51 protein-coding genes and 1 riboswitch (2 of these 52 running past the window's edge) are annotated in these 57671 nt (G+C 39.3%); of the genes, 33 read left to right on the top strand and 18 right to left on the bottom strand.

Translation table 11 applies throughout. The features are described from left to right. A protein-coding gene (mnmG, locus tag ACSAMO_RS06640) for a tRNA uridine-5-carboxymethylaminomethyl(34) synthesis enzyme MnmG (RefSeq protein WP_499210072.1) crosses the window boundary here: on the top strand, positions 1-1851 show its 3' portion. The gene continues 15 nt to the left of window position 1, outside the view; the window shows 1851 of its 1866 coding nt (coding positions 16-1866); its start codon lies beyond the left edge, outside the window; its stop codon occupies positions 1849-1851. Between the two features lie 261 nt (positions 1852-2112). Here the strand turns inward: mnmG and ACSAMO_RS06635 are convergent, their stop codons facing one another. From ACSAMO_RS06635 to ACSAMO_RS06625, 3 genes are all read right to left on the bottom strand, one after another. Continuing rightward, positions 2113-3006, bottom strand: a complete 894-nt coding sequence (locus tag ACSAMO_RS06635; protein ID WP_337599956.1) for a glycerophosphodiester phosphodiesterase family protein — start codon at positions 3004-3006, stop codon at positions 2113-2115. 33 nt (positions 3007-3039) lie between these two features. Continuing rightward, positions 3040-3582, bottom strand: a complete 543-nt coding sequence (locus ACSAMO_RS06630) for a manganese efflux pump MntP (RefSeq protein ID WP_147513913.1) — start codon at positions 3580-3582, stop codon at positions 3040-3042. A 149-nt stretch (positions 3583-3731) separates the two neighbouring features. Continuing rightward, positions 3732-4697, bottom strand: a complete 966-nt coding sequence (locus ACSAMO_RS06625) for a stalk domain-containing protein (protein WP_022230972.1) — start codon at positions 4695-4697, stop codon at positions 3732-3734. Positions 4698-4874: 177 nt separating this feature from the next. On the opposite strand from ACSAMO_RS06625, the gene ACSAMO_RS06620 reads away from it, so the two are divergent. From ACSAMO_RS06620 to mnmA, 22 genes are all read left to right on the top strand, one after another. Continuing rightward, on the top strand, positions 4875-5984 hold the full coding sequence (locus tag ACSAMO_RS06620; RefSeq protein WP_499210071.1) for an aldo/keto reductase: 1110 nt from the start codon (positions 4875-4877) through the stop codon (positions 5982-5984). Between the two features lie 389 nt (positions 5985-6373). Next, positions 6374-7762, top strand: a complete 1389-nt coding sequence (locus ACSAMO_RS06615; RefSeq protein WP_499210070.1) for an MBOAT family O-acyltransferase — start codon at positions 6374-6376, stop codon at positions 7760-7762. Between the two features lie 15 nt (positions 7763-7777). Next, entirely contained in the window at positions 7778-8962 is a 1185-nt protein-coding gene (locus tag ACSAMO_RS06610; RefSeq protein WP_499210069.1) for a DHHW family protein, read from the top strand. Positions 8963-9069: 107 nt separating this feature from the next. Beyond that, entirely contained in the window at positions 9070-11211 is a 2142-nt protein-coding gene (gnpA, locus tag ACSAMO_RS06605) for a 1,3-beta-galactosyl-N-acetylhexosamine phosphorylase (protein ID WP_412613507.1), read from the top strand. 63 nt (positions 11212-11274) lie between these two features. Then, positions 11275-12624, top strand: a complete 1350-nt coding sequence (locus tag ACSAMO_RS06600) for an MATE family efflux transporter (RefSeq protein ID WP_499210068.1) — start codon at positions 11275-11277, stop codon at positions 12622-12624. Positions 12625-12639: 15 nt separating this feature from the next. After that, positions 12640-14514: a glycoside hydrolase family 53 protein gene (locus ACSAMO_RS06595; protein WP_499210067.1), complete on the top strand. Its 1875-nt coding sequence runs from the start codon at positions 12640-12642 to the stop codon at positions 14512-14514. 167 nt (positions 14515-14681) lie between these two features. Then, entirely contained in the window at positions 14682-15620 is a 939-nt protein-coding gene (locus ACSAMO_RS06590) for an ABC transporter permease (protein WP_022230979.1), read from the top strand. Next, positions 15620-16495, top strand: a complete 876-nt coding sequence (locus tag ACSAMO_RS06585) for a carbohydrate ABC transporter permease (RefSeq protein ID WP_337599921.1) — start codon at positions 15620-15622, stop codon at positions 16493-16495. Before ACSAMO_RS06590 ends, ACSAMO_RS06585 begins: the two co-directional genes overlap by 1 nt. A gap of 37 nt (positions 16496-16532) precedes the next feature. Continuing rightward, positions 16533-18122: a type 2 periplasmic-binding domain-containing protein gene (locus tag ACSAMO_RS06580; RefSeq protein WP_499210066.1), complete on the top strand. Its 1590-nt coding sequence runs from the start codon at positions 16533-16535 to the stop codon at positions 18120-18122. A 376-nt stretch (positions 18123-18498) separates the two neighbouring features. Further along, on the top strand, positions 18499-19653 hold the full coding sequence (locus tag ACSAMO_RS06575) for a class I SAM-dependent methyltransferase (RefSeq protein WP_499210065.1): 1155 nt from the start codon (positions 18499-18501) through the stop codon (positions 19651-19653). Further along, positions 19653-20186, top strand: coding sequence for an NUDIX domain-containing protein (locus ACSAMO_RS06570; RefSeq protein WP_022230983.1), 534 nt, complete (start codon positions 19653-19655; stop codon positions 20184-20186). Before ACSAMO_RS06575 ends, ACSAMO_RS06570 begins: the two co-directional genes overlap by 1 nt. A gap of 40 nt (positions 20187-20226) precedes the next feature. Beyond that, positions 20227-20415, top strand: a complete 189-nt coding sequence (locus tag ACSAMO_RS06565; RefSeq protein WP_499210064.1) for a hypothetical protein — start codon at positions 20227-20229, stop codon at positions 20413-20415. Between the two features lie 66 nt (positions 20416-20481). Continuing rightward, positions 20482-22632: a glycoside hydrolase family 88/105 protein gene (locus tag ACSAMO_RS06560; protein WP_499210063.1), complete on the top strand. Its 2151-nt coding sequence runs from the start codon at positions 20482-20484 to the stop codon at positions 22630-22632. A gap of 368 nt (positions 22633-23000) precedes the next feature. After that, complete coding sequence (locus ACSAMO_RS06555) at positions 23001-23987, top strand: ABC transporter permease (RefSeq protein WP_022230990.1); 987 nt, start codon at positions 23001-23003, stop codon at positions 23985-23987. 20 nt (positions 23988-24007) lie between these two features. Continuing rightward, complete coding sequence (locus tag ACSAMO_RS06550; RefSeq protein ID WP_308455900.1) at positions 24008-24889, top strand: carbohydrate ABC transporter permease; 882 nt, start codon at positions 24008-24010, stop codon at positions 24887-24889. A gap of 107 nt (positions 24890-24996) precedes the next feature. After that, the gene (locus tag ACSAMO_RS06545) at positions 24997-26511 is read left to right on the top strand and encodes an extracellular solute-binding protein (RefSeq protein ID WP_499210062.1); all 1515 of its coding nucleotides are present in this window, start codon (positions 24997-24999) and stop codon (positions 26509-26511) included. Positions 26512-26718: 207 nt separating this feature from the next. Further along, positions 26719-27651: a hypothetical protein gene (locus ACSAMO_RS06540; protein ID WP_499210061.1), complete on the top strand. Its 933-nt coding sequence runs from the start codon at positions 26719-26721 to the stop codon at positions 27649-27651. Positions 27652-27678: 27 nt separating this feature from the next. After that, complete coding sequence (locus ACSAMO_RS06535; protein WP_499210060.1) at positions 27679-28407, top strand: ABC transporter ATP-binding protein; 729 nt, start codon at positions 27679-27681, stop codon at positions 28405-28407. After that, entirely contained in the window at positions 28404-29147 is a 744-nt protein-coding gene (locus tag ACSAMO_RS06530) for an ABC transporter permease (RefSeq protein ID WP_499210059.1), read from the top strand. Before ACSAMO_RS06535 ends, ACSAMO_RS06530 begins: the two co-directional genes overlap by 4 nt. A gap of 5 nt (positions 29148-29152) precedes the next feature. Then, complete coding sequence (locus ACSAMO_RS06525; protein ID WP_499210058.1) at positions 29153-30298, top strand: sensor histidine kinase; 1146 nt, start codon at positions 29153-29155, stop codon at positions 30296-30298. Between the two features lie 10 nt (positions 30299-30308). Beyond that, the gene (locus ACSAMO_RS06520) at positions 30309-30983 is read left to right on the top strand and encodes a response regulator transcription factor (protein WP_022230997.1); all 675 of its coding nucleotides are present in this window, start codon (positions 30309-30311) and stop codon (positions 30981-30983) included. Between the two features lie 14 nt (positions 30984-30997). Continuing rightward, positions 30998-32068, top strand: a complete 1071-nt coding sequence (gene mnmA, locus ACSAMO_RS06515) for a tRNA 2-thiouridine(34) synthase MnmA (protein WP_022230998.1) — start codon at positions 30998-31000, stop codon at positions 32066-32068. A gap of 241 nt (positions 32069-32309) precedes the next feature. Here mnmA and ACSAMO_RS06510 read toward each other — a convergent pair whose 3' ends face one another. Then, positions 32310-33149: a hypothetical protein gene (locus ACSAMO_RS06510; protein ID WP_499210057.1), complete on the bottom strand. Its 840-nt coding sequence runs from the start codon at positions 33147-33149 to the stop codon at positions 32310-32312. Between the two features lie 152 nt (positions 33150-33301). Between ACSAMO_RS06510 and hpt the strand changes: the two genes are divergently transcribed. The 3 genes from hpt to ACSAMO_RS06495 are packed head-to-tail and all read left to right on the top strand — an operon-like array spanning position 33302 to position 36433. Beyond that, on the top strand, positions 33302-33835 hold the full coding sequence (gene hpt, locus ACSAMO_RS06505) for a hypoxanthine phosphoribosyltransferase (protein ID WP_308455906.1): 534 nt from the start codon (positions 33302-33304) through the stop codon (positions 33833-33835). A gap of 1 nt (position 33836) precedes the next feature. Next, positions 33837-35513 carry a B12-binding domain-containing radical SAM protein gene (locus ACSAMO_RS06500; RefSeq protein ID WP_499210094.1) on the top strand — a complete coding sequence of 559 codons (1677 nt, stop codon included), beginning with the start codon at positions 33837-33839 and terminating at the stop codon, positions 35511-35513. Then, positions 35492-36433 (top strand): AEC family transporter, encoded by a 942-nt coding sequence (locus tag ACSAMO_RS06495; RefSeq protein WP_499210056.1) that lies wholly within the window; start codon positions 35492-35494, stop codon positions 36431-36433. The genes ACSAMO_RS06500 and ACSAMO_RS06495 overlap by 22 nt, the downstream gene beginning before the upstream one ends. Here ACSAMO_RS06495 and ACSAMO_RS06490 read toward each other — a convergent pair. The 8 genes from ACSAMO_RS06490 to recJ all read right to left on the bottom strand — a co-directional run bounded on the left by ACSAMO_RS06490 (position 36430) and on the right by recJ (position 45286). Next, on the bottom strand, positions 36430-36846 hold the full coding sequence (locus tag ACSAMO_RS06490) for a putative ABC transporter permease (protein WP_117965288.1): 417 nt from the start codon (positions 36844-36846) through the stop codon (positions 36430-36432). The genes ACSAMO_RS06495 and ACSAMO_RS06490 overlap by 4 nt on opposite strands. Positions 36847-36905: 59 nt before the next feature. Then, positions 36906-37331, bottom strand: coding sequence for an EamA family transporter (locus ACSAMO_RS06485; RefSeq protein ID WP_117965286.1), 426 nt, complete (start codon positions 37329-37331; stop codon positions 36906-36908). Between the two features lie 412 nt (positions 37332-37743). Further along, complete coding sequence (gyrB, locus tag ACSAMO_RS06480) at positions 37744-39669, bottom strand: DNA topoisomerase (ATP-hydrolyzing) subunit B (protein WP_022231005.1); 1926 nt, start codon at positions 39667-39669, stop codon at positions 37744-37746. A gap of 43 nt (positions 39670-39712) precedes the next feature. Continuing rightward, a complete protein-coding gene (gene remB, locus ACSAMO_RS06475; RefSeq protein ID WP_022231006.1) occupies positions 39713-39958 on the bottom strand; it encodes an extracellular matrix regulator RemB in 246 nt (81 codons plus the stop codon). Further along, a complete protein-coding gene (gene recF, locus ACSAMO_RS06470; protein WP_499210055.1) occupies positions 39958-41052 on the bottom strand; it encodes a DNA replication/repair protein RecF in 1095 nt (364 codons plus the stop codon). The genes remB and recF overlap by 1 nt, the downstream gene beginning before the upstream one ends. Further along, positions 41053-41283 carry an RNA-binding S4 domain-containing protein gene (locus tag ACSAMO_RS06465; RefSeq protein WP_022231008.1) on the bottom strand — a complete coding sequence of 77 codons (231 nt, stop codon included), beginning with the start codon at positions 41281-41283 and terminating at the stop codon, positions 41053-41055. Positions 41284-41307: 24 nt separating this feature from the next. After that, positions 41308-43569 carry a RelA/SpoT family protein gene (locus tag ACSAMO_RS06460; protein WP_499210054.1) on the bottom strand — a complete coding sequence of 754 codons (2262 nt, stop codon included), beginning with the start codon at positions 43567-43569 and terminating at the stop codon, positions 41308-41310. 4 nt (positions 43570-43573) lie between these two features. Next, positions 43574-45286 (bottom strand): single-stranded-DNA-specific exonuclease RecJ, encoded by a 1713-nt coding sequence (recJ, locus tag ACSAMO_RS06455; protein ID WP_147514192.1) that lies wholly within the window; start codon positions 45284-45286, stop codon positions 43574-43576. Between the two features lie 146 nt (positions 45287-45432). Between recJ and ACSAMO_RS06450 the strand changes: the two genes are divergently transcribed. After that, complete coding sequence (locus ACSAMO_RS06450) at positions 45433-45579, top strand: hypothetical protein (RefSeq protein ID WP_337870418.1); 147 nt, start codon at positions 45433-45435, stop codon at positions 45577-45579. A 50-nt stretch (positions 45580-45629) separates the two neighbouring features. On the opposite strand, the gene prfB is transcribed toward ACSAMO_RS06450, so the two are convergent. The 6 genes from prfB to ACSAMO_RS06420 form a co-directional block, all read right to left on the bottom strand. Further along, positions 45630-46749, bottom strand: a protein-coding gene (gene prfB, locus ACSAMO_RS06445) for a peptide chain release factor 2 (protein ID WP_118445856.1) whose coding sequence is annotated in 2 segments (ribosomal slippage) — positions 45630-46673 and positions 46675-46749 — 1119 coding nt in all. Because the reading frame shifts where the segments join, the coding sequence is not laid out codon by codon here. A 26-nt stretch (positions 46750-46775) separates the two neighbouring features. Next, positions 46776-47501 (bottom strand): tRNA1(Val) (adenine(37)-N6)-methyltransferase, encoded by a 726-nt coding sequence (locus ACSAMO_RS06440; protein ID WP_147514191.1) that lies wholly within the window; start codon positions 47499-47501, stop codon positions 46776-46778. Then, positions 47501-47962: a 3-hydroxyacyl-ACP dehydratase FabZ gene (gene fabZ, locus ACSAMO_RS06435; protein WP_022231014.1), complete on the bottom strand. Its 462-nt coding sequence runs from the start codon at positions 47960-47962 to the stop codon at positions 47501-47503. The genes ACSAMO_RS06440 and fabZ overlap by 1 nt, the downstream gene beginning before the upstream one ends. A gap of 22 nt (positions 47963-47984) precedes the next feature. Next, positions 47985-49010, bottom strand: coding sequence for a rod shape-determining protein (locus ACSAMO_RS06430; protein ID WP_022231015.1), 1026 nt, complete (start codon positions 49008-49010; stop codon positions 47985-47987). 87 nt (positions 49011-49097) lie between these two features. Continuing rightward, on the bottom strand, positions 49098-49907 hold the full coding sequence (locus ACSAMO_RS06425; protein WP_483229584.1) for an amidohydrolase family protein: 810 nt from the start codon (positions 49905-49907) through the stop codon (positions 49098-49100). A gap of 98 nt (positions 49908-50005) precedes the next feature. Then, positions 50006-51295 (bottom strand): cation:proton antiporter, encoded by a 1290-nt coding sequence (locus tag ACSAMO_RS06420; RefSeq protein WP_499210053.1) that lies wholly within the window; start codon positions 51293-51295, stop codon positions 50006-50008. A gap of 266 nt (positions 51296-51561) precedes the next feature. Next, positions 51562-51661, top strand: a riboswitch (THF riboswitch). A gap of 89 nt (positions 51662-51750) precedes the next feature. On the opposite strand from ACSAMO_RS06420, the gene ACSAMO_RS06415 reads away from it, so the two are divergent. From ACSAMO_RS06415 to ACSAMO_RS06390, 6 genes are all read left to right on the top strand, one after another. Further along, positions 51751-53424 carry a glutamate ligase domain-containing protein gene (locus ACSAMO_RS06415; RefSeq protein ID WP_499210052.1) on the top strand — a complete coding sequence of 558 codons (1674 nt, stop codon included), beginning with the start codon at positions 51751-51753 and terminating at the stop codon, positions 53422-53424. 11 nt (positions 53425-53435) lie between these two features. Then, positions 53436-54236, top strand: coding sequence for a dihydropteroate synthase (gene folP, locus ACSAMO_RS06410; protein ID WP_308455918.1), 801 nt, complete (start codon positions 53436-53438; stop codon positions 54234-54236). Positions 54237-54251: 15 nt separating this feature from the next. Further along, the gene (folK, locus tag ACSAMO_RS06405; RefSeq protein WP_499210051.1) at positions 54252-55067 is read left to right on the top strand and encodes a 2-amino-4-hydroxy-6-hydroxymethyldihydropteridine diphosphokinase; all 816 of its coding nucleotides are present in this window, start codon (positions 54252-54254) and stop codon (positions 55065-55067) included. A 179-nt stretch (positions 55068-55246) separates the two neighbouring features. Next, entirely contained in the window at positions 55247-56380 is a 1134-nt protein-coding gene (locus ACSAMO_RS06400) for a ribose-phosphate pyrophosphokinase (RefSeq protein WP_022231021.1), read from the top strand. 9 nt (positions 56381-56389) lie between these two features. Then, positions 56390-57142, top strand: a complete 753-nt coding sequence (locus ACSAMO_RS06395) for a nucleotidyltransferase family protein (protein WP_499210050.1) — start codon at positions 56390-56392, stop codon at positions 57140-57142. A 187-nt stretch (positions 57143-57329) separates the two neighbouring features. Then, positions 57330-57671 carry the 5' portion of a CtsR family transcriptional regulator gene (locus ACSAMO_RS06390; RefSeq protein WP_117965259.1) on the top strand. Its footprint extends 108 nt past the window's final position, so 342 of the gene's 450 nt are visible here — the first part of the coding sequence; the start codon lies at positions 57330-57332; its stop codon lies beyond the right edge, outside the window.

Genomic DNA, 57671 nt, shown 5'->3' with positions numbered 1-57671 from the left:
TATGATGTTGCCGTAATCGGAGGCGGTCACGCGGGCTGTGAGGCGGCTTTGGCGGCGGCAAGATTGGGTATGAAAACGATTATGTTTTCAATAAGCCTTGACGCAATAGGAAATCTTCCTTGTAACCCAAGTATAGGAGGTACGGCGAAAGGTCACCTTGTTCGTGAACTTGATGCACTCGGCGGTGAAATGGGTAAAGCGGCGGACGCTTCGTTTATACAGTCAAAAATGCTTAATAAAGGCAAAGGCCCTGCCGTACATTCGCTTAGAGCACAGATTGACAGAAAAAAGTATCACGTTGAAATGAAAAAACGTGTTGAAAATCAAGAGAATTTACAGGTTAAACAAGCGGAAATCGTAAATGTAATTACCGATGAAGATAATAATGTAACGGAAGTTGTAACACATACAGGCGTTGAATATAAGGTAAAAGCGGTTATTATTGCCAGCGGAACTTATTTAAAGGGTAAAATTCTTATCGGAAGTTATTCGCGTGAAAGCGGTCCTGACGGAATGTTCCCTGCAAATGAACTTTCGGAAAATCTTCGCAGATTGGGTATTGAATTAAAGCGATTTAAAACAGGTACTCCGGCAAGAGTGCACGCGGATACACTTGACTACAGTAAGATGGAGCTTGAGGAGGGTGACGAAAAAATCGTGCCATTCTCGTTTGAAACGGAGAATGTCGGCAAAAATCTTGTTCCTTGCTATCTTGTGTATACAAATGAAAAAACTCACCAAATTATACACGACAATCTCGGTCGTTCGGCAATGTACGGCGGTATGGTTGAGGGTATAGGTCCGCGATACTGTCCGTCTATCGAAGATAAGGTTGTGCGTTTTTCGGAAAAGCCAAGACATCAGCTTTTTATGGAGCCTATGGGAATTGATACAAAGGAAGTATATGCACAAGGCTTTTCAACGAGTATGCCTGAGGACGTACAGCTTGAAATGTATAGAAGTGTTGAGGGACTTGAAAATGTCGAAATTATGCGTCCTGCATATGCAATAGAATATGATTGCTGTGATCCGACTCAACTGTATGCAACGTTGGAATTTAAGAATGTACATGGACTTTACGGCGCAGGACAGTTTAACGGTACGTCCGGCTATGAGGAGGCGGCGTCACAAGGACTTATTGCCGGAATTAATGCGGCATTGAAACTTAAAAACGAAGAACCGCTTACATTAAAACGTTCGGACGGATATATCGGCACACTTATAGATGACCTTATAACAAAGGGTACAAACGAGCCGTACCGAATGATGACATCACGTTCGGAATACCGTTTGCTTTTAAGACAGGATAACGCAGATGAAAGACTTACTCCGTTCGGATATAAAATCGGTCTTATATCGGAAGAAAGATATAAAAAGTTCCTTGAAAAAATGGATATGGTTGAAAATGAAATTAAGCGTGTGACGTCGGTTATAGTACCGCCGAAAGATGCAAATCCGCTTTTGGAACAGTATAATTCGACCGCCGTTAAGACGGGAATACGTCTTAGCGATATGATAAAACGTCCAGAACTTGATTATGAAAAACTTGCACCTGTCGACCATAACCGTCCGACACTTCCGGACGCAGTTTGTGAACAGGTTGAAATTAAACTAAAGTATGACGGCTATATAAAAAGACAGATAGCACAGGTTGAGCAGTTTAAGAAAATGGAGGAAAAACTTCTTCCCGAAAATCAAGATTATTCTGATATACACGGCTTGCGATTGGAGGCAAGACAAAAATTGAATAAGATACAGCCAAAGTCACTTGGACAAGCGTCAAGAATTTCCGGTGTTTCACCGTCCGATATGTCGGTATTGATTGTATGGTTGGAATCACAAAAAAGATAACAAATAAAAAATGTGTGTCATTTGATATGACACACATTTTTAGATAGTAGGCAAAACAGTTATGGTTTTGCCTACTTTATTTTTGGGAGTTTGAGGTGCAACCTCATTAAAAATCATTTCTGGCGACCTGTGCGGCAGAAATGACTTAAAATCTAAAGTTTCGACTTTGGAGGAACTTTATGATTTTTTCTCAAAAAAATACTCAAAAATTACATCGAAGATGTGATTTTTGGAGCTGTCGACATTTTGTCGACAGGCTCACTACTCATTATCATTTACCATATGATTAATTCTTGCGGGGATTTCGTTTGTTACTATGAAGTCCACACCGTAATCAATGTATTTTTGTGCTGTTTCCGTGTCGTCAACGGACCATACACCGCAGAAAATATTTTGTTGATGGAGTATATCTATTGCGGCTTGATCTACTTGCGGATAGTTATACAAAATACCTCTGTTTTCGGATATTTCCGTAATACGTTCAAGATTATCCGTATACGGTGCAGGAGTGTAACCGATTGTCATAACAGGGATAATACTGTTTCTTGCACGAATTTCTTTTACATCATCAATCGCACCTGTGATTATACAATGCGTTTCAAGTCCGCTTGCTATGATTGTGTTTAGAAATGCATCGTAATTGGTGATATTTTTGATTTCGATAATCGGTACATTTCCGTATGTACTGCATATCGAAAGGTATTCTTCAAGAGTAGGTATTTTTAAGTTTTCGTTTGTGTCGAGATAATTTCCGTAGTCAATTTGGAACTGACTTAAATCGTCAAGCGTGTAGTCGGAAATAGCTCCCGAACCGTTTGTTGTTCTGTCAAGAGTGTCATCGTGCATACAGACGAATTGACCGTCACTTGTTTCGCAAATATCCGTTTCGATACCCCAAAAACCAATTTTACCGGCAAGCTCAAACGCCGGAATACTGTTTTCGGGCGCATAGTTTGAATATCCTCTGTGTGCGACAAAACGTTCCGTGCTGCCGCCTGAAAATACGGTTGATGTACCGCTTTCGGCTTGCTGTGCACTCGCCGGAGTGGCGATTGCGTCATTATTATCGGAAGAAGGAAAGAATTTTAACATAACAGCAGACACGGCAAAAAGAAGTACGGTAAGTATCCATAATTTGCGTCGTACATTGTACATATTAAAAACCTCCTTTCACGTCTGCTCGTTTATTTAGAATAATGATTTTATACCTATTATAATAAGAATAATTCCGCCGAGTATTTCTGCTTTGTCGCCAAGTTTCTCACCTGCTTTTGTACCGACAAATAATGCGATAAGACTTAGAACAAATGTAGTTACCGCAATAATCGGTGCGGACTGCCATATGTTTGCACTGTTTGCGGCAAACGAAACACCTACGGCGAATGCGTCAATGCTTGTTGCAACTGCTTGAACAAGTAATATCCAAAGCGTGAGCTTTTTCGGCTCGGTCTCTTCGTCTTTGGCAAGCCCCTCACGAATCATATTAATACCGATTATACCGAGAATAAGCAGTGAAATCGGTCCTGACCATTTTTCAATAAACGATGCGAAAAGACTTCCGAGAAAGAACCCTAAAATCGGCATTATTCCCTGAAAAAGCCCGAACAAAATCGGCATTGAAAGTTTTCTCAGCCCTGTCATATTCGTATAGACCATTGAACTTGCGATACAGACCGCAAAAGCGTCCATACTTAGTGCTATACCGATAAGCACTATTTCTGAAATTGACATTATGTATTCCCCCATAATTTAGCTTTGAATTTATATTATACTATATATTCTGCCTTTAATCAAGGCAATATTCAACAAAAAACTCGAAAAACACATAAAAAAAGCCGAGTTAATCGAATTAATCGGCTTTTTTTATGTGTTTGTAATTTTTAGTTTGTACGGATAACAACGGTTTGAGTATCTCCGTCCCAGTCAACGTCAAAGCCTACCATATCGGCAATGTCACGGATTTTGAAGTAAGTATTTCCGTTGATGTTGTAAGAAAGAACTTCTTTTTCTTCGCCGTCCACATAAACAGGGGCGGTGTTTTGGTCAACATTAAGTGCGGCTGAATGGTCGCTGTTAAGCTCGCCGCCGACTATTGTGTATTTAACTCCCGTTGAAATTGCGATAGCACTCAAATTCTCGTCCCACGCAACGTCAAAACGTGCATTTGTTGTACGAAGTACCATTGCAATATCACGAATTTTATAATAATTTGAGTCGTTTACGGAATAACCCGATACTTCAACGTCTATACCGTTTACGGATAGTTTTGCATTTGAATTTGTTGCGGTAAGCGTGTTGATCCCCTCGTATCTGTCGACAAAATCCTTGATTTTTGCTCTGTTCGGATAACCGTTTGTCAAAAAGTCGTTGCCGTACATATCAACGTAAGGAACGGTTTGATATGAGCTTACATATGATTTAAGTATTTTTTCTGTTGAGAAAGTCTGACCGTCAAACATAAGCTTGTAGAAGTTGATAACCGAAGAATAGCGCGGTACTTCACGACCGACAAATATGTATCTTCCGCCGTCTTGGTATACGGTGATGTCTGAAAGGCAAGTACCGATAATGTTGTTAGGAACATCAATATTTGAAATTGTATTGCCTTTCATAGTGAACGCGGCTGAAATACCTCCGTCCATACCGTCACGCATAACGAATGCCTCCGGTATACCGTTTCTGTCAAGATCGGTAAGAACTACTTGATTGTATGACGGATCTGAGGACATAATTTTCATAAGACGTGTAACGAATGCTTCACGCCAACTCTCTGCCGCAAATGTACTTGTTACGCAAAGCGTAAACATCATAGCAGTGGCAATTATCGCCGAAATAATCTTTTTCATTTTATTTTTCCTTTCATAATAAAAAGTGTTCAAGTTCTTTTTAAATATCTGTATTATACTAAAATTTTTTAGTGTTGTCAAATCTGACACTATTTTTACGAATATCGCTTGAATATTTGACTGTAATTTATTATACTAAAAGAAAAAGATAAATAAAAACAGAGAGAAGAAGATTATATGAAGTACAGAGAAATGGCGGGAGAGAAAATATCGGTATTGGGCTTCGGTTGTATGAGATTTCCGACAACGTCAAAAAATGCGGAAGACATTGATGCCGAAAAATCAGCAAAAATGCTTGAATACGCTATTGAAAACGGTGTGAACTATTTTGATACAGCGTATGTTTATCACGGCGGAAAAGGTGAAAGTTTTATAGGCGGAGTTTTAAAGCCGTATCATGACAAAATACATATTGCCACGAAATGTCCTACATGGGAAGTGAAGTGTGAGGAGGATTTCGACCGTTTGCTTAACGAACAGCTTGAAAGACTTCAAACCGATTATATTGATTTTTACCTTATGCATGCACTTGATAAGGACAGATTTAAGAATGTTGTCGAAAAATTCAATCTTATAGACAGGCTCAACAAGGCGAAAGCCGACGGCAAAATACGTCATATCGGTTTTTCGTTCCATGATGACGTTGAAACATTAAAAAAGATTATTGATGCAAATCCTAATTGGGAGTTTTGTCAGATACAGCTTAACTATATTAACGTAAAACATCAGGCGGGTCTTGAGGGACTTGAATATGCACATAAAAAAGGACTTGACGTGGTTATAATGGAACCGCTTTTGGGCGGTAAACTTGCGAACCCGTCACCGCAGGTCGCAAAAATGCTGTCTGACGAAAAGACGCCTGTTGAGTGGGCAATGGATTTCCTGTGGAACAGAGAAGAAGTATCACTTCTTTTGAGCGGTATGGGTGCAATGGAACAGGTGCAGTCAAATATAGACTATGCGGATAAAGCGGAAGTGGGTATGCTGACGGAAGAAAATCTTGATATGCTTGCAAAGACAAAAGAGGTATTTGACAAAATGGCACTTGTACCGTGTACAAAATGTGCGTACTGTATGCCTTGTCCGTTCGGACTTGACATACCTAAAACATTTGAGGCGTACAATGCAACCGCTTCACTCGGTACAGACAGAGCAAAGGCAATTTATGCAGAACTTAACAAGGGTGCGGACCAATGTAAGAAATGCAAAAAATGCGAAAAAGTCTGTCCGCAGAGTATTAAAATCAGTCACACAATGACCGAAATTGCAAAAATATTTGCGAAATAATTATAAAGGCTGTCTGATAAATTTCAGACAGCCTCAGCGTGTAGACAAAAGTGTCTACACGCTGGCAGAGGTCGAGAAAATAGTTCGGATTTTGCGAAAATGAACTCGTCGGCGTACGTTTGTACGTTAGAGTTTATTTTCGCAAAAAGTGCACAGGCAAGCCGTATATCGAAGATAGGCTTGCCTGTTGCTTTTTATAGCTATAAATTAAACTTTAAAATATAAAAATAATATATTGCACGTTCCGGACAATTTGTCGACAGTCTGAGGCTGTCTGATAAATTTCAGACAGCTTTTTCTTGTATGGAATTTATTATGCGATATTGACTTATACAACGGTAATGTAGTATAATCGTTTTTGTAATGAAAAAAACAGGAGGATTGTTCTTTTGGTATTTTCAAGTTTAATATTTATGTGCATATTTTTGCCGATAGTGCTGATTGCATATAATTTATCGAAAAATCTTACATATAAAAATACAGTACTGATTATCGCCTCGCTTTTTTTCTACGCGTGGGGTGAGCCGATATGGGTAGTACTTTTGATATTCAGTGCGTTTGTGGATTATATAAACGGACGTATAATTGATAAATACTATGCGAGGGCAGGTGCAACGATTGCACTTGTTTCGTCACTTGTGATAAATTTAGGCTTGCTTGCAATGTTTAAATATTCGGGATTTTTTATTGAAAACATCAACACGTTTTTACACACGTCAATCCCTAATCCGAATTTCAAACTGCCTATCGGAATATCGTTTTACACATTTCAAACGCTGTCGTATACGATAGATATGTACAGAGGAAAAACGCGAGTGCAAAAATCGTTTTTGGGATTTTTGGCATACGTTTCAATGTTTCCGCAGCTTGTCGCAGGACCTATTGTGCGGTACAGTACGGTTGCGAGCGAACTGAACAGCAGACGTGTTACGGCTGATGATTTTGCATACGGCGTAAAAAGATTTACCGCAGGTATGTGCAAAAAAGTAATGCTTGCAAACAGTTCGGGTGCGGTTGCGTCAATGGTGCTTGACAGTACAAGACTTACGGTTGCGTCATCATGGCTCGGAATAATAATGTATACATTTCAGATTTATTTCGATTTTTCGGGTTACAGTGATATGGCGATAGGCTTGGGAAGAATGTTGGGTTTTCACTTTGGTGAAAACTTTGAATATCCGTACATTTCAAGAAGTATAACCGAATTTTGGAGAAGGTGGCACATATCACTGTCAACATTTTTCAGAGATTACGTCTATATACCGCTCGGCGGTAACAGATATCACGCAATACGAAATATATTCATAGTATGGCTTTTAACCGGACTTTGGCACGGAGCAAGCTGGAATTTTATATTTTGGGGATTGTTTTACGGTGTACTTTTGTTTATTGAAAAAACACTGTTTAAAAAGAAACTTCAAAAAATTCCCGCTCCCATCTGCTATATATACACTATGTTCTTCGTAATACTCGGTTGGGCGCTGTTCTATTTTACGGACTTAAACGCACTTTGGACATTCATAAAGAGTGCGTTCGGTGTGGGTACGGCATTGTACGACTTGACGGCGGTGTCAACATTCTGTACGAATGCATGGCTTATTGCGGTTTGCGTAATAGCGTCAACTCCGATACCGACAATTATACACAAGAATTTCTGCAAAAAATCAAAGGTATTTGTGGCAATATCGGAGCCGATTTTGGTTATTGTCGGACTTGGAGTGTGCTTTGTTCTGCTTGTGGGACAAACATATAATCCGTTTTTGTATTTCAGATTTTAAGGAAAGGTGACGAATATGAGAAATAAGCTTACAATCGGTGCATTTCTTCTTATGTTGACAGCTTTTATCGTTGTACTCGCACTTCCGGCGGACGAGGAAAGTATAAAATCTGAAAACAGAGTGATGGCAACAATTCCGCCTGTAAATGAGGAAACAGTGTTTTCGGGTGAATTTGAAACAGGGTTTGAAAGTTTTATCGGGGATAATATCGCTTATCGTTCACAAATTACCGATTTTTCAAAAACGTTGGACGAAAAAAGAGGATTTGTACCGAAAACAGGTAAAATTATTTCCACAAATAAAGATATAGGAACGGGTACAACTCAAAAGCAAACTCTTCTTGTTGCGGATAACACTATTATGGAGATGTTTATAAGAAACGATAAAACAGAGCAGGAATATGCCGACGCGATAAATCGCTATGCCGAAAAACTTCCTGAAAATATAAAACTTTTCAGTATGGTAATTCCGACACAGCTTGAATTTAAAGAACCTATATATAAGAATTTGCAGGACAGTCAAAAGGATACGATAGACAGTATTTATTCAAAGCTTGACAGCAGGGTGGGTACTGTTGACGCATACGGTTTGCTGTCCGAACATTCAAATGAGTACACATATTTCAGAACCGACCACCACTGGACGCAACTCGGCGCGTATTACGGTTACAGTGCGTTTATGAATAAAGAGGGCGGACAAGCGGTAAATAAAGATGATTACGAAACGGGTAAGATACAAGGCGTACTCGGTTATCTTTATGACAGAGTAAGTTCAGATGTGGCGACAGAACCCGACACGATTGAATGGTACGACGTTGACTATGATAAGCATATCAAAACAACAATGTATGCAACCGACGAAAAAGGCGAAATGTATTCGTACAACGGTGTGATGTACGACAGAAGTAAAGCGAATTATAACTTTTTCTTCGGCAGTGACCATCCGATTGTCGAAATGACGAATGAGAAAAATCCTGACGGTAAAACGTTGGTTGTGCTTAAAGATTCGTATACAAACGTACTTGCACCATGGCTTATAGAAAGCTATAAAAATGTAATTCTTGTCGATCCGAGAATTTTTGACTGCGATTTTCAGATGATTTTGGATATGTATTCACCTGATGAGGTGCTTGTTGTGAATTATATTTTCACGACTGTTTTTTCGGATTATTGTAATTTGCTTGAAAATTTGTACGATTAACAAAGAAGCGGTTTCTTTTTATAAAGAATTACCGCTTTTTTCTTTACAATAACAATTCGTTATGATATAATTCTAATATTGAGAAAAAACAAAAAGGAGAGAATGAAATGGGTAAGACTAAAGGCGGTTTCACACTTCCGGGTGAAAGCGGTTATGAAAAGCTAACACTTGAAATGGCTGAAAAATGGGGTGCAGACGTAATCAGAGATTCTGACGGTACGGAATTGTCACCTGAAATTATAAATGCGGGTTACGGAATTTATTCTACAATTTGTATTATTCGTGACCATAACGAGTGGGCAAAGCAAAACACAGATAAATTACAGCAGTCATTCCTTATGACAAATCCTGTTGTTGCAGAAAGCGACAGTGTTAAGATTGACCTTATGAAGGACTTCTTTAACGAACAGTTCAAGATTAACGAGTCTGACGAATCAAAGGCATATTGGCAGGTATTCGACAGAACTACAAATGAAGAAGTTAAGGATTGGACATATGAAAACGGCGTTGTTACGGTAAATGGCGTAACACCTTGGCATAAGTACACAGTAAACTTCCTTGCATACAGAATTTGGGAAGAAATTTCAATGTACAATCATACAACAAATAATTGGGACAAGGAACATCTAATGCAGATTGATCCGAGATACCCTGAAACACAGCAATATATGCTTGATTGGATGAAGAACTGGTGCGAAACACACCCTGCAACAACAGTTGTTCGTTTCACATCAATGTTCTATAACTTCGTATGGATTTGGGGTTCAAACGAGAGAAACAGAGATTTATTCTCAGATTGGGCGTCATATGACTTTACGGTTTCTCCGCTTGCTCTAAAGGAATTTGAAAAGAAGTACGGTTATGCACTTACTTCAGAGGACTTCATCAATAAGGGCGAACTTCACGCTACACATATGACTTGTGACAAGAAAAAGCTTGATTGGATGGAATTCATCAATGATTTTGTTGTTGACTTCGGTAAAAAGCTTGTTGACCTTGTACATACATACGGTAAAAAAGCTTATGTATTCTATGATGACAGCTGGGTAGGCGTTGAGCCTTGGGGTAAGAGATTTAAGGACTTCGGCTTTGACGGCCTTATCAAGTGCGTATTCAACGGCTTTGAGGCAAGACTTTGTGCAGGCGTTGACGCAGTTGAAACTCACGAAATCAGACTTCACCCATATTTGTTCCCTGTAGGTCTTGGCGGTGCTCCTACATTTATGGAGGGCGGTAATCCTACACTTGAAGCAAAGGGATATTGGAAGAACGTAAGACGTGCACTTCTTCGTGCACCTATCGACAGGATCGGTCTTGGCGGTTACCTTTCATTGACATTGCCGTTCCCTGATTTCAACGACTATATCGAAAAGATTGCAGACGAATTCAGAGAAATAAAGGAATTCCATAAGGCAGGTAAGCCATACGTTTTAAAACCGAGAGTTGCCGTTCTTACATTCTGGGGCAGTCTGCGTTCATGGACTTGTGCAGGTCACTATCACGAACACCCTGAACTTGATCTTATAAACATTATCGAGGCTCTTTCAGGTATGCCGTTTGACGTTGAATTCATCAGCTTTGATGACCTAAAGAATAAGGGACTTGACAATTACGACGTTGTTATCAATGCCGGATTTGCAGGAAGCGCATGGTCAGGTGGAGAACAATGGAAAGACGAAAAGGTTGTTTCACTTCTTACAGAGTGGGTTAACAACGGCGGTGCATTCATCGGTGTAAACGAACCGTCTGCAACAGATGGTTACGATACATTCTTCCGTATGTCACACGTTCTTGGCGTAAGCGAAGATACAGGTGCAAGAATTTGTCACGGTAAGTATTCGTTTGACGTTGAAAACAACGGTGCGGTTGTAGACGGCACGGTTCTTGCAGGTAAAAACAAGGTTTATCTTGTTGACGGCGAAACAAAGGTGCTTGCAGCTGACGGAAATATGCCGACAGTTACAACTCATAAGTTCGGTAAAGGTACCGGTGTTTATATGTCAAGCTTTAAGCATGGCGAAGTTAATAACAGAACACTTCTTAACCTTATTCTTACTGCCGCAGGCGAAAGCACAGACCAAAAGTATTTGACAGATAACGTAAATACAGAGTGCTGCTATTATCCTGAAGGTAAACAGCTTGTTGTTATCAATAATGCGGATACAGAACAAACTGCAACAGTTAAGACTGACGCAGGTGATAAGACTGTAACACTTAGTGCATTTGATACACAGATAGTACAGCTGTAATAAAATAAAAACTAACGAGCTGTTAGAAATTAACAGCTCGTTTTGTATATTGAGGTGTATTTAATGGATAAAAATAATCAGCTTGAAACCGCACCTATAGGAAAACTTGTGTTTAAGCTTGCGATACCGACTGTTATGGCACAGCTTGTAAACTTGCTGTATAACATAGTTGACAGAATTTATGTCGGACGAATACCGGAGATAGGCTCACTTTCGCTTGCAGGATTGGGTGTTACGTTTCCTATAATATTGCTTGTTTCGGCATTTGCAATGCTTGCAGGTATGGGCGGTGCGTCAAGAGCGGCGGTAAGCATGGGTGAAAAAGACAACGACAAAGCAGAGAAAATACTCGGCAACTGTACAATGCTGCTTATAATATTTTCGGTAGTGCTGGCGGTTGTGTTTATGCTTACGAAAAATCAGATATTGATGAAATTCGGCGCAAGTGAGGCAACTTTGCCGTATGCGTCGGATTATATAAGCATATATCTTGTCGGTACGATATTTGTACAGATTGCGTTGGGACTGAATTTGTTTATAACAAATCAAGGCTTTGCAAAAACAAGTATGATGACCGTTTGCATAGGTGCGGTGCTGAATATTGTGCTTGACCCGATTTTTATATATGTGTTCGGAATGGGCGTAAAGGGTGCGGCGCTTGCAACGATAATTTCGCAAGGTGTATCGTGTTTGTGGGTGCTTAAATTTTTGACGGGTAAAAAGACCGTTTTGAAAATCAGACTTAAAAATCTTGTTTTGGACGGAAAAATCGTTACTTCGGTTTTGTCGCTCGGTGTGTCACCGTTTATAATGCAGGCAACGGAATGTTTAATTCAGCTTACATTCAACAACGGTATGCTTAAATACGGAAATGACCTGTATGTTGCATTGATGTCGATACTGTTCAGCTTAACACAGCTTATATGGATGCCGCTTAACGGTTTTTCGCAAGGCGCACAGCCGGTTATCGGATATAATTACGGTGCAAAGCGTTTTGACAGAGTGAAAAAAGCGTTTAAACTTCAATTTACGGTAAGTATATGTTTCTCGCTTTTTGCGGTTGCGCTTGTCGAAGTGTTCCCGACAGCGTTTTTGAAGATGTTCACAAATGACCAAGAGCTTATAGATATAGGTATAAACGCAACTCGTCTTTTCCTTGCAGGTATGTCTGTGATGGGTGCACAGTGTGCATGTCAGCAGACATTTTTGGCGTTGGGCGAGGCGAAAATATCAATGTTTCTTGCGTGCCTTAGAAAAATTATACTTTTGTTTCCGCTTGCACTTATACTTCCGAATATCGCAAATATGGGAGTGTGGGGATTGCTTTTGGCGGAGCCGGTAAGTGATGTCGTTGCGGCAAGCTGTACAACGATAATGTTTACAATAAGAAGCAGAAAAATATTAAAACAATAAAAAGGAGTGTGCTGTATGAAAAAGATATTAATGGTTATAGCGGCGGTTGCTGTCTTACAGACTGCGGTATATGCACAAAGCATTGATTTCAGCGGTGACGTTACGGGCGGTAAAAGCGTTGAAGTAACTAATCTTGAAAACGGATATTATGACCTTACGGCAGTATGTAAAAATACTTCGGAGGAGGGTGTGTCGTATTTGTACGGAGTATCGGACGGATACACTGCGGCAAGTACGGTTTTACCTGTTTCGGCTGACGGTGTTAAGGTTACCGTAAGAGGAATTGAAGTTGAAAACGGTAAATGCACAATCGGCGTTGGTACTGACGGAAACGGCGTGATTGCAATATCGGACGTTGATCTTGTTAAGACGGACAAGCAAAACGGCTTTATACAAGGCGGCGATATGACCGAAGTTGATTATATCGAAAGCCTTGGCGGTGAATATAAAGACAGTGACGGAAACAAGGTTGACCCGTTTGAATTTTTGTCGCAGAACGGTATGAATATGGCGAGAATACGTCTTAGCAATACACCGGGCAAGGGTACAGGTGACGGAGTGTATTATCTTCCGAGTGGTTTTCAGGACGAAGAAGATTGTCTGAAGCTTGCAAAGCGTGCAAAGGACGCAGGTATAGGAATACAGTTCACGTTTAATTATTCCGATTATTGGTCGAACGGCTCAAGACAGATTATTCCGTCCGAATGGGTTAAGCAGATTAAAGACGAGCTTGGCTATGACGTTAAGAATGCTGACTTTCTAAACTCAATGACAAGTGAACAAAGAGAGGAAATTCAAGATAAACTTGCGGAAATAGTATACAACTATACATATGATATTATGTCAAAGTTAAAGGCACAGGGGACTGTTCCGGAATATGTTTCGCTTGGCAATGAAATTCGCGGCGGAATGTTATTTCCGTTCGGCAACACATATGATGCAAGTATGAACAGAGATAGATTTGAACTTGTATTCGGTGACGATAAAAACGCAGATGAAGATATAAAATGCCCAAAAGATTGGGAAGGGCTTGTTAAGTTTATCAATGCCGGATATGACGCGGTAAAGGCGGTGTCGGAGGACTCAAAGGTTATAATTCACCTTGACGACGGTTCAAAGTCAAACAAATTCACATATTTCTTTGATGAACTTGACAAACTCGGTGCAAAGTATGACGTAATCGGTGCGTCATATTATCCTGCATGGACGGACAACAATGCGGAAGCCTGTAAGGAATTTTGTAATGAAATTTCAAAGAAGTACGACAAAGACATTATGATTATGGAAACAGGTTTTAATTGGAACGAAACAAGAAAAGACGGTTATGCGGGACAGTTAAAGGATTCAGATGTGTATAAGGACATTTATCCGCCGACAATGGCAGGACATAAAAATTTTATGGCAGAACTTTTCAACGAATTAAAAAGCGTTGACGATAACAGATGTCTGGGTGTGCTTTATTGGGACCCTTGTATGATTCACGTCGAAGATAAAGATAATAAAAATGCGTCTTTGTCGGGTTGGGCTGTAAAGGAAAGTGACGATAAGACAGACGTTAACGTTGTCGAAAACACAACGCTTTTCGATTTTGACGGAAAAGCTATTCCATCGGTTGACGTATATAAACATTCTTCAAGCAGTAAGGAAGAAGTCAATATTCAAACTATAAGTGATGAAAAGAATGTCAAAACACGAATTGAAAACAATACCGACAGTACGAACAAGGTAAGTGTTATTGTAATCGGTTATGACGAAAACAATGTCATAAACAGTGTACAAAACGTGTCAAAAGAAGTAAACGCAAATACGGCAGAGATCGTTTCGGTAAATCTGCCGCAAGGTAAATATGCGGTTTATGTGTGGAATGGCAGCCGATTAATTAAAAAATAAACAACAACACTCAAAAAGGACGTTTTTAAAACGTCTTTTTTGTTTTGTATAAAAAGACGGCTTTTTTATATAAAAAACGTAATTTGATTGACATATTGCATAAAAAATGATAGTATTTATATTGCATAGTAACAAATTAAGGTAAAAAGAGGGGGTAAAGCTGTTTAATGAAAAAGGGTAAAAAGTTAAAAGAGAGAGATAAAAAAGGCTTTAAATACTATCTGAAAAGGGACTGGCAGTTGTATGTACTGCTGTTCTTTCCGTTGGCATTTGCGATAGTCTTTAAGTTTTTACCGCTTTTGGGGTTGTCGGTAGCGTTTCTTAATTATGACGTTGTCGGCGGTTTTGAGAGAGCGAAATTCATAGGTTTTGACGCGTTTAAGGAAATCTTCAAAATGAAAGATTTTTACATAGCACTTCGTAATACTATCGTGCTTAACGGTCTTGATCTTATAATCGGTTTTCCGGCTCCGATAATTTTGGCGATATTATTAAATGAAATACGCAATAAGTATTTCAAACGTATCAGCCAAACGGTTTTATATTTACCGCATTTTCTTTCGTGGGTAATCATTGCAGGTATATTCTATCAGCTTTTGTCACCGTCTACGGGATTTGTGAACGTACTTATAATGCGTCACGGCGGTGAAAGCATACCGTTCCTGACGGAAAAATGGCATTGGCTTGTGTCGTACTGTTTAATCGGCGTATGGCAGAGCATGGGTTGGGGTACGATTATATATCTTGCCGCAATCACAGGTATTAATGCTGACCTTTACGAAGCGGCAACGGTTGACGGTGCAGGCAGATGGAGAAAAATATGGAATATAACACTTCCTTGTATTCGTTCGACAATCGTTGTAATGCTGATAATGAGTTTGGGAAGAATTTTGGGTATATCGTTTGAACGTCCGTATACATTGGATAATCCGCTTGTAAGAGATTTCTCGGACGTTATTTCGACATTCGTTTATCGTGTCGGCTTGCAGTCGCACAGATATAACATCGCAACGGCGGTTGGTTTGTTCCAGTCGGTTGTAGGACTTATCTTCGTATTTGCATCGGATAAGTTTGCAAAACTTATGGGAGAGGACGGTATAATATAATGAAAAGAAAAGCTACTGATGTTTTGGCAGATGTGTTTATATATGTGTTTATGGCTGTGCTTTCGCTTTTGTGTCTTATACCGTTTATACACGTTCTTTCGGTTTCAATCAGCGGTAACGGTGCGGTAATGTCAAATCAAGTGTTTCTTATTCCAAAGGACGTCAATCTTGACGCATATAAGACGGTTTTCGGTGATTCGACAATGATGCGTTCATTGTGGTTTACGGTGTTTGTGACGGTTGCGTTTACGGCACTCGGTATGTTCCTTACAATATGCGGTGCGTTTGCACTGTCAAGAAAACGTCTGAAGGGCAGAAAAGTTATAGGCGTAATATTTCTTATAACAATGTACTTCACTGCCGGAACAATTCCCGATTACATACTTATGAGCCAGTTGCACCTTATAAATACGGCGGCGGTTTTGATACTACCGCTTGCATTTTCGGCATATAATTTGATAATACTTCGTACATTTATGCAAAATAGTGTACCGCAAAGCTTGGAGGAGGCTGCTGCGATTGACGGCTGTAACGACTTTATTGTACTGGTTAGAATTGTATTGCCGTTGTCGGTGCCTGTTTTGGCGACACTTGCACTGTTCTATGCGGTAGGTCGTTGGAATACATTCCAAGACGCACTTTACTTTATAACAAAGTCACCGCTTAAACCATTGCAGTTAAAGTTGTATGAGCTTGTTAATGCGGCAGGTTCAAATTCGTCGGTTTCGCAGGAAGTCGCAGGGGAGAGTATGCAGGCTGAGGAAGTTTTGAAATCGGCTTGTATTATGTTTGCAACTATTCCTATCGTAATTGTTTATCCTTTTATACAAAAGTATTTTGTTAAAGGTGTTATGATAGGTGCAGTAAAAGAATAATGAAAAAACATATTTAAAAAGAGAGGGGAAAAGAAAAATGAATTTAAAGAAAGTATTGTGTGCTGCATTAAGCACAGTGACTGCGGTATCTTTGCTTGCGTCATGCGGCGGTAAGGGTAAAATGCAGATGGATAAAGCGGAGCTTACAGGCCCGAAAGCCTATGATGAGCAAATTGAGCTTAAAATACCTGTATATGACAGAGGTATGCAGGGACAGGCAGACGTAGACAACAACTATTGGACGGATTATGTTCAAAAGAATTTCGGTGACAAGTACAATATCAAAATGACATTTGTACCTGTTACGCGTAAGGAAGATGTAACGGTATTTAATGAATTGCTTGCGGCAGGCGAAGAACCTGATATTCTTTTCAGCTATGACTATCCGACGATGATTTCGTATTATTCAAGAGGAGCGTTCCAGCCGATTGATGAGGACGTGTTAAAGACATACGCACCGACATTCTATGAAAAGACAAAAGATTTGGAGGAATATACAAAGGTTGACGACCAAAGATATTTTCTTGCGGCAACTCGTCCGCAGGCTTATAACTGGGTAACTCTTATCCGTACAGACTGGCTTGAAAAAGCAGGACTTTCAATGCCGACAAATCAAGAGGAATATGTAAATGCACTAAAGAAGTTTAAGGAATTAAAGCTTGGCGGCGAAAATACAATCCCTGCAACGGAGAGCCTTTACAACGCATATTTCCCGAACTATGAATACAGAGAATATCCGCTTTCGGAAGAAGATAACGCGATGTATTCGGATATTACTGTTGCATCGCTTACATATGACGCAACAAAGCAGAAATTAAAGTATATGAATCAGCTTTATAACGACGGACTTATCAGTCCTGAATGGTACCTTGACAAGGACGGTAACCAAAAGCAAGCTGATTTTGTATCGGGTAAAGCAGGCGTGTTCGGTTTCTATTTGTCACAAAATCCTCCTGTACTTCAAACATTATTGCAAAATTGCCCTGACGCAAAGGTTGCAGTGCTTGACGCAGGTGCAGGTTATCCGGAGGGTACAAAGCCTGCCGGCAGAGCAGATTGGCCGTTTGGTATGGTAAGCGGTATCAGTGTTGACTGTGAACACCCTGAGGCAGTGCTAATGTATTTTGAGTGGCTTGCACAAGATGAAAACCTGTTCGTAATGCAAAACGGTATCGAAAACGTTACATATAAAGTTGAGGACGAAATTCCTGTACTTATTGACGATTACACAGGTGAAGAAAGATTGAACTACAATTCAAATAAGGATATGTGGTGCCTTGTAACAGAGGGTAAGGACTACGGCAGTGACGAGAAAAACCTTGCCGTACAAAAGAAAACATACGCACCGGCGGGATTTGAGGACTTAATTCAACAGTCATATGACGGTTATCAAAAGACTAAGGAATATAAGTATACAGATTTCTTGTTTGACAGATCAATCGACAGCCTTTCGCAGTATGCCGAAACTCTAAAGAGTAAATGGGAAGTTATTCAGGTTGATTTGATTAACTGTAAGCCTGAAGAATTTGACGCGAAGTATGAGGCGGCTTGCAAGGAATACCTTGACGCAGGTTATCAAGCTGTTCTTGATGAAAAAGAACAGGCTTATGCCGATATGAAAAAATAAAAACCAAAAGGGATAATCGTTAAGATTATCCCTTCAGCGTGTAGACAAAAGTGTCTACACGCTGGCAGAGGTCGAGAAATTAGTGTGGATTTTGCGAAAATGAACTCGTCGGCGTACGTTTGTACGTTAGAGTTTATTTTCACAAAAAGTGCACAGGCAAGCCGTATATCGAAGATAGGCTTGCCTGTTGTTTTTATAGCTATAAATAAAACTTTAAAATATAAAAATAATATATTGCACGTTCCGGACAATTTGTCGACAGTCTGAAGGGATAATCGTTAAGATTATCCCTTTTTAGTTGGTAAAATAATTGACAGTACAGAACTTAAATGATAGAATAATGTTATAAATTTATTAAAGAAAATAGGGAGAAATAATGAATAAGAAAACTGTTTCAAAAGTAAATTTGTTTTTCGGCGGACTTGTTTCGAGAATGGAAGAAAACAAAGATTTTTTTAATGATATTACTATTAATTTAAAGTCGGGAACTAAGAATTTCCCTGCAAAAATATTGTATACGGACGATATAACTCTTGATTATCAAGCGGTTAAGCGCAATGTGGAAAAAGACGGTTTGTGGGATATAATCGCGGAAGAATTGCTTAAATATGACGAGGCGCAGATAATTTACAGCGAACGCGGTGCGAAGATTGTGATTGACGCAAACGATAAAAAAGTCAATATGCGTCACGAGGATGTTACGAAAGAGATAAATAAGACGAGCGTTGTGCAAACGGGCAGAGAGTATGTCGTAAATCCCGCACTTGCGAAAGATTTGCTTGAAGAAATAGGCATACTTGCCAAGAACGGCAAGATTAAAAATGATAAAATCCGTAAGTATAATCAGATAGATTATTTTGTTGAATTAATGCAGGGTGTGCTTAAAGAAATCGGTGACAGGGACGAATATGTTATTTTTGACGCGGCTTGCGGTAAAAGTTATTTGTCGTTCGTTATGAATTTCTATTTGAAAGAAATACTTAAAAAGAAGTGTCATTTTATCGGTGTTGATTATTCCGAAACGGTAATTGAAGCGTCAAAGAGAATGGCTAAAAATCTCGGATACAACAATATGGAGTTCATCAAGGCTGACCTTACGGAGTATACACCGCCTATAAGACCCGATATAGTCGTGTCGCTCCACGCTTGCGATACCGCAACGGATATGGCACTTGCACTTGGTATAAGAGCAAAGTCGAGAGCGATTGTGTCTGTTCCGTGTTGTCATAAGGATATTTTAAAACAGTATTCGTATGAGCCGTTTGAGGCGATAACAAAGCACGGCATTTTAAAAGCCAGACTTGCCGATACATTGACGGACGGACTTCGTGCGGCATATCTTGAAAGTGTCGGATATAAGGTTAGTATGATTGAGTATATATCACCGCTTGAAACCCCTAAAAATATTATGATTCGTGCGGTGTATACAGGCAAGAAAAACGAAAAGTCAAAACAGGATTTTGAAAATCTGAAAGAATTGCTGAATGTTAAACCTGCTATTGAAAGATTTTGTCGAAAGGGTGAAATATAATGAATTTTGAAGAAAAAACAGTGTCGAGCGAAGAAATTTATGACGGTAAAATCATAAAGGTGCGTAAGGAAAAAGTCGAACTTCCCGACGGACGTTTGGCAACGCGTGAACTTATCGGTCACCCGGGCGGTGTCGGAATTATTGCGGTTGACGGGGACGGTAAGGTGTTTATGGTTACGCAGTACAGAATTGCCGCTAAGTCGGAAATGCTTGAAATTCCTGCCGGTAAAATGGAGTACGGCGAAGATCCTTTGGAATGTGGTGCAAGGGAGCTTATTGAGGAAACGGGATATAAGGCAGAGGAATTCACACATCTCGGCGAATATTACGCAACACCGGGATATTGTGAAGAAAAACTTAATATTTTTCTTGCAAGAAAACTTACCTTTGTCGGGCAAAATCTTGATGACGGCGAATTTTTGAATGTGTCAAAATACAGCCTTGACGAACTTTATCAAATGGTAATGGATAATAAAATTTATGACGCAAAAACCGCTATTGCAATACTTAAAGCAAAAGCAATATTGGGTTAATGCACTGATGACAATGTTTTTTGTACTATACATTAACAGAATGTATAGCGGAGGGAGCGAATACGGTTGGTTTAATCTGCACGGTATGCCCGGCGTGGCTTGGTGGATTTTGATTGTCACGGTAATGGTGTTTGCCGTGACATATCTGCTATTGGCATTTAAACGTGCGGTGATGAAAATTCAGACGAAATATACACCGAATAATAACACCAAAACAACTGATTTTTAATTGACAAGCAACAAAGGATAATGATATAATAAACTAATAAGAAAAGTTTTTAAGGAGAGTAGTAAAATGGGTTATTATTTTGATGACAGTCAAAGCATTAACGCTTACGAGGGCACTGACCCGCAGGCGATAATTTCATCGCTTGCATACAGATATATGGGACAAAATCTAAAGCACGGACTTTATTATCGTGCATACACAAACAACGGTATCGTTCGTACAACCGATTACAGATACCTTGTTGATTTTAACAAGATTTTCCCTGACAGCAAGGACAAGGAATGTGTATGGGCATTCACAAAGTTCTATTCAGCCGGTAAATCTTCATTCGGTTGGGATATAAACTGTTTCGGACCTATGGTTGTATATGTAAACGGCGAAGTTGCATATAAGTCTGATATTTTCAAAGAGAGATATTCTGAAACTTCAACGCGTGTATTTATGGACGTTGAAGAAGGTTGGAACGACATCAGAATTCAATTCAAAAAGACAAAGGCGGGCTTCGGCGGTCAGTTCGGTACATGGATCGGTAAGTGGGATATGTACACACTTATGCCGACAAAGGAACGTGACGGTCAAGAGGGCTTTGTATTTACAGAACTTGTTCCGGACGATTATGTGCCTGAATTTGAAATCGGTATGAGCGAAAAGAACTTTGACAAAAAGTTTTATCCTGTAATAAACTGGTCTGACGACGAAATGAAAAAAGGTCAGCTGACTCGTATGTTCGGCACACCTAACGGTCAATATGCCGTAGGTTACACAAAGGTATTTGCTGACGATATTAACAACACAACACACAAGTTTACTCTTGATACAAAGGGTGAAACGGTTGTGTATATAAATAAGAAAGAAGTGTTCAAGACAAAAGGCGGCAAAGAAACTTTTGACGCTACACTTCCTCTTGGCACATATGACGTATATGTAAAGTGCATTTGCAACGGCAGTGACTGGGGTTACACACTTGAATGTGACACTGTTGAATTTGAAAGTGCGGCAAGAGTTAAGGGTACAGATGACGTATGGATGTATATCGGTACATTCGTAAACGATTTTGAATTTCCGTTTGACACTGCGTCTGATATGCTTCACATTGTCGGTGAGCCTGCTACATATTGGAGATTGGATGCACCTGATACATTCGTAAGACCGTATAACGAAAATACACTGTTCGGTCGTTGGAACTACCCATTGGGTGTTACAATGTACGGACTTCTTCATACAGCCATTGCAATCGGCTCGGAAGATATAAAGAATTACATAAAAGACCACGTTCAATTATGTATTGATACGCTTGAATATGCACTTTGGGATAAAGAGCAGTACGGCGGTGCGACAAGTATACACAACTTGCTTACAAGTATCGACAGCCTTGACGACTGCGGTTCGTTTGCGTCGATGATGCTTGAAGTAAACAAGTATCTTGGACTTCGTGACGTAAAGAAAGTTGCCGATTATGTCGGTGATTATATTTACAACCACCAGTCAAGACTTGAGGACGGTACATTCTTCCGTAAGGAAATGATGCACCACTTCCATAATATGACTATGTGGGCGGACGATTTATATATGTCAGTTCCGTTCCTTGTAAGATATTCACAGTTTACAGGCGACCAAAAGTATCTTGACGATGCGGCAAATCAGTTCTTCGGTTTTAAGAAACGTTTGTTTATGCCGGAAGAAAAGATTATGTCACACGTTTATGACTTTAAATATGATTCAAAGACAAATGTTCCTTGGGGACGCGGTAACGGTTGGGTAGTGTTCTCAATGACAGAATTGCTTGAAGTCCTTCCTGAGGACCATCCAAAGAGAAACGACCTTATTGAGTTCCTTAACACTTTATGCGAGGGTTATCTTGCATTGCAGGACGATGAGGGAATGTGGCACCAGGTACTTAACGACCACGAATCATATCCTGAAACATCTTGTACATCAATGTTTATATATGCGTTCTCAAGAGGTATTCGTTTCGGCTGGCTAAAGAATCCTGAAAAGTACGTTAAGGCTATATACAAGGCTTGGAAAGGTATTTCTAAGACAAGTGTTGACTCAAACGGTAACGTATACGGCGTATGCCGCGGAAGTGAGTTCTCGTTTATTGCCGACTACTATAAGTATGAACTTGGCTGGAACTTAAACGATACACACGGTACAGGTATTGTTATGCTTGCGGGTATCGAAGTTATCAGACTTAACAAATTCTTAGCCGAATAAAACTTTTAGTCATAATTAACAAATAAAAATGACGGACTAAAATCCGTCATTTTTTTATCGTTAAATTGAACAAAAAACCACTGATTTTTTTATGGACTTTTAAACGGTTGAAGTGTTATTATAAGTAATACCGTTTTAAATATATTTATGCGAAAACATAATTTGAGTGGTGAATTTATACAAAACCACAAAAAAAATTAATAATTTTTGCAGTTTATTCACAAAATCTATTGCAAAAGTTAATAAAATAAGCTATAATATATTTATCAGTTTTTAGTCTTTGTGCAATTTGCGGATACTTGCCCGGTTTCTGCTGATTTCAATTGACTTGAAACAACAACAGTAAACTTTTTTAGGGAGGGTCTACTATGGCTAAAGCTCAGAAAGTCGTGCTTTCACCTGAGGAGAAAGCAGAGGCGAAACAAAAAAGATGGGCACAAATAAAGAGAGATAAGTGGATGTACTTATTATTATTGCCCGGTTTTTTGTATTTTATAATCTTTAAGATTGTTCCGATGTGGGGTATTCTTATTTCTTTCAAAGATTACTACGCAGGAATTCCGTTCTTCGGTTCAAACTTCTTTAACGGTTGGATTGGTTTTGATAACTTCAAGAACTTCTTTACAGACTCAAGTTTCTTGCAACTATTGAGAAACACTCTAATCATTTCGGGAATGAACATTATATTCTTCTTCCCGTTGCCGATTGTTTTGGCACTGTTACTTAATGAAATCAAAGTACAATGGTATAAGAAAGTTCTTCAAACACTTGTTTATGTACCTCACTTTGTATCAATGGTTGTCATCGCATCTATCACATTCATGCTTGTTAAGACTCCGTCAATGGAGGGTATGAGCGGTGGTGCGCTTTATGAAATCGTAAAGTCAATGACAGGTAAAAACCTAAATGCACTTGGAAGTCCTATCGCAATTTATTGGGTACTTCTTATCCAAAACATTTGGAAGGAAACAGGTTGGGGCACAATCATCTTCCTTGCAGCTTTGGCAGGTGTTGACGTAGAACAATACGAGGCAGCTATCGTTGACGGTGCTAGCCGTTTCCAACAGCTTATATACATAACATTGCCGGCAATCATGGGCACAGTTGTTACAATGTTTATCTTGCGTATGGGTAGCGTTCTTGATACAGGTTTTGAGCAAATCATCCTTATGCAGAATGACCTAAACAGAATCACATCAGAAACATTCGATACATACGTTTATCAAATAGGTAGAGTACAGGGTAACTACGGTTATTCAACTGCCGTAAGTTTGTTTAAATCTGTAATCAGTATCATATGTATTCAGACAGCTAACCGTCTTGCTAAGAAGGCCGGTCAGGATGGTCTATTCTAATAGAAGGAGGAAAATAAGACATGATTAGTATAAAAAGAAGAAGTGTCGGTGATATAATTGCTAATGTAGTAATATACATATTACTTACTCTTATAGCAGTTATCATGGTTATACCTTTCATATACGTTATTGCAGCGTCTTTTGCGACTGAAGCGGAAATTCAAACAAGACCGATTTTCTTTATTCCTGATAGTCCTACTCTTGACGCTTATGCAAGAATTTTTGATATGAACGATATGGGTACAAGAGTATTCCATTCATTGTTAATTTCAGTATGTGTAACAGCAATAGGTACATTTATTAACCTATTCTTTACAACAACAATGGCATACGGTCTTTCAAGATCAAATCTTATAGGTAAAAAACCACTGCTTAATATGGTTCTTTTCACAATGGTATTTGGCGGCGGTATGATTCCATTGTTCTTGGTTGTTAAAGGACTTGGTATGTACGATACATATTCAGCACTTATTTTGCCTGGTGCAATCAGTGCGTATAATATGATTATCGTAAGAAACTTCTTTATGGAACTTCCGAGAGAACTTGAAGAGGCCGCATCTATCGACGGATGCAGTGACATTGGTATCTTCATAAAGATAGCACTTCCGTTGTCACTTCCGTGTTTGGCTACATTCGGTCTGTTCTATGCGGTTGGTCACTGGAACAACTACTTTGGTGCTCTTCTATATCTTGAAGATTCAACAAAGTTCCCATTCCAGCTTGTGCTTAGAAATATCGTAATGCAGACAGCTGAAACACAAACTGACCCGAATGCACTTATTCCGGAAGATACATTGAAGATGGCTGTTATCGTTATCGGTACAGTTCCTATTCTTATCGTATATCCGTTCCTACAAAAGCACTTCGCAGCAGGTGTTATGGTCGGTGCCGTTAAGGGTTAATTAAGAGAGTTAATTTAAGAAAATAATTTTTTTGGGTAGTTTAAAATGAATTATTGCGGCATAGCCGCTTAATTAGAGAAAAACATATATTTAAGGAGGAAAATACAATGACACAAACTTGGAAGAAGATTGCTACTGTTTCACTTGCAGCAGTAATGCTTACAGGTTCACTTGCCGGCTGCGGTAAAAAAGCAGTTTCTATCGACAAGGAAAATCCATCAATTAATGTTATGACAAAGGCTTACAATACAGAATCTGCATCACCGGACAGCCCTGTTCTTCAAAAACTTGAAGAATTTCTTGGTACAAAGCTAAATATCACTTGGGTACCGTCAACAAGCTATGACGAAAAGGTTACAGCTGCTATGGGTTCAGGTGAATATCCACAGGTTATGCTTGTTGGTTCAAGAAGTTCAAGCGTTATCCAAAACTCAAGAGCAGGTACATTCTGGGATGTTACAGATAAGCTGACAGATGCTGAAAAGTTCCCAAATCTTGCTCAAACAGATCCAACTGTAAACCACAACACATCAATCGACGGTAAAGTTTACGGTGTATATCGTTCAAGAGAGCTTGGTAGAGCCGGCGTTTCAATCAGAAAAGACTGGCTTGATAAGCTTGGTCTTGAACAGCCAAAGACTATAGATGATTTCTATAATGTACTAAAGGCATTTAAGGAACAGGATCCTGACGGTAACGGTGCTAATGATACATACGGTATGATCGTTACAGATTACCTTAACGGTCCTCTTAACAATATTGCTATTTGGATGGGCGCTCCTAACCAGTATGGTCTAAAGGACGGCAAGCTTGCTCCTGCATTTATGTTTGACGAATATCTTGAGGCACTTAAGTTCATGAACAAGTGCTATAACGAAGGTCTTATCAACCAAGATATGGCTACATATTCATCAGATAAGTGGAATGAGCAGTTCCTATCAGGTAAAGCCGGTGTAATCATCGACGTTGCCGACAGAGCAAGAAGACTTGCACAAAATATCCAAGCTATCGATCCTAACGCAGTTGTTGACGTATTCGGTTACGTTACAAAGGACGCAAGCTCAGAACCAAGAACACTTCCTACAACAGGTTATGACGGATACTATGTATTCCCTAAGACATCTGTTGCTACAGAAGAAGACCTTGACTTCATTCTTGGCGTAATGGATAAGGCTAATGAACAGGAAGCTCTAAACCTAATGAACTACGGTATCGAAGGCAGAAACTATGACCTTGACGCTGACGGTTATGTAGTTAAGAAGGACGATGCTAACCTAACTAAAGAATATAACGACCTTAACCAATTCTCAACAGGTATAGTTGCTACAAAACTTCAAATTAAGTATGCAACAGACGTTGCTGAAAAGATTCAGGAAGTTTATGATGAAAACAAACTTCACACAGTTGCTAACCCTGCTGAACCATATGTATCAGATACATATTCAACAAGAGGTCCACAGCTTGAAGCTATCATGAGTGAGGCTAATACTAAGTTCATCGTTGGTCAAATCAGCGAAGACGAATGGAAAGCTCAAAGAGACAGATGGCTACAACAAGGTGGTCAAAAGGTTATCGATGAACTAAACAAGGCTTATGAAGAAGACGATTCAGTTCAGAAATAATTGATTTTGACTGACTTAATTAGTTAATATTAAACCACTTGTTCAATGTTATGTTGGACAAGTGGTTTTTTTGTTGGATTTTATAATTTATTTATATTTGTTTATAAATTATTTAGAATTGTATTATATAATGTTTATAAAGAACAGATAGAATATAATCATAAGGTACCTTATAGAAATAATAGACAGTGTTTGGGATAGAAAGGAATGATTAAAATGAAATCTAACAAGAAGAAAATAACAATGGCAATCGGTATGGTTTTGGGTGTGACGGTGTTAGCCGGAGCGACATTCGCAAGCTACAACACATCAAACGGATATGACGTGGCTAAGACGGCTGTTAAAGGTTTGATGAAAAATGAAAACTACACCGCAAATATGACAACAAAGATAAGCCTTGACGGTAAGGAAATTTCAAGCGACACGTTGAAAGAATTGTATGACAGAAACGGTGACGTGAAAATCAACAAGGAAAATAAGGTTTCATCATATGATTATAACAGCGAGTACAGAGAATGGGTTCAAGATGATACTAATATAATTTCGTCAATGCATTATGATGGCGAAAAAAGAACACTTGTTGAGGAAAACGCATCTGAATACCTAAATTTATTTGGAGGATTTGATAAATTCTATACCGAAGATGCAAATGAGGATAAGAGAAATCAGAAAATGGTTAATTTCGTTGAGCTTATAGCTGATACAATGATTGGTGATTTGAAAAACAACATAATCTATGTGTCAGGTGATGATAATTCTTCAACATATGAAATGAATCTTGACGCAATTCAAATCCCTGAAGTTGCGAATGCAGGCTTATCCGCAATGTTTTCAGAAAACATCGCTGACTCTGATGATGACAGTGATCCGTACATCTTGCTTGGAACAGATCCGATTGTTAAAAACGTATCAGTGAAATTTACTGTTGACAATGAAGGCAGATTTACTAATTTGAATGCGGAAGCAAGTATGGTCGGCAATGATTCAAACGGCGAAAAGCATGAGGCAACAGTTAATATAACATTGGATATGTCAGACTACGGAACTACAAAGCCTGAGAGAGTTGATATTTCCACACTTCCGAATGTTGAGTATTCTGATAACTCAGAAGTTCACACATATTACGGAGATGACGAATAATTTATAAAAACGGATAGGGGTGAGATTATGAATGTAATTGAGATTAAAAACCTGACAAAGCTTTACGGCAATGGCAGAGGTATCAAAAATTTGAATTTAACCGTTGAACAGGGCGACATTCTCGGATTACTCGGACCGAACGGTTCGGGTAAAACGACAGCGATGAAAGCAATACTTAACCTTGTTAATGCGGAGGGCAGTGTTAAGGTGTTCGGTATGGACTTGCACGATAATTTTGAAAGTATTATGCAAAGAACAGGCGCGTTGATTGAATCACCGGCGATATATAAAGATTTATCGGCATATCAAAACGTAAAAATGCACGCGAATATGTATCCAAACGTAGACAGAAAACGCATTGAACATATACTTGACGTTGTACATCTTCTGCCGTACAAGAACGATAAAGCAGGTAAGTTTTCACTTGGTATGAAACAAAGAGTTGGTTTGGCGGTTGCGTTCGTATCTAATCCCGATTTGATAATTCTTGATGAGCCTGTAAACGGACTTGATATTGAGGGCGTTGTGGAAATCAGAGAAATTATAAAAAAACTCAATGCAGAGAAAAACGTGACTTTTCTTATTTCAAGTCATATGGCAGGCGAGATTGAAAAGACTTGTAATAAGGTTGCGGTTATATATGAAAGCGAATTGATAGCAACATCAACTACGGAGGACGCTTTAAGATTTCATCCGTCAATGGAGGACTATTTTCTAAGTGTTGTTAAGGACAGAAGGGGTGAGATTATTATATGAAAGCACTGATTTTGAATATCGGAAGTGAACTTAAAAAACTTCTTATGAAAAAAAAGTATCTTGTTTTAACTGTTTTAGGTGCGATTATATGTATTCTCCGAATTGGCGGTAATGTACTTGTAAACAAGATTACGGGCGGCGAGGTTGTTATAAAAAGCAATCTGATAATGGAAATGGTCGGTTTTGTTTTTGATATACTTGTTCCGCTTATAATATTTATGGCAGTGACGGACTTGTTCGCAAGCGAAGTACAGGAGGACAGTATGAAAGCCTCACTTTTAAGACCGCTGACAAGATTTAAAGTTATGACATCAAAGTCATTGGCAGTGTTTGTGCTTGGTTGTATGGTGACACTTGCAATGTTTGTTATCTCATTAATCGTTCAAATTGTATCCGGCAACAGTTTAAGAAGTGTGCCTATAACATTTGCGGCATATCTTATCGATATGATACCGCTTATAGCGATAGTTTCAATGGCACTGCTCATAAATATGATTTCAAAAAGCCCGACTCTTGCAATGCTTTTATGTATAGTCGTGTATGTGTTCTTTAAATACTTGAACTACTATATAACGCCTGTCGGACAAATGGTATTTACGGCATATTCACAATGGCACAAAATTTGGATCGGCAATGTGCTTCCGTTTACGGCACTTATATCGAAGATTGGAATTTTGTTCGGCTCAATCTTGATTTTATACACATTATCGTATATAATATTTGATAGTAAGGATTATTAAATGTTATGAAAATTAAAAGTAAATTTACGATATATAATATAATTATGCTGATAACACCTATCCTTTTGATAGGTGTTATTTCGGTATGTTTTGTGCTGATATTTATATTAAAATTTCCTGTCGAAGAATTAAATATATCAAGACCATCAATGCTTGATCCGTATGTGTTTTCGCAGGCGGTCGGTGAATTTTTCAAAAGTAATCCGAGTGCAATATTTTATGTGGTGTTGTGGCTTACGATATGCGTGTTGCTTGTCGTGCTTTCAACTACCGTTGCCACAAGATTGATGACAAAAAGCATTGAACATTCAATAAATGACCTTGCAAGAGCCGCCGATTATATTCGTGCCGATAACCTTGATTTTGAGGTTATGGGAAGTGAATATGACGAAATAGACACGCTTTGTAATAATTTTGATATGATGCGTAAGGAATTGAAACGTGCCAGGAAACGTGAAAAGTATATGAAAAAGGAGAGGAATATGCTCCTTGCAAATATTTCTCACGATTTAAAGACGCCGATTACGTCAATCAAGGGTTACGTTGAGGGTATACAGGACGGCATTGCCGACACACCCGAAAAGATGAAACGCTATCTTGATACAATTCATACAAAAGCGGAAGTTATAGACGATTTGGTGAATAATTTGTCTGTATTTTCAAAACTGGAATTATCAAGACTGATATTTGAATTTAAAGAGGGCGATATTAATTTGTTTATGCGTGATTTTGTAGATGATTACAGACTTGACCTTGAGAAAAACGGCATAAAACTTGAAACAGATATTCCGACCGATGAAGTTATCGTGAGAATGGATTATGAGAAAATGAGCCGAGTATTTTCTAATTTGATAGACAATGCGGTGAAGTACAGAAGTGAGGATAATCCGACACTTTCCGTCAGTACAATGTGCAGTGACGGCGGTGTGTACGTGAATATAAGCGATAACGGTATCGGTATAGACGAAAATGAGCTTAAAAACGTGTTTGATGGATTTTACCGCGTGGACAGTTCGAGGAGTATTAAGGGAAGCGGACTTGGACTTGGTATTGCAAAACAGATTGTAGAAAAACACGGCGGCAAGATATGGCTGAAAAGTGACGGATTGGGTAAGGGTACAACGGCGGTTGTATTCTTGCCGAAAATCTAAGGAGAATAAAATGAAAAAAATATTGATTATAGAAGATGACAGCAGTATCGCGGAACTTGAAAGAGATTATCTTGAAATAAATGATTTTGAGTGTGAAATTGCGGCAAGGGGTACAACGGGACTTGAAAAAGCACTTGCGGAAAATTTTGACCTTATAATAATAGATATAATGCTTCCGGGTATGGACGGTTTTGAGGTTATAACGGAACTCAGAAAAAAGAAACAAACGCCCGTAATATTTTTATCGGCGAAAAATACCGATATAGATAAAATACGCGGACTTGGCTTGGGTGCGGACGATTATATGACGAAACCGTTTTCACCGAACGAACTTGTCGCAAGAGTTAAGGCACATATATCGCGATACGATACGCTTACATCAAAAAGCGGTGACGTAATAACAGTCGGTAAACTTATGATAGACAAAGATGCGCATAAGGTTACAGTGGACGGAAAAGAAATATCGCTTACTGCGAAAGAATACGATTTACTTTTATTTCTTGCGGAAAATCCGAACCATACCTTTTCAAAAGAGGTTTTATTTGATAGAATATGGGGTATGGACGCAATAGGTGATGTGTCGACCGTTACGGTGCATATTCAGCGTGTGCGTGATAAGATAAATACTGAAAATGAGCGGTATATAGAAACCATATGGGGTGTAGGCTACCGTTTTAATATCTGAGGAGGAAACATAAATTGGAACAGAAAAGTGTATTGATAGGAATGTCGGGTGGCGTTGACAGTTCCGTTGCGGCGGCTCTTTTAAAGGAGCAGGGATACCACGTAATCGGTGCGACTATGCGTCTTTGGACGTATTCGGACAGCTGTAATATGAAGCATGAGGGCTGTTGTGCGGAAAGTGCGGTTGAGGACGCAAGACGTGTGTGTGATAAGCTTGGTATTGATTTTTATGTGATGAATTTTAAGGATATGTTCAAAGATAAGGTCGTTGATTATTTTGTTGATGAATATATTCACGGCAGAACACCTAATCCTTGTATTGCGTGCAATAAGTATTTGAAGTTTGACGCATTGTTAAAAAAAGCGTTGGCTATGGGTATTGATTACGTTGCGACAGGTCACTATGCCAAAATCGAAAAAGGTGAGGACGGCAAGTATATTCTTCGTGCAAGTGAGGCTGTTAAGAAAGACCAGAGCTATGTGCTGTACAATTTCACACAAGAACAGCTTGCACATACATTAATGCCTTTGGGCGGATATAATAAGGATTGGGTACGTCAAAAGGCGGAAGAACTCGGACTTGGCGTTGCACATAAGCCTGACAGTCAGGAAATATGCTTTGTTGAAGATGATGATTATGCGAAATTTATAACCGACTATTCCGGTTACAAGCCTAAAGAGGGCGATATACTTGACGTAAACGGCAATGTTATCGGCAAGCACAGAGGTTTGATTTATTATACAATCGGTCAGAGAAAGGGTATCGGTGCATACGGCAGACCTATGTTTGTTATGAAGATAGATGCGGAAAACAATACGATTACACTCGGCGAAAAGGGAATGGAATTTTCAAATGAATTAACCGCATACGATGTGAATTTTGTGTCGGGTGAATTTCCTAAAGAAAATATGCTTATCACCGCAAAAGTACGTTACCAAGCACCGCCTGCGGCGGCAATGCTTTGCCCGCAAAAAGACGGTACGGTTAAATTGATGTTCCCCGAACCGCAAAGAGCGGTTACTCCGGGACAGGCTGTCGTATTTTATGACGGTGATATTGTTCTCGGCGGCGGCACTGTTTTATAAATACGAGCTGGCAGAGGACGAGAAATTAGTTCGGATTTTGTGAAAATGAACTCGTCGGCGTACACCCTGTACGTTAGAGTTTATTTTCACAAAAAGTGCACAGGCAAGCCGTATATCGAAGATAGGCTTGCCTGTTATTTGTTATAGCTATAATTTAAATTATAAAAATAATATTTTGCACGTTCCGGACAATTTGTCGATGTCTGAGAGTGGAATCTTGAGGTAACTTCCCAATTCCACTCTATTTTCTTTTTACAAGTGCAGCGATACACGCGGTAAGTCCTATCAATCCAAGCGATATGACAAGCAAGAGTATCGGTATTGAGATATACGATTTTACAAAATCATCATCATTATTATTGTCCACATTATTTATATTCCAATTCATTTCGTTGTAAGTTTTAAACGGCGAATACAATCGAACTTCATCGCTTGTCGGCAAATCTTCACCCATACCAAGACGCATTAATGAATATCCGTTTTCGGTGTTTTGCAGAATTGCAAAACTGTATTCGGGTGTTCTTGTGTCACCTTCGTAATAAATGTCACCGAAAACAACAAATATAACACCGCCGCCAATATCATAAACGCCTTTTATATCAACAATTTTCGTCGCAAAATAAACACCGAAACCGCCGATATAATAATAGTAACCGTCATTGTAACAGAAACCGCGTTCCAAAAGCTCATTTACAGGTGGTTTTTCGGGTGTTATGCGGAAAACTCTCGTCATAATATAATCGATATAATCACTGTTCACAAGTGTAACATTGTTATAACCCGAATTACTGCTGTTTCCCGTATCGGCGGGAATGTCGGTGAGGATTTGAAAATTTTTGTGAGTGTAAAGCACATATTTGAAAAGTTTGTCATAGTTATAATTTCTTATATTAAACCGCATAACATCAGCACAGGCGGTAAGGGTTTTCGTGATTTCCTGCTTTTCCGAAACGGACAGCTCATTTACTCTGTTCGTAAAAGGGTAATCTGCTATGATTTCATCATTCGTTTTTGTGGGCATGGCAAAGACAGTATTGAACATAAGTGTAAGGATTGGTATAAAAAACAGTATTTTCTTCATAGAAAACCACGCCTTTCTCGATTTTTTTAACTAATAGTTACTTCATAAAAATATTATTTCCGAAAATTCGATTTTTTTTCGCATTTTCTATTAAAAAATTCAAAAATATATGTTATAATAAAAATATCATACTAAAAAGGGGAATATTAATAATGATAAACGAAGTACAGGAAATATTGATTAATGAAAGCGAAATTCAAGAGAAAGTAAAATATTTGGCTGAGCAAATAAATAAAGATTATGCCGGTAAGGATATTGTACTTATGATTATCCTAAAGGGCAGTGTTGTTTTTTCGGCTGACCTTATGCGTTATCTTAACGTAAATGTTTCGCTTGACTTTATGCAGGTTTCAAGCTACGGAAGTTCGTCTGTTTCCGGTGAATTGAAGATTTTGAAAGACGGACAAATTGACGTAAACGGTAAAAATGTAATTATTGCGGAAGATATTATTGACAGCGGAAATACGCTAAGCGCACTTGTAAAGCTTCTAAAAAAGAGAGGTGCAAACGTTGAAATCTGTACACTTCTTTCAAAGCCTGCAAGACGTGAAACACAGGTTGACGTTAAATACGAAGGTTTTGAAATTCCTGACGAATTTGTTGTCGGCTACGGTATGGACTATGACGAAAGATTCAGAAATTTGCCATACATCGGTATACTAAAGAGAGAAGTGTACGGTGGCTGATATGAAAGCACTGCTTGTTGCAGTTAATGCAAAATATATTCATACTTCGCTTAGTGTACGAACGCTTAAAGCATACGCAAATTCGGATAATGTTGAGATGGCGGAATACACGATTAATGAGAGAGTAGAGGACATACTGCGTTCGATTTTTTTGAAAAAAGCGGACGTGGTTTTGTTTTCGTGCTATATTTGGAATGTTGAGGTCTGTCTTGATGTTGCCGATATGCTGAAAAAGGTTTCACCGGAAACAAAGATTATTTTCGGCGGTCCGGAGGTCAGTTTTGACGATACGGAATATATGCAAAAGTACGGTTTTATTGACGCGATTATGCGCGGCGAGGGGGAAGCGACTTTTAAAGAATGGCTTGAAATCGGTGAAATGGCGGACGGAATTACCTATCGTGAAAACGGCGAGATAATACGAAACAAAGACAGAGAGCTTATTCACGACATTACATCAATTCCGTTTCCGTATACGGACGAAGATATTGAAAAAAACAGCGGCAAGCTGATATACTACGAATCAAGCCGCGGTTGTCCGTTTAGGTGCAGTTATTGCCTTTCGTCAACAACGCATAGTGTGCGTTTTAGGGATATGGACGTCGTGAAAGAAGAATTGATGTTCTTCGTGCGACATAATGTGAGAATTGTTAAATTTGTGGACAGAACGTTTAATGCGGACAGAAAACGTACTTGTGAGTTGGTGAAGTTTTTAATCGACAATGCAAAAAATACGACTTTTCATTTTGAAGTTGCGGCGGACCTTATAAATGATGAACTTGTCGAATTGTTCAAAACCGCGCCGGAAGGACTTTTTCAGCTTGAAATCGGTGTACAGTCAACAAATGACAAAACGATAAAGGCAATAGACCGAAAAACCGATTTTGAGATGATAAAACGTGCCGTAAAACTCGTGCAAAAAGCAGGCGGTGTACATATGCACCTTGACCTTATAGTCGGATTGCCTTTTGAAGATTTTAATTCGTTCGGTAAATCGTTTGACGATGTGTTTAATCTTCGTCCCGATGTACTTCAGCTTGGTTTTTTAAAACTTTTACGCGGAACGAAAATAAGAAGTGAAGAAGAAAAATACGGTTACCGATATAACTCAAAACCGCCGTATGAAGTGCTTAAAAACGACTTTATTTCCTATGAAGATGTGCTTTTGTTAAAGGGGATAGAGGAGGTTTTTGAACGGTACTACAACAGCGGTGTTTTTAAGGGTGCAATGGAATATTTGCTTGAAAAATATAATTCACCGTTTGAAATGTTTAAAGAATTGTGGCTGTTTTACGACGGAAACGGATACAATAAAGTCGGACAATCGCGAAATTCTTTGTATGAAATATTGTCGCATTTTTGTGATGATGAATTGTTTGTCGATATTTTAAAACTCGATTATTTTACATACAACAAGGGCGTAAATTCGCCGAAATGGTCGCTTACAAAATACGACAGGTCAATTTTAAAGACAAGATTTGATATATTGACAGATGAATTTATTGCAGAAAATTTGAGTGAATATGCAGATATTCCGACAAAAGAAACAGTCAAGTATTTGCAGTTTGAAACATTTGAATATGATGTTTTGTCGGATTGTGAAAAACGCAGAAATATAATAATTTTCGATAATAAGTATAACAGAAGGATAAGGGTATGCAAGGATTTGAAACAATAATAAACAGTATTATTAAACTCGGAATTGCAATGCTTGTCGGGTTTTTGTGCATAAAGACGGGTTACATAACGAAAGAGCAAAACAACGGACTTTCAAAAGTTATCGTGAGAGTGACGCTTCCGATACTCATTATAACTTCGCTTACAAGCCTTGAATTTGATACACAAAAATTGAAAAATTCGATTTATGTGTTGCTTGTGTCGATAGTCGCGGTTGCGTTTCTGTTTGCAGTCGGAACGGTCACGTCAAAAATAAGTAAAATGGATAAATCGCGAGCGATAATGCACCGATGTATGACGTGTTTCGGTAATGTTGTGTTTATGGCATTTCCGCTTATACAGGCACTTTACGGTGCAGAGGGACTTTTATATGCGGCGATTTATGAACTTGCAAACGATACTTGTCTTTGGACGCTCGGCGTGTATCAGATGAAGTCGATAGAGGAAAAAGAAAAATCGTTTATGGGAAGTATAAAAAATCTTGTAAATCCCGGAACGATTGCGTTTGTTGTCGCATTTGTGATGATGGCATTCGGACTGAAATTCAGCGGTATATTCGGGGAAGTAATGACCGGTATCGGCAGTACAACAACGTATTTGTCGATGTTCTTTATAGGCGGTACGCTTGCACTTGTTGATTTTAAGCACATATATAAACGTGTGTGGCTGTTTGTATTGACGGCGGTTAAGATGGTCATTATACCGATTATATTGATGTTTGTTTTAAAACCGTTTAATCTCGGGGAAATGGTTACGGCGGTTGTCGTACTGCAAGCCGCAATGCCAGCGTCAACCATACTTGTAATACTCGGTATGGAATATGACGGCGATGTGCTTTATTGTGCGGAGGGTGTGTTTATAACGCATCTGTTGGGACTTTTGACATTGCCGTTTGTGTATTACCTTATGAGCGTGATTTAAAATAATTTGTAATGCGGTTTTTCTTCGTTGAAAAACAGGTAACGTATATAGTCGTCAACGACTATACAGACAGGACTTAGTAAAAACCATAAAAACATATACGGCAGACATATCTGCCCCATAATATTGAACGGCAAATCGTAGTAATCCCATACGTTAAGATTTAGCAATAAATTAAAAATACACCCAAAGATAAATTCCATTAATGTTATGATAAATGTGCCTATCAGCATTTGTATTAACAAAGGAATATCCCAGGTGTATTTTTTGTTTATAAGTCCTAAAAGTACAAAGCATATTCCGCCCAATATAAACATACTCCAGTGCGAATATCCGCGCCAAAGCATTTCAATCAAGACGTATACTATGCCGCCGAAGGAAAATAAAAAGAAGTATTTTAAAACACTTGCCATACAATATCAATCCTTTCAGAAGATATGATATTATTATATGTAGGGCAAGTGTTTTTTAATCAAAGAATCATTACAAAAGTACCGGCTGTTATAAGAATACCGCCCATAACCGTCTTGAATGTCAAGTCCTCTTTAAGAATTACAAAGGCAAGTATCATTGATATAACAACACTGAATTTGTCAATCGGAACTACTTTTGACGCATCACCGAGTTGAAGTGCTTTGTAGTAGAATAGCCAAGAAAGACCTGTGGCAATTCCCGAAAGTACAAGGAATATCCAACTTTTTGCGGTTATATCCTGTATTCCGCTTTGTGCGCCTGTCATAAAGACAATTCCCCATGCCATTATAAGTACAACGATTGTTCTTATTGCAGTGGCAAGGTTTGAGTTTATGTCGCTTATTCCGATTTTTGCAAGTATTGAGGTAAGTGCAGCGAAAAATGCCGATAGTATTGCGTAAATTACCCAACTGTCTTTAAACATTTTAATTCATCTCTTTTGTATTGCTTTTGTATGTGATAATGAGTCACTTGCGGTCGGCGAACGTAGGGAGCGGCACCTCGATGTCCCAAAAGCCACCCCACAGTCAGCTGTGCTGACAGCTCCCCTCAAGGGGAGTCGAACTAAGCCTCTCCTTGAGGAGAGGTGCCTGAAAGGCAGAGAGGTGGCAAATGATAGGCATAGTTTTGCGGTGTTGCCACTCCCACAGTCAGCTATGCTGACAGCTCCCCTCAAGGGGAGCCGAACTAAGCCTCTCATTGAGGAGAGGTGCCTGAAAGGCGGAGAGGTGGCATACGATAGACATAGTTTTGAGATGTTGCCACACCACGGTCAACTAAGTTGACAGCTCCCCTCAAGGGGAGCCTTGTAGGGGCGATCATTGGTCGCCTTATAATTAAATATCAAGGTTTGAAACATATTTCGCGTGTTTTTCAATAAACTCACGACGCGGTTCAACCTTATCGCCCATAAGTATGGTAAATGTTTCGTCCGCAATCATTGCGTCCTCGATATCAACCTTTAACATAGTTCTCTTAGCAGGGTCCATTGTGGTTTCTTTAAGTTCGGCAGGGTCCATCTCACCCAGACCTTTATAACGCTGAACTTTTGCACCGGGTCCCATTTCGGCTATAAGTCTGTCACGTTCATCGTCCGTAAACGCAAACTTTTCAACAAGGTTTTTATTCTTACCCTTGAACACCTTGAAAAGCGGCGGTTGTGCGATATACACATTACCGTTTTCGATAAGCGGACGCATATGTCTGAAGAAGAATGTCAAAAGCAATGTTCTGATATGCGCACCGTCGACATCGGCATCCGCCATAATAACGATTTTACCGTATTTCAAATTATCAATATTGAAATCATCGCCGATACCTGTACCGAGTGCCTGTATAATAGGCAACAACTTTTCGTTTGAGTAAACCTTGTCAATTCTTGATTTTTCGACATTAAGCATTTTACCCCAAAGTGGAAGAATTGCTTGGAAACGTCTGTTTCTGCCTTGCTTTGCACTGCCGCCGGCACTATCACCCTCGACTATAAACAATTCTGCGTAATCCGCACCCTCATCGGTACATCTTGCAAGTTTACCCAAAAGCGAAGAATTGCTGCTTGAGTTTTTACGCGATGCCTCACGCGCCTTTTTGGCGGCCTCACGAGCACGTGACGCGGTCAAAGTCTTTTCGATAATAATTTTTGCGATTTTAGGATTTTCCTCAAGGAATGCAGAAAGCTTATCGTTTAAAGCATTTTCAACAAGCGCTCTTGCCTCACTGTTACCAAGCTTTGTTTTCGTCTGACCCTCAAACTGTGCCTCGACAACCTTAACGCTGATTACTGCGGTAAGTCCTTCACGGGTATCTTCACCAGATAGGTTAGGGTCTTTTTCTTTTAGTAAATTATTCTTTTTTGCGTAGTCATTTATGACACGTGTAAGACCTGATTTAAAGCCTGTTTCGTGTGTACCGCCTTCGCCTGTGTGAATGTTGTTTGCGAAGCTTAGAAGTGACTCTGTATATGATGTTGTGTACTGCATAGCAACTTCAACCATCATATCCTCACGCTGTGCTTCAAAGTAAATAATATCATCGTGAAGCGGGTCTTTGTTTCTGTTTAAGTATTGTACAAATTCCTTTATACCGCCTTCTGCGTGTAGAGTGACCGTTTCGGGATTTTCAACACGATAATCGGTAAACAGGATTTTTACACCCTTATTAAGAAATGCCTGTTCACGAAGTCTTTTTAAAAGTACATCGTAATCAAATTCAAGCACTTCGAAAATTTCGGGGTCAGGCTTAAATGTAATTTTTGTACCGGTCTTGTCGGTATCACCGATAACCTTTAGTTTACAAGTAGGCTTACCGCGTTCGTAACTTTGATAATGAACGTGTTCGCCGTCGCTTACTTCTACTTCAAGATGTTCCGAAAGTGCGTTTACAACAGAAGAACCGACACCGTGCAAACCGCCCGATACCTTGTATCCGCCGCCGCCGAATTTACCGCCGGCGTGAAGAATTGTAAGTACAACTTCGACTGTCGGAATACCCTGCTGTGGGTGAATACCGACAGGAATACCACGACCGTTATCTGTAACGGTCACTGAATTGTCAGGGTTTATATCAACTTTAATTTCCGTACAATAGCCTGCAAGTGCCTCATCAATAGAGTTGTCCACGATTTCATAGACAAGGTGATGCAGACCTGCCGACGAAGTAGAGCCGATATACATACCCGGACGTTTTCTTACTGCGTCAAGACCTTCGAGTACCTGTATTTGACTTTCGTCATAGGTGGTTTCAATCTTTTCCAAATCACTCATATTTTTTTCTCCCTTTATCTTAATTTTATCCGTTTTGCGTGTATTATAAACCACGTTTTGCCAATACTTTTGAAGAAACGGAGGATATAAAAACTTTCGTTTCGTCTTTCTCCTTAACTACAACAAAGGATTTCGGCAAATCGTCGGTTGAATTTATAATCAGACCGTTTTTTTGAGATTCGGCAAGGAAGTTTCTGCCGAGCCTTGAAACAGTCGTATTATCCATATCAAATATTCCTATTATATCTTTTGTGTTTACAACAATGTTTTCCTCAACTCTAAGGTACATTAATTTTCCTCCCTTACGACAGAGCCGTTTTTTATTTTAAATAACTTCGTATTGTCGGTGCTTTCGATAAGGTCGGTGTCCGTTGAAGTTATAAGAACTTGCTTATCGCGAATTTTCTGCGAAAGGTACATTCGGCGGTTAATGTCAAGCTCACTCATTATATCATCAAGCAGAAGTATCGGATATTCGCTTTTTATGTGATGAATGTAATCGGCTTGTGCAATTTTCATTGACAGTGCAGATGTACGCTGTTGACCTTGTGAGCCGTAAATTTTCGCCTCACTGCCGTTGATTGTGATGTGCAAATCATCTCGCTGTACGCCGACTTGGGCGGAGGCTAAATCAATTTCGCGTCTTTGATTTTTTTCAAGATATTCGTATATCGAATCTTTATCATCACTGCTTGCCCTCATACCCGGCATATACGATATTTGCAATTTTTCGCCCGATATTTCATTTTGTATAGCGGCTGAAAAGTTATTTATCAGCTTGACAAAATCGGTGCGGTATTTGATGATTTTTTCGCCCTCTGCGGCAAGCTGTTCATTCCATACGGAAAGCATCATATCCGACTTTGCACCTTTTGCACGAAGAACTTTGAGTAAGCTGTTTTTTTGACCCAACGCCTTGTGATAGTCGATTAGGCTTGTAAGGTATCGCGGATAAAGCTGACTTACCGATGAATCGATAAACTTTCGTCTTGCGGACGGCGAACCTTTGACAAGCTCCAAATCTTCGGGTGAAAACATTACAACGTTGAGATAATTCATAAGTTTGCTTAGTTTTGTTATCTGAACGTGGTTGATTTTAATGTTCTTTCTGCCGTTTTTCATAAGCTGCATAGCGGCTGTGTAATCACGTTCCGAATCGTGAAAATCAAGCGACAGACGCGAAAAATCTTCACCGAATTTTATAAGCTCTTTATCGGACTTTGCTCTGTGACTTCTGCCTTGTGAGAAAATATATACCGCCTCTAAAATATTTGTTTTACCCTGTGCATTGTCGCCGTAAATCACGTTTGTGTACGGGGAAAACTCAATTTTTTCGGAAGTATAATTTCTGAAATTCGCAAGGGACAGTGAGGAAATATACATTTATTCCGCTCCTACTTCGACTTCGACTGTCGCGTCCTCAAATTCGACCGTAACTTTGTCACCCGGACGAATTTTCTTGCCGCGCATTGTGCAAACTTCACCGTTTACCGATACGATACCGTCAAAAATCATATCCTTAGCCATAGCACCGCTTTCGGCAAGTGCGGAAAATTTAAGCAGTTGGTCAAGTTTTATATATTCGGTTGTGATGTTTATATTCATTTTTTCCATAAGACTTTATTCCTCAATAAATTATTAATTCTGTAATCTTGTTACAGATGTAACACCTTGAATTTGAACTATTTTCTTTTTTAGAAGTGCAAGATCGGAGGTGTTTCTGATTTCAACACCGATTTGTATAATTGCGATACCTTTTTTGTTTACATACGCATTTACCGATTTAAAAGGTATTTTAAGTGACGAAAGAATGTTTGTGATTTCAAGCAAAATACCGTCGATGTCAGGTGCTTCCACCTGCAAGTTAGCAATGTATGACGTACTGCGTTCATCGTCCCACCATACGTCAATAAATCTGCCCTTGTCTTCTTCGGACATTGACTGCGGATTCATATTCGGACAGTCGCGTCTGTGAACACTTACGCCTCTGCCTTTCGTGATAAAGCCGACAATGTCGTCACCGGCAACGGGGTTACAGCAACGTGCAAGACGTACAAGACAGTTATCAATGTCTTTAACAACGATACCTTTGCTTGATGCGTGACGTTTAGCTGGTTCGGCTTGAACGGTTTTGCTTTCCTCGTTGTATACCGCCTCAAGATTTTTCTTTGCTTCAAGAGTTTTGTTCAGCTTTGTCCATTCGTCACGAAGTCTGAAAACGACTTTTTGTGCGGTAAGCCCACCGTATCCGACGCTTGCATATAGGTCGTCAATACTTTGAAAACCGTATCTTCTCAAAAGAATAGCAATCCATTCTTGTTTGAAAAGCTGTTCGTGAGTGTTGCCGATACGTCTTAATTCACGTTCGATAAGTTCTTTGCCGTGTTCAATATTTTCATCACGTCTTTCACGTTTAAACCACTGATTAATCTTGTTTTTCGCCTGTGAAGTGCGACAGATTTTCAGCCAGTCACGGCTCGGACCGTGCGTATTTGCGGTTAGGATTTCAACTATTTCACCGTTTTGTACCATATAGTTGTTCGGAACGATTTTTCCGTTTACCTTTGCACCGCTCATTTTATATCCGACTTCCGAGTGTATTGCAAAAGCAAAGTCAATAACCGTACTTTTTGCAGGAAGTGAAATAACTTTACCTTGTGGGGTAAATACGAAAACTTCTTCTTCAAACAAGTCGAATTTAAGTGTGTTAAAGAAATCGTCGGTATCTATAATATTTGTCTGTGTATCAAGCAGTTGACGTACCCATTCAAGTTTTGAATCCATATCGGTTTTACCTGATATACCTTCTTTGTACTTCCAGTGTGCCGCGATACCGTTTTCGGCAATTCTGTGCATTTCCCAAGTACGAATTTGAATTTCAAAAGGTGTACCGTTAGGACCTATAACCGTTGTATGAAGTGATTGATACATATTCGGTTTAGGCATTGCGATATAGTCCTTGAAACGCATAGGAACGGGAGTGTATAAATCGTGTACCATACCGAGTACCGCGTAACAGTCCGCAACGGTATCAACAATAATTCTGACTGCGAAAAGGTCGTAAAGCTCGTCGATTGTCTTGTTCTGCGTGTACATTTTTCTGAAAATACTGTAAAAATGCTTTGCACGTCCCGTAACCTGACTTTTAATATTCATTTGGTCAAGTTTTTCACGAAGTACGTCCATAATGTCGCGTATGTACTTTTCGCGTTCGTCCTTTTTCTGATTTATGCTCTGACGAATTTCTTCGTATGCGACAGGGTCAAGGTACTTTAAAGCCAAATCCTCAAGTTCGATTTTGATTTTTGACATACCGAGACGGTGGGCAAGAGGAGCATATACGTCAAGCGTTTCTTTTGAAATTAAAAGCTGTTTTGCACGCGGCATAAAGTTCAATGTACGCATATTGTGCAGTCTGTCGATTAGCTTTATTATAACAACACGTATATCCTTTGCCATTGCAAGAAACATTTTTCTGAGGTTTTCGACCTGCTGTTCCTCACGGGTGTTGTATTTGATTTTTCTAAGTTTCGTAACACCGTCAACAAGTTCCGCAACGCTTTTGCCGAATATCGTTTCGATATTCTCATAAGTGTAAGGCGTATCCTCTACAACATCGTGTAAAAGTGCCGCCGAAATTGCCGTTGCATCAAGCGAAAGCTGTGCCGCAATATATGCAAGCTGAACAGGGTGCTCGATATACGGTGCACCACTGCGGCGGAATTGGTGACTGTGAGCAGATTTTGCAAGCTTATAGGCAACGTAAATCATATCTGTGTTGGCATTCGGGCTGTAACCCTTAACCATACCGATAATTTTATCTACAAGTACATCTGTATCATCAGCGTGTTGAGGTATTTTTTCCGGCGAAAGAATTACCGGCTCTTTTGCTTCGGACATATGCTCACTTCCTTTTTATGTCTTTTAAAATTAGTTGTACGGTTTCATTCCCTTGATAATGGTTAATATCCATTTGGAATGCTATATTTACAGTATCGCCTTGATGGATAAATTCCGCAAATTCACCCATTCCGAAACCGATACAGTTTATTGTCTGATTATTTTTCACTATGCGAAGTCTTAAATGCTTGTTATCCGCACCGACAGGGGCGATATTCATAACCTGTGCGTGTGCAAGTGCGAATACGGGCTTTTCGTTGTTCATACCGAACGGCTCAAGTTTTGAAAGCAGTTTTGCATTTTCAAGAGTTACGGAACGCTCTGAAAGCGGACAGTCAATATCGACTGTCGGTATCATATCCTGTTCGGTCAATACTTCGTCTGCATATTTGTTTATCTCTTTTATGAATGAGTCAATATCGGACATATTGACGTTCAATCCTGCCGCCACTGCGTGACCGCCGAAATCAATAAGCTGTTTTTCGCAATGCGTAAGTGCGTCAAAAAGGTTGAAACCTTTTATACTTCTTCCCGAACCTTTTCCGACACCGTTAGTGTGGGAAATAAGTATGCAAGGCTTGTAATACATATCACATAACCTTGACGCAACAATTCCGATTACACCTTGATGCCAATTTTCCTGTGCAAGCACGATAACTTTTTTCTTTTCAAAATTCGGATCTTTTGCAATCAGTTCCAATGCCTCGTCAAATATTTGACGTTCGGTTTGCTGACGTTCTTTATTTTCAGTATCAAGTAAAAGTGCCAATTCTCTTGCACGGCTTTCGTCATTTGTAAGCAGCAGTTCAACGGCTGTTGCCGCACTGCCGAGTCTGCCTGCGGCATTCAATCGCGGCGCGATTGAAAAAGCAATAGTTGACGCGCTTAAAGGTTTATCCAAAACACCTGCAACTTCCATTACTGCACGAATGCCTATTCTTTTTGGATTGTGCAAAATTTTTAAGCCTTTATCCACGATAACTCTGTTTTCGCCCAAAAGCGGTACAACGTCGGCAATAGTGCCGAGAGTAGCAATATCGACATATTGGTTAAACACATCTGTGGTTTTAAGTCCGTTTTTAATTGCAAGAGCCAAAATAAGCTTGAAAGCCACACCTACTCCTGCAAGTGCGTCAAACGGATAGTCGCAGTCAGGTCTTTTCGGGTTTAAAATAGCCGCCGCAGCTGTCGGAAGTCGGTCTTTGCAAGTGTGGTGGTCGGTAATAATAACGTCCATTCCCTGAAGTTTTGCAAATTCCACTTCACCGATAGCGGTTATACCGCAGTCAACGGTTATCATAAGTTTTATACCTTGTTTGAATAGCTTGTTTACAGCCATGATGTTTATACCGTATCCCTCACCTTTGCGGTCAGGTATGTAGTATTCGACATCTGCACCGAGTGAAAGTAAAAATTTGTATAAAAGTGCGGTTGAAGTAATTCCGTCAACGTCATAGTCACCGTAAACCGCGATTTTTTCGTTGCTTTGAATTGCGTTTGTTATGCGTTCGACTGCCTTGTCCATATCAAGCATAAGCATTGGATTTATAATATCAGCCATTGATTTTCTCAGATAAGGTGCAATATCCTTGCTTTCAATTCCTCTGTTTAAAAGTATGGTTGAAATAACGCGGGGAATATGGTGTTCCTTAGATATTTCGTCAATGGTTTCTTCTTTGATTTTTTTACTTTTTATATTCCAAATCTTATCTATCATATTTTACTCCAAAACGCAATTTTTTTTACATAAATACTACTTATTATTATAACATTTTTTTAAGAAAAATTCAAGTAAAACAGGCTTTTTTGAATAAAATAATCAACAATGGTTAAAATAGAATTTGAAGAAGGGAGTGAATATAAATGAACAGTAAATTCAATAATCGCAATAACCAAAACCAACAGCAGAACCAGAACCAAGATCAGCAACAAAACCAACAGCAAAATCAAAAACAAAACAAGAAAAATAATAACTTTAACAATCAAAAAAACAACCAAAACAATTTTTAAGAAAAAAATACGGCATTGCGGAAAAATTGCAATGCCGTATTTTTTTGTTTTTATTTTTTCAGAGTTCCAAGACTTGCGGCTTTAAGATAAGCGTTAATAAAACCGTTTAAGTCGCCGTCCATAACCGCACCGATATTACCCATTTCAAAACCTGTTCTAAGGTCTTTAACCATAGTGTAAGGCTGGAATACATATGAGCGGATCTGACTGCCCCAACCGTTATCCATCTGTTCGCCTTTGATGTCGGAAATTTTTTCTTTCTGCTGTTGCTCGGCAAGCTCGACAAGCTTTGCTTTAAGCATTTTCATTGCGTAATCTCTGTTTTGGTGTTGAGAACGCTGTGTTTGACAAGATGTTACGACACCTGTCGGGATATGTGTAAGACGGACTGCGGAACTTGTCTTGTTGATATGCTGACCGCCCGCACCGCTCGCACGGAATGCTTCCATCTTAATATCTTCGGGACGAATATCAACTTCCACGTTGTCGTCAAGTTCGGGCATAACTTCGATTGATGCGAATGAAGTCATACGCTTGCCGGCGGAGTTGAAAGGTGAAATTCTCACAAGACGGTGTACACCTTTTTCGGCTTTAAGATAGCCGTAAGCATTAAGACCGTCGATTTCTATTGTACAGCTTTTAATACCAGCCTCGTCACCCGGAAGCGAATCGAGAACAGTTGCGGTATAGCCGTTTTTCTGCGCCCACATTTGATACATACGGATAAGCATTTCGCACCAATCCTGTGCCTCTGTACCGCCTGCACCTGCGTGGAACGTCATAATTGCGTTGTTTTTGTCGTAATGACCGCTCAAAAGGGTTTCAAGCGTCATTTTGTCAATATCCGCCTCGATTTCTTCAGTTGCCGAAACAACATCGGGTAACATACTTTCGTCGTTTTCCTCGTTTGCAAGGTCGATTAAAACAAGTGTATCTTCCCATTTTGAAACAAGGCTGTTAAATGCCTCAACCTTGTCTTTTAATTGCTTTGTTTTTTGAAGAACTTTCTGTGAATTATCCATATCGTCCCAAAATCCGGGCTGGGCACTTTGTTCTTCAAGTTTTGTTATCTCACTTTCCGCACCTGCGATGTCAAAGTGAATCCCTCAAATCGTTTATGCTGTCTTCAAAGCCTTGCAGCTTTAGTCTGTACTCATCGTACTCTAACACATTTATCACTTCTTTCGTTTTATTTGTTAATTTCCGTAAATCTTGTGAATTTCATCGGAATAAGTACCGTCTTGATTATACACATAAAGCGGCGGCAAAAGCTTTAATTCCTCACCGCCGTCACGCATACCCTCGATTAATACCATATTCGGTACTTTATCATATGACGGATGGACGAAACGCATACGCTTCGGCTCTATTTTATATTTACGCATGGCACACATAATGTCTACAAGTCTGTTAGGTCTGTGAATCATAAAAAATCTGCCTTTCGGAATAAGCAGTTTTGCACTGATGTTTATAACGTCATCAACAGTACACATAACCTCGTGACGTGAAATTGATTTTGTGTCAATATCGTTTTGATTACCGCTGCCGCACTTCATATACGGCGGATTGCAGGTTATTTTGTCAAAACTGTCACGACCGTATATAGAAACGGCGTTTTTTAAATCGCCGCATTCTATGGAAATACGATCTTCAAGCTTGTTATGTTCCACACTGCGCTGTGCCATTTGTGCAATATCTTCCTGTATTTCAAGACCGAAAATTTTCGGTGTGTTTGTTCTTGCGGATAAAAGCAAGGGTACAATACCTGTACCTGTGCATAAATCAAGTGTTTTTTTAGACCTTGTTTCCTTTGCAAAATCGGATAATAAAACAGCGTCAATACCAAACTTGAAACCGTTTTTCTTTTGGATTATGAAAAGACCGTTTTGCAAATCGTCCAAACATTCATCGTTTTTTATCATCAGTCCTCGTTTGCAATATTGTCAACAACCGCAAAGCTGATTTCGCCTGCTGCCGCAACTTGACCGCCTACTGTTGCTTTTACGTTTGCTTTACCCATTCCGTGACGGTAAGTAACCAAATCGGCGTGAAGCTCCAATGTATCGCCCGGAACTACCTGACGGCGGAATTTGAAATTGTTGATACCTGTGAATACACCGAGTTTACCTCTGTTTTCAGGCATTGACAAAAGCATTACAGCACCGACTTGTGCAAGTGCCTCTGTAATAAGTACGCCCGGCATAATTGGGTTACCCGGGAAGTGACCTGTAAATTGAGGTTCGTTTGCCGTTACGTTTTTGATACCTGTTATGCTTTTGCCTTCTTCAAAATCAACGATTTTGTCTATAAGCAAAAACGGATAACGGTGCGGAAGAATTTTTTGGATTTCTACGTTTGTTAGTGTGATTGGTTCGTTTTTCATAATTAATATATCCTCTCTTTTTTTAATCTCTGATGTATGCTTTTTTGTGGAATATATGAGTCGGTTCGGTAACTGTGTCGATATTGTCAAGTGCAATTCCCGCACCTTTTGCAACGCAGTCGATTATATCCGGTGCAAGCACCACTTTGACGCCGATGTCGTCCGAAATACGCTTGTCCAAACCGTAAATCAAAGAACCGCCGCCTGTCATTATTATTCCGTCTTGTATAATGTCACCGTGAAGTTCGGGAGGTGTTTCTTCAAGCACTTCCTTAATTCTCTCGGTCATATTATAAACAAAATCATCAAATGCGGGGTATAGGTCGTTTGAAGAAATAGTTACTTCTTTCGGAAGCCCCGAAAGTACGCTGATACCTTTTGCTTTGCATAACAGCTCATTTGAACGCGGTATAACACCGCCGATTTCCATTTTAATTCTTTCGGCTGTTCGCGGACCGATAATCATACCCATTTCTTTGCGCATATAACGAATAATCGCCTCGTTAAATTCGTCACCGGCGATTTTCAGCGAACGGCTGACAACGATACCGCCAAGCGATAAGACTGCAATGTCGGTTGTACCTCCGCCTATGTCCACAACCATAGTACCGTGCGGACGTGAAATGTCAAACCCTGCACCGAGTGCCGCAGCAACAGGTTCTTCTATAATGTAAATATCTTTTGCACCGACATCTCTTGCCGCCTCAATTACGGCTCTTTGTTCAACGTCCGTAACACCGCTCGGAACGCACATCATTATGCGTGGGTGACCGATTGTTCGTGAAAATATTTTTGAAAAGAAATGTTTAATCATTTCCTGTGTAAGCGTAAGATTTGAAATTACACCGTCAATAAGCGGACGAACGGCCTGTATATGCGGCGGAGTTCTTCCGAGCATTGCGAGTGCGTCTTTGCCTACGGCACAAACTTCGTTTGTTTTGGTGTTTACCGCGATAACGGTCGGCTCACGCAGTACAATGCCCTTGTTTTTGATATAGACAAGCACCGTCGCAGTGCCTAAGTCTATACTTATATCATTATTGAACATATTTCTGCTCCTAAATTAACAAAATCGGACTATACGCAAAATGCTTATAGCCATATACTATTATTATATCGTATTATTCGTTTTAACTCAACCTATTTTCAGAAGTTTTTTCGCATTTTTGTAAAAAATATTGTTACAATCTTCCTCTGAAAGAGGTAAGGTAGATAAATGTTTTGCCATTCGACCTTGCTTTTCCCAAGGTGAATCTGTCGCGTGAAGTATTTTTTCACTGCCGTGATTTTTGATTATGCGTAAAAGCTGTTCATCTGTGATAAAGTTAAGCGTAAAGGCTGTGTCGAAATATATAGGTGTGCCGACAAGGTATTTTTCGACATCGTCCCATAACTTCCAGCCGCCCAAATGTGCGGCAACGATTTTGTCGCCTTTAACGTAGTCAAGAACGTGAGAAAGCCTTTCGGGAGTACAGTGAACAGGCGGATCGATACCTATATCTTTGCCCGAATGAAGTACGGTTATAAGGTCGAGTTCCTCACATTTTTTCAGAATTTGTATTGATTCTTTGCTGTCGATGTAAAATTGTTGATATTCGGGGTGTAGCTTGATACCTTTAAGCCCTTTTTCTTTGATGTCATACAAAACACTTTCCCAATCCGATTGCATAGGGTGCAGACTGCCAAGTGAATAAATACCGTCAATGCCGTTTATTGATGCGGCAAAGTTATTTATTGTTGTTGATTGCTTTACGTTCGTGGCAATCGGAAGTACAAGCGATATGTCAACGTTGTTTTCACGCATTGACTGCTTGAGTGCGTCAAGTGTACCGCGTAGTTCGGCTTTGTGTGGCCTGTATTCTTCTTTGATGTTCGATTCAAGTAATTTTATCGTTTTGTCCGCCATTTTGTCTGGAAAAATATGTGTATGAAAATCTGTCAGCATTTTAAATATCCTTTCGTTTGATTGATTATATTATAGCATAAAACGGTATATAATATCAAGAAAAAAGAACCGATTTTATTGTCGGTTCTTTAGTGGTGTTATTTATGAATTTCCTTCATTTCTTCGTGCATATTTGCGGCGTTTTGAGTAATTTTTTCAAGGTCGTTTCTTTCCTCAACCTTATCGACAAGTGATGATGCCATAGGAACGTCCGCCTCACGGCTTGCCTGATATTTATATGCAAGTTTCAAAAGTATCGGTGTAACGATGGTTGTTGCAACAACGACAAGTACAAGCGGTGCGAAAAATTCGTCTTTCATAAGTCCCATTGACATACCCTTTGTGGCAACGATAAGTGCAACTTCACCTCTTGAAATCATACCGATACCGATTTTAACAGATTGAAGATTTGTGTATTTGCATATCTTGGCACCAAGTCCGCAACCAATCATCTTTGAAAGAATTGCAACTACAAGCAATAATACGGTAAGCACTACAACCGTTGCAGACATATTGCTGAATGTTACTTTAAGACCGACGCTTGCAAAGAATACCGGTGAAAGAAGAACGTATGAAACCGTATCGAAACGGTTTAGCATATACGAAGTTTTTTTGTTGTTTGAAAGGATAAGACCTGCAACGAAAGCACCTGTAATATCACTTACACCGAAGAAATATTCGGCGGCGAATGACATAAGCAAACAGAATGCAAATGCAAGAATTACGAAACGTCTTAAATCCTTTTTGTATTTGTTAATCCATGGATTGACAAACTTGATGAAAAGAAATGCCACAACTCCGCAGAATATGAAGAAACCGAGTATCTTCAGAAGTATTACCCACAGAGAAACGTCACTGCCGGCAAAGCTTGAAATAACAGTAAGTGCAATAATACCGAGTACGTCATCTATAAGTGCCGCACCCAAGATTGCGTTACCTGTTTTTGTCGAAAGTTTGCCGAGTTCTTTAAGTGTTTCAACTGTGATACTGACAGATGTTGCGGTTAGAACGACACCGACAAATATGTTTTGCAGCATTGTCTGTTGGTCGGTTATCGGGTTGTAGATCGTGGCTACAAAGTATCCGCCGACAAGCGGTACGATAACGCCGAGCAGAGCGATTATAAACGACGCAAGACCTGTCTTTTTCAGTTCCTGAACGTCTGTTTCAAGACCGGCTGCGAACATAAGTACGATAACACCGATTTCGGCAATGTTCTTGATAAAATCGGTTTCCTGCAAAACTCCGAAACAGGCAGGACCTAAAAGAAGTCCGGCGATAAGAGCACCGACTACCTGTGGCAGTTGGATACGTCTTGTTAAAAGTCCGAGGATTTTTGTACTTATCAAAATAAGTGCAATGTCGAGTAAATATTTGTAAGATTCCATTGTTGTTGCCTCCTATATAAATAAGTATTAATTTTTTAAATCTAAGAATTAATTTTACTCCTATAAGTGCATTTTATCAAGACAGCAAAAAAAACAAAAATAATAAAATTTTTTGTCTATTTTTCTACTTTTAGGACAGACGGTGTGAATTTGATTAAAATATAATTGCAATTAGGCGTGAAGTGGTATATAATATAAATATGCTGCAGACAAAACCGTTGCAGTTTTGTCTGCTTTATTTTGTTGACAGGCTCAGCATTAAAAATAACAGAGTAGATTCGTGTGCGTGAAGTGCGGAGTGAACGGGGAGTTGTCACTTTGACGAAAAGCCTTAGGCTTGCGGTATACGGATTGCATCCCGCTGATTTACGGTAGAAAATATTATTTAAGCTCCCTATGGCAAGGGAGTTTTTTCTTTTTAACGGGACGGCTTTGTCTGAAAGGATATGAAGTTGATGAATTACAAAGAGGCAAGAGAGTACATAAAAAAAGCCTCGCAATATGGGATTGTTCCGGGATTGGATAATATATCAAATCTCTGCGATAAACTCGGTAATCCGCAGAATGAACTTGAGGTTATTCACATCGCCGGCACTAACGGTAAAGGAAGTGTAGGTGCTTTTGTCGAACAGATTTTGATTGAGTCCGGCAAGAAAGTCGGACGATATGTTTCACCGTCGGTTTTTGATTATCTTGAACAGTTTCGTATAAATGCAGAAAATATGAGTGAGGACAGATATGCTTATTATATAAGCCGTATCAGTGAAGTTGCGGACAAAATGACTCCGCACCCTACACCTTTTGAAATGGAAACGGCGGCGGCATTTTTGTATTTTAAAGAAGAACAATGTGATGTTGTTTTGATTGAAGTCGGTATGGGCGGACGTGAGGACGCAACCAATATTATTCCGAAAAGTCTTGTATCGGTGATAACTCCGATAAGTATGGACCATATGAAATTCCTCGGCAACACGCTGGAAGAAATCGCATATCAAAAGTCGGGTATTATAAAAAATAACGGACTTGTAGTTACGGCAAAACAGGAAAATTGTGTGATGAATGTCATAGAAAACGAGTGCTGTGAAAAAAATGCACGGCTTATAAAAGCCGACAATGTGACGGAATATGAAATATCGCTTGACGGTGAATATCAACGCGAAAATGCCGCCGTTGCGGAAGAAGTGTGCAGGCATATTGACGGTGTGAGCGAAAATGATATAAAGAATGGTTTAATAAATACGGTATGGCACGGCAGGTTTGAAAAAATATGCGATAAACCGGAATTTATAATTGACGGCGCACATAATATTGACGGCGCGAAAAGGCTCAAAGAAAGTATCGAAAAGTATTACGGCAATCGAAAAATCGTGTATATAACAGGTGTGTTTGCGGATAAGGCATACAAGCAAATTGCTGAAATAACCGCACCGCTTGCACAGAAGATATACACGATTACACCGAACAATCCGCGAGCGTTATCAAACGAAAAATATGCAAGTGCAATAAGTGAATATAATCAAAATGTTGAGGCGGTAAGCTTTGATACAGCACTTAAATTGTGCCTTAATATGACGGACTGCGTTGTTATTGCGTTCGGTTCATTGTCGTTTTTGGGTGAATTGAAAAGAAAAACGGACGACATAATAAGTATGCGAAAATGCAACAATATTTTGAAGAATAAAAATTTTCGTGACATTCTGTCAAAAATCAATTCTGCCGAAAAGGACAGAATTTACTGCAATCACGGAATTGACCATCTTTTAGACGTTGCAAGAAGTGCGTATATTTTGAATTTGGAAAACGGACTTAACATACCGAAAGAGATTATATACGGTACGGCTTTACTGCACGATATAGGACGGTATGAGCAATATAAAAACGGCACAAATCATCACAAAGCAGGCGGTGAAATTGCGAAAAAAATACTTTGTGAATGTGGGTTTGCAAGTGATGAGATTGAATATATGGTTGAAGCGGTAAGGGCGCATAGGAAAATACCCGAAAAAGCGGAAACACTCGGCGATATTATTGCGATTGCGGATAAGAGAACACGTTTGTGTATGATGTGCAACGCAATAGATACCTGCAAGTGGAGCGAAAATGAGAAAAATACAGATATAGTGTTGTAAGGGGGATAAAAATGATAATAGGAAACAAGGAATTCGGAAATCATACATATGTAATGGGTATATTGAATGTGACGCCTGATTCATTTTCGGACGGAGGTAAGTTTAATAATATTGACAGTGCTTTAAAGCATACCGAACAGCTTATAAATGACGGTGCGGATGTAATTGATGTCGGCGGTGAATCGACAAGACCGAATTATACAAAAATCAGTGATGAAGAAGAAATTGAAAGAGTTGTGCCTGTAATAGAAAAAATCAAGGCTGATTTTGATGTGCCCGTTTCGATAGACACATATAAAAGCAAGGTAGCCGCGGCGGCTGTCGGAGCAGGCGCGGATCTTGTAAATGATATATGGGGATTGAAATACGATAAGAATATGGCGGAAGTGATTGCAAAATCGGGTGCGGCGTGTTGTCTTATGCACAACAGAGAAAGAGCAGAATATAATTCCTTTGTGGAGGACGTACTTGACGACCTTAGAGAAACAATAGCCATTGCGAAAAAAGCGGGTATTGCTGACGATAAAATAATACTTGACCCCGGTGTGGGTTTTGCGAAGTCGTATGAACAAAATCTTATTATAACGAATAACGTAGACAGACTTAACGAACTCGGCTACCCTGTTTTGCTCGGTACGTCAAGAAAGTCAATGATAGGCTTGACGCTCGATTTGCCGTCAGACCAAAGAGTTGAGGGGACTGTTGCAACATCGGTTATAGGAGTTATGAAAGGCTGCAGATTTGTAAGGGTACACGATGTGCTTGAAAACAAACGTGCGATACTTATGACCGAGGCAATAATAAACAGCTGATAAAAGGAGCGGAAAATGGACAAAATATCTATCAGAGGACTTGAAGTTTTTGCAAATCACGGTGTTTTCAAAGAAGAAAACGTACTCGGACAAAAATTTATCGTGAATGCGGAGCTTGTGTGTGACACAAGAATTGCGGGCAAAGAGGATAATCTTGAAAAATCGGTGAATTATGCAGAAGTGTGCAATCTTATTACCAAAGTAATGAGAAACAACACATTTAAGCTTATTGAGGCGGCGGCGGAAGATATTGCCGAGAAAATATTGCTTGAATACGATTTAATAAGAGAAGTAACAATAACATTAAAAAAACCTTGGGCGCCGATTATGATGAGTGTTGATACTGTGGAAGTGAGCATAACGAGAAAATGGCACAGGGCATATATTGCACTCGGTTCAAATATGGGTGACAGCAAAGGTCACCTTGACGGTGCTGTCAAAGAACTTGACGCGGATAAGTGTTGCAAAGTGAAAAAAGTGTCGGAGTTTATCGTGACAGAGCCTGTCGGCGGTGTTGAACAGGACGATTTTTTAAACGGCTGTCTTGAACTTGAAACGCTTTACACACCGTATGAATTGCTTGATTTTTTGCATAAAATCGAACAGGCACATAATAGAGAACGCATTGTTCATTGGGGACCGAGAACACTTGATTTGGATATTATTCTTTATGACGATGTTGTTATGTACGAGGACGATTTAATCATACCTCATATCGAAATGGAAAACAGAGAATTTGTTTTAAAACCGCTTTGTGAGATAGCGCCTTATATAAAAAATCCCGTAAATGGAAAATCAATAAAACAACTTTTAAGTGAAATTCAAAAATAAATAATTTTGTACAAAATATTTTTATACTTTTTATGCAAAATAATACGATATGTCACTTGAAAAATATCGTTACTTATGATATATTTGTAATGTAAATGTAAAATAAGGTCGTAGACGGACGAAAACCGTCAAAGAGAGAGAGAAAATTTAATACATATCCAGTAAGAAGGAGAATTACAATGACAAACAACTTTATAAGTAACGAAACACCGATAGTCGGCAAGCTTAGTATCATAAGTATGAAAGGCTGTGAAGGCATAACGGCTAAGATTGATGAATATCTTAGAGCTTTTAGAGGTTATGAGGATACAGAAACTTATGTTACTCATGTAACTTGTCCGAGATTTGGTACAGGCGAAGGAAAATGCGTTATCGATGAAACTGTAAGAGGTCATGACGTGTATATCATATGCGACGTGTTCAATTACGGTGTTACCTATAAAATGTACGGAGTTGAAAATCATATGAGTCCTGATGACCACTATCAGGATTTGAAACGTGTTATTGCTGCAATGGGCGGTAAGGCAAGACGTGTTACTGTCGTAATGCCTATGCTTTACGAGGGCAGACAGCACAGAAGAAACGGTCGTGAATCACTTGATGCGGCACTTATGCTGCAAGAGCTTGTTCATATGGGCGTGTCAAATATCATTACATTTGACGCACACGATCCGAGAATTTCAAATGCAATTCCACTTGCAGGTTTTGATGATGTTCAAGCGACATATCAGATGATAAAGGCACTTGTCAGAGCTGTTCCTGATATATCACTAAACAAAAAAGATACTATTGTAATCTCTCCTGATGAAGGCGGTATGTCAAGATGTATGTACTATTCATCAGTGCTAAAACTTGACCTTGGTATGTTCTATAAAAGACGTGATTACTCTGTAATCGTAAACGGCAAAAACCCTATTGAGGCTCACGAATATTTGGGACGTGACGTAAACGGTAAGGACGTTATTATCGTTGACGATATGATTTCATCGGGTGAATCTGTAATTGACGTTGCAAATAACCTTAAAAAGCAGGGTGCAAAGAGAATATTCGTATTTGCGTCATTCGGTCTTTTCTGTAACGGTCTTGAGTGCTTTGATAAAGCGGCGGCAGACGGTATTGTTGATAAGATTTTCACAACAAACTTGATTTACAGAAATCCTGACCTTGCAACTCGTGAATGGTACTGTGAAGTTGATATGTCAAAATATATCTCACTTCTTATCGATACTCTTAACCATGATGAAACTATATCAAGTCTTCTTAACCCTGTTACAAAGATTAAGAATCTTGTCAGTAAACTTGAAAATAAATAGGAGATAATTATGCAGTGTGTGTTGTTGGCGGCAGGCTATGCCACAAGATTGTATCCGCTTACGGAAAATATGCCTAAGGCACTTTTAAAACTCGGTGACAAGACTATTTTGGAAATGGTTACGGATAAAATTGACGAGGTTAGCGACGTCGAAAATATCTACATTGTGACTAACGAAAAGTTTTATAAGCAGTTTGAAAAGTGGTGCGAAAGCTATAAAGGTCCGAAAAAAGTTAAGGTTATTAACGACCATACAACGAGTAATGATAACAGACTCGGCGCAATCGGTGACTTGAAGTACGTTATTGATACGGAAAATATCAATGACGAAATTCTTGTTATGGCAAGCGATAATATATTTGATTTTTCGCTTTGCGATTTTGTGGATATGTACCGCAGTAAAAACGCTGATATGATTTGTGCGCATACGATTGAGAATAAAGAAGATTTACATTCTATGGGTGTTGTTGAACTTGACGATGACGGCAAGGTGACAAGTTTTGAAGAAAAGCCGAAACAGCCTAAATCGGATTTGGGTGTACCGCCGTTTTATCTGTATAAACGCGATACACTACCTCTTATAGATAAATATTTAAAAGAGGGCAATAATCCCGACGCACCGGGACATTTTATACCGTGGCTTATCGGTAAAAACGATGTGTACGCATATGTGTTTGACGCAGTTCGCATTGACATCGGTACACCGGAAAGCTATTATGACGCTTGTGAAAAGCAGAGAAAAGGTACATTGTTTAATAACTAAAACCAAAGGGCAGTTTAAAAACTGTCCTTTTTACTTGCAATCAAAGATGAGGGAAACCTCATCTTTTTTTTGTGTTCACAAATTGTTAAAAAACTAAATACAAAATATTCATTGACAAAAGAAACAATGTGAGTATAATAATAGATGAAAGGTCAAAGAAAGTCAAAGTCAAAGAGGTGATTGAAAAATGGGTATGAGTGATAAGATAGAAGCTTTCATAAACGAACTTCTCAAAGACGATACGGACGAATGGTTGGAGCTTAAACGAAACGAACTTGCTTCAATATTCGGATGTGTTCCGTCACAAATTAATTACGTTATTTCAACAAGGTTTAATCCCGACCACGGTTACATCGTCGAATCAAGACGAGGCGGCGGAGGTTATTTGAGGATTAAACAGGTAAAGCACGAAGATGGTATCATAATGCAGACCATCAAAGCCGTAGGCGAAAGCCTTGACGAGAAAACCGCTAAATCATATTTGGCAAACTTAATCAGGCACAACGCTCTTGATGAAAGAACAGCCTCA

Source organism: Ructibacterium sp. SJQ-7, assembly GCF_054696575.1.
This window is presented reverse-complemented; position numbering and strand designations above follow the sequence as displayed.

Excerpts from the sequence above, each read along its gene's own strand:
- ACSAMO_RS06535 (WP_499210060.1), top strand. The coding sequence starts at position 27,679 with ATGAATGTAATTGAGATTAAAAACCTGACAAAGCTTTACGGCAATGGC.
- ACSAMO_RS06465 (WP_022231008.1), bottom strand. The coding sequence starts at position 41,283 with ATGGAAAAAATGAATATAAACATCACAACCGAATATATAAAACTTGAC.
- ACSAMO_RS06415 (WP_499210052.1), top strand. The coding sequence starts at position 51,751 with ATGAATTACAAAGAGGCAAGAGAGTACATAAAAAAAGCCTCGCAATAT.
- ACSAMO_RS06570 (WP_022230983.1), top strand. The coding sequence starts at position 19,653 with ATGAATTTTGAAGAAAAAACAGTGTCGAGCGAAGAAATTTATGACGGT.
- ACSAMO_RS06450 (WP_337870418.1), top strand. The coding sequence starts at position 45,433 with ATGAACAGTAAATTCAATAATCGCAATAACCAAAACCAACAGCAGAAC.
- ACSAMO_RS06545 (WP_499210062.1), top strand. The coding sequence starts at position 24,997 with ATGACACAAACTTGGAAGAAGATTGCTACTGTTTCACTTGCAGCAGTA.
- ACSAMO_RS06425 (WP_483229584.1), bottom strand. The coding sequence starts at position 49,907 with ATGCTGACAGATTTTCATACACATATTTTTCCAGACAAAATGGCGGAC.
- ACSAMO_RS06580 (WP_499210066.1), top strand. The coding sequence starts at position 16,533 with ATGAATTTAAAGAAAGTATTGTGTGCTGCATTAAGCACAGTGACTGCG.
- fabZ (WP_022231014.1), bottom strand. The coding sequence starts at position 47,962 with ATGAAAAACGAACCAATCACACTAACAAACGTAGAAATCCAAAAAATT.
- ACSAMO_RS06620 (WP_499210071.1), top strand. The coding sequence starts at position 4,875 with ATGAAGTACAGAGAAATGGCGGGAGAGAAAATATCGGTATTGGGCTTC.
- ACSAMO_RS06490 (WP_117965288.1), bottom strand. The coding sequence starts at position 36,846 with ATGGCAAGTGTTTTAAAATACTTCTTTTTATTTTCCTTCGGCGGCATA.
- ACSAMO_RS06460 (WP_499210054.1), bottom strand. The coding sequence starts at position 43,569 with ATGTCCGAAGCAAAAGAGCCGGTAATTCTTTCGCCGGAAAAAATACCT.
- ACSAMO_RS06430 (WP_022231015.1), bottom strand. The coding sequence starts at position 49,010 with ATGTTCAATAATGATATAAGTATAGACTTAGGCACTGCGACGGTGCTT.
- ACSAMO_RS06395 (WP_499210050.1), top strand. The coding sequence starts at position 56,390 with ATGCAGTGTGTGTTGTTGGCGGCAGGCTATGCCACAAGATTGTATCCG.
- recF (WP_499210055.1), bottom strand. The coding sequence starts at position 41,052 with ATGTATATTTCCTCACTGTCCCTTGCGAATTTCAGAAATTATACTTCC.
- ACSAMO_RS06565 (WP_499210064.1), top strand. The coding sequence starts at position 20,227 with ATGTATAGCGGAGGGAGCGAATACGGTTGGTTTAATCTGCACGGTATG.
- ACSAMO_RS06530 (WP_499210059.1), top strand. The coding sequence starts at position 28,404 with ATGAAAGCACTGATTTTGAATATCGGAAGTGAACTTAAAAAACTTCTT.
- gyrB (WP_022231005.1), bottom strand. The coding sequence starts at position 39,669 with ATGAGTGATTTGGAAAAGATTGAAACCACCTATGACGAAAGTCAAATA.
- ACSAMO_RS06525 (WP_499210058.1), top strand. The coding sequence starts at position 29,153 with ATGAAAATTAAAAGTAAATTTACGATATATAATATAATTATGCTGATA.
- recJ (WP_147514192.1), bottom strand. The coding sequence starts at position 45,286 with ATGATAGATAAGATTTGGAATATAAAAAGTAAAAAAATCAAAGAAGAA.
- ACSAMO_RS06590 (WP_022230979.1), top strand. The coding sequence starts at position 14,682 with ATGAAAAAGGGTAAAAAGTTAAAAGAGAGAGATAAAAAAGGCTTTAAA.
- ACSAMO_RS06440 (WP_147514191.1), bottom strand. The coding sequence starts at position 47,501 with ATGATAAAAAACGATGAATGTTTGGACGATTTGCAAAACGGTCTTTTC.
- ACSAMO_RS06420 (WP_499210053.1), bottom strand. The coding sequence starts at position 51,295 with ATGGAATCTTACAAATATTTACTCGACATTGCACTTATTTTGATAAGT.
- ACSAMO_RS06595 (WP_499210067.1), top strand. The coding sequence starts at position 12,640 with ATGAAAAAGATATTAATGGTTATAGCGGCGGTTGCTGTCTTACAGACT.
- ACSAMO_RS06585 (WP_337599921.1), top strand. The coding sequence starts at position 15,620 with ATGAAAAGAAAAGCTACTGATGTTTTGGCAGATGTGTTTATATATGTG.
- ACSAMO_RS06575 (WP_499210065.1), top strand. The coding sequence starts at position 18,499 with ATGAATAAGAAAACTGTTTCAAAAGTAAATTTGTTTTTCGGCGGACTT.
- gnpA (WP_412613507.1), top strand. The coding sequence starts at position 9,070 with ATGGGTAAGACTAAAGGCGGTTTCACACTTCCGGGTGAAAGCGGTTAT.
- ACSAMO_RS06600 (WP_499210068.1), top strand. The coding sequence starts at position 11,275 with ATGGATAAAAATAATCAGCTTGAAACCGCACCTATAGGAAAACTTGTG.
- ACSAMO_RS06400 (WP_022231021.1), top strand. The coding sequence starts at position 55,247 with ATGACAAACAACTTTATAAGTAACGAAACACCGATAGTCGGCAAGCTT.
- ACSAMO_RS06495 (WP_499210056.1), top strand. The coding sequence starts at position 35,492 with ATGCAAGGATTTGAAACAATAATAAACAGTATTATTAAACTCGGAATT.
- ACSAMO_RS06485 (WP_117965286.1), bottom strand. The coding sequence starts at position 37,331 with ATGTTTAAAGACAGTTGGGTAATTTACGCAATACTATCGGCATTTTTC.
- ACSAMO_RS06555 (WP_022230990.1), top strand. The coding sequence starts at position 23,001 with ATGGCTAAAGCTCAGAAAGTCGTGCTTTCACCTGAGGAGAAAGCAGAG.
- hpt (WP_308455906.1), top strand. The coding sequence starts at position 33,302 with ATGATAAACGAAGTACAGGAAATATTGATTAATGAAAGCGAAATTCAA.
- ACSAMO_RS06630 (WP_147513913.1), bottom strand. The coding sequence starts at position 3,582 with ATGTCAATTTCAGAAATAGTGCTTATCGGTATAGCACTAAGTATGGAC.
- remB (WP_022231006.1), bottom strand. The coding sequence starts at position 39,958 with ATGTACCTTAGAGTTGAGGAAAACATTGTTGTAAACACAAAAGATATA.
- ACSAMO_RS06500 (WP_499210094.1), top strand. The coding sequence starts at position 33,837 with ATGAAAGCACTGCTTGTTGCAGTTAATGCAAAATATATTCATACTTCG.
- ACSAMO_RS06560 (WP_499210063.1), top strand. The coding sequence starts at position 20,482 with ATGGGTTATTATTTTGATGACAGTCAAAGCATTAACGCTTACGAGGGC.
- ACSAMO_RS06540 (WP_499210061.1), top strand. The coding sequence starts at position 26,719 with ATGATTAAAATGAAATCTAACAAGAAGAAAATAACAATGGCAATCGGT.
- ACSAMO_RS06635 (WP_337599956.1), bottom strand. The coding sequence starts at position 3,006 with ATGTACAATGTACGACGCAAATTATGGATACTTACCGTACTTCTTTTT.
- ACSAMO_RS06520 (WP_022230997.1), top strand. The coding sequence starts at position 30,309 with ATGAAAAAAATATTGATTATAGAAGATGACAGCAGTATCGCGGAACTT.
- folK (WP_499210051.1), top strand. The coding sequence starts at position 54,252 with ATGGACAAAATATCTATCAGAGGACTTGAAGTTTTTGCAAATCACGGT.
- ACSAMO_RS06550 (WP_308455900.1), top strand. The coding sequence starts at position 24,008 with ATGATTAGTATAAAAAGAAGAAGTGTCGGTGATATAATTGCTAATGTA.
- ACSAMO_RS06610 (WP_499210069.1), top strand. The coding sequence starts at position 7,778 with ATGAGAAATAAGCTTACAATCGGTGCATTTCTTCTTATGTTGACAGCT.
- ACSAMO_RS06625 (WP_022230972.1), bottom strand. The coding sequence starts at position 4,697 with ATGAAAAAGATTATTTCGGCGATAATTGCCACTGCTATGATGTTTACG.
- ACSAMO_RS06510 (WP_499210057.1), bottom strand. The coding sequence starts at position 33,149 with ATGAAGAAAATACTGTTTTTTATACCAATCCTTACACTTATGTTCAAT.
- folP (WP_308455918.1), top strand. The coding sequence starts at position 53,436 with ATGATAATAGGAAACAAGGAATTCGGAAATCATACATATGTAATGGGT.